The sequence below is a fragment of the Burkholderia sp. BCC0405 genome (genome assembly GCF_902833075.1).
Taxonomy (GTDB): Bacteria; Pseudomonadota; Gammaproteobacteria; order Burkholderiales; family Burkholderiaceae; genus Burkholderia.
The window spans coordinates 344950-402620 of record NZ_CADFEO010000006.1 but is presented as its reverse complement, the minus strand read 5'-3'; the positions used below and the strand labels follow the sequence as shown (position 1 = coordinate 402620).

Sequence of the window (57671 nt, the reverse complement as noted above, 5' to 3'; positions counted from 1 at the left end):
TGGATTTCGCCCGCATTTCTTTGGCCCGTATCCCAAGGCGGGCCCACTGCATCCGTTGCACGTCGTGCAGACGGTATTCCTGGTCGGCCGCAGCGGTTGGCTCCTGTTCGACGCAAGACGACAGGAGCGAGCGCGAGACGTCCGGCAACTGCTCACTCAATGTCTCGTCAGCCTGGGCCTCTACTCGCTCGCGGCCACCGACTATGCGGTGAACTACGGAGTCGAGTTCTATCCTGTGGGGGTGCTGGTTATCGCGCTCAGTCTCGGGATTCTCGCGACGTCGATCGTCCGCTATGGCCTGATGGGCCCCTATCTGCTGGCCGCGACGGTCGCGCATGAAGTGGCCACGCCGCTGGCGGCGATCGGCCTGCACGCGGACGAGCTGCGGCGCGTCCTGCCGGTGCTGCTGCGCGGGTATCGGCTAGCGGTGGAGCACCGGTTGTGCGCAGACGGTTTATATCCCGAACAGCTGGAGCGGCTGCCGACGCTCGCGTCGTCGATCCGGCGCCAGGTCGACACCACGAGTACGGTGGTCGAAATGTCCCTGGCGTCCTTTACACTGGACCGACTCGATCGCCACGGCTTCGCGGCCTATCCGATCCGGGCCTGTGTCGACGCCGCGGTGGAGCGCTTTCCCTTCCGTGTGGGTGAGCGAGACCGCGTATCGGTCGACCCGATCGATCCGGACCTTCGGTTCTCCGGATCCGACTCGCTCGTGATCTTCGTCATCTTCAATCTGCTGAAAAACGCCCTGTACGCGATCCACGCAAACGGCCATGGGCAGATCGAGATCGAGGCCCATCGCAGCAACGGTTACTGTGTGGTGCGTTTCAGCGATACGGGTCCGGGCATCGCTCCCGATGTGCTCCCGCGAATCTTCGACGCCTTCTTCTCAACCAAATCGCACGGTCACGGCGCCGGCATGGGGTTGAGCTTCTGTCGCCGCGTATGCGAGGCGCTCGGCGGCACCATTACGTGTGAATCCGTCCCCGGCGTCCGGACCACGTTCACGATTCGGCTGCCGGAGCCCGGTTCGCCGGCGGACCAGGCATTGCGCGATCCGCCGGCGCCCACCCGGCGCTATCGCATCGGGTAAGGCTGTCTCACATTCAGTTCGCGGCGGACGGCAGGATCAGTTCATACGCCTTGACCCGCTCGACGATGCCCGGCGGAAACCGGCGGATCCGCTTGTCGGAACCGGCAAACACGATCTGCTGATACCCCAGCGACACTTGCCGTCCGTCAACGTAGAACCGAAACAGCAGATAGGCCGAACACTGCCGAACCTCGAACGTGTTGAGATAGCAATCGACCCGCTGGAACGGAAACGTCTCGTGGACGTATTCCTGATGCGCGCGCTTCGTCACGAACGACCCGCCGGCCGCCAGCAGGTTGTTGTGGATGCACTCGTGAAACCAGCGTTCGCGGCACACGCCCTGCCATTCGAAGTAGCGTGAGAAATAGGTATTCATGAAGGCATTGGAATCCTTGAGGTAAATGTCGACTACGTGATGGAAGGTTTTCTCGGACAGATGTGCCGTTTCGTTGGAAAGGACGTTAAGAATCGTGTCTCGCGTCAGCATGGATAACTCCTTGAATCGCTACTGGCGGTAGCGGCGCATTCCTTCAACGAGAAGGAATGGCCCGATTCTCCCCGTGCATTTAAACTGAGCGGCGCGGTCCAAACGTGTCGAATGCGCGGATAAGGAGCAGTTGATGCGCATCCCACTTTCGCCGGATAATTGGCGCGGTCGTGCAATGCGACCGTCGTTCGCGGTCATGCGTCTCCGGTGCCGCACGTTCCTCTGCTGATTTATCGAGACTCGAATGCAATCCTTCGTTAGGCAGCCGGTGCTTTATCCCGTGTCCGTGGTGTTTGTCGACGACAATCCGGATTTCCTGCAGGCACTGCGGGGCATATTTCCGGACGAACGCCTGAACCGCTTCTTTACGCAGCCCCAGGCGGCGCTCGACTTCGTATCGTCGCGTGATGTGGAGTTGCCACCGACCGCCGCGGACTATTTTGGTGCGGAGAATACCGGCGGAAATGCGATCGGCCACGATGTGCTCACCGATCTCGCCCGATTCGAGGCGGTGGGCGCGGTAGTCGTCGACTATTCGATGCCGGAGGTCGACGGCATCCGGTTTCTGGCCTCCATCCGTAACGCGGACTGCATGAAAATCCTGCTCACCGGCATCGCCGATGAGCGCGAGGCAGTGGACGCATTCAACGCGGGACTGATCGATTGCTATCTGAAGAAAACCGACGTCGAGATGCCCCGCAAGCTGGCGACCGTGCTGGACAACGCGAAACGCAAGTTCTGCGCAGCCCGCGGGCACATCAGCCTGCATGAAGCGGGGGCGACCTACCGGGATCCGCGGATCGTCAAGCTGATCGATGAGGTGGCCGCGCGGGAAGGCATCGTCGAATACTACTGGCGCCCCAATCAGGACGCGGTGCTGATGTTTGACGCCGCCGGTGCGCCAAGTGTCTTTCTCGCCTGGAACGAGGAGGACTGGTCGTTCCACTGCGATATCGTGGCCGACGCGGGCGGACCGGCCGAATTGTGTCGCGGCATGGAAGCGCGCCGCATCATGCCGCTGTTCTGGCCATCTCAGGGCTATCGGCCGGGCCTCGCGGACATTCACTGCGCAACCCCGCTACCCGTTCCGGGATGGGGCGGCACGTTTTATAGCTGGACCCGTCTGGACGAAGCGGCCACCGAGCGCGAGCTGCCCACGTTGGCAAAATGGCGTCACGTGTAAGAAATCATCCCCCGTCCCTAGACGGAACGGGTAAGCGAGGCGGTGCTGTCGTCGGGTCGGCAGCAACTCGAACCGGAATAATCCCTGTCAATGTTGACAGTTATCATCGGCGCGAAATTTTGTTCTAATAGCGCCCTATTCCGAGGGCCACCCACTATTCCAATCAGACGGCGCATCCAATCAGAGCAGGCTGTCGATCTGCGATCTGCGCCGCCTCCCGATATCGATCGATTCTCGATCTGATGTTGTCACCATGCCTCACGAAAGCTACAGCGCGAAGCGATCCAAATACGTCCGACTGGCGGATTTGGATCGCTCATACGCCGCTTATAAAAAATATTCGAATTGCATCGGAAAATAAAACGGCGAATCTAAAATTTATATAGCATTCCAATATCGGCGCAGGATTCATTCTTAACATTCGCCTGTGCGTATCCTATGCTGATTGAGATCGAATGGAACATGCCGTTCGTTCGATCATTTTTATTCCTTGACCGAAATCGCATACTGCCGGCCTGCGCGCCGCGCGGTTCGTCGTCGATGCGATTCCTGAGCCATTCAGGAAGGAGCCGAACATGCACCGAACAACCCGGTCCGTGCTGTGGTGGCTATGCCTTTTCGTCGCGCCGCTCGTGCTGGCGACGATCGAACTGTTTCATCCTGCCGGATTCACGCATGACCCCGGCATGTTCGATTACCTGTCGAAGCCCGAATACGATCACAACCACGAAGCGCTGGCGTATTTCGGCCCCGCCTGGTGGTTTGCGCTGCACATGATCCAGACGCCCTGCGTCGTGCTCGTCTGCATCGGGCTGTGGCTGCTCGTCGGCGACGATCCGGGTCCGGTCGCATGGCTCGCGCGCCTGTCGACCTTCGTTTTCCTGGTGGCCTACACGGTGCTCGACGCGGTCGGCGGCATCGGGCTCGGGCGCTTGCTGCAGATCGCAGCGCAGATGACGCCCGACCAGCACACGGCCATCGCGACGCTGCTGAACAACTTCTGGGTCGACCGCTGGACGGGCGGTGTCGGGTCGTTCATCAGCCTGACCGGGTCGTGGGCCGCGTTTTTCGCGATGGCATTCGTCGGGCTCGAACGCTGGCTGCGCCGGCGCACGCGGGCCGCCGTGGTGCTCGGCATCCTGCTCGCCACAGCGGGATACCTGCTGCAGATCAGCCATGCCGCGATGACGGGCCCCGCCGCGTTCGCGTTGCTGACGATCACCGCGCTCGCGATGCATTTCCTCGAAAGGCGCGAAAACGCGAAAGCGCCGCAAGCAGCCGCCGCCCCGCTCGCCGCGCCGCCGGACACTCGCCAGCCCGAGCTGGGAGCGTGAGCGCAGCGGAACACGCCGCGGATTCTCAACCCTTTGTCGGCCAGGGTCGCGGCAACGCGAGACGCGTTAGATTGTCCGCCATGGACACATGCCGCTATTGCCAGAAAATCCGTGACGAATAGGACCGCCACGGGGACGAATGCCGCTGGGCAATCGCCCAGCCTGCCTTGGAGCGCCACGACAGGCAGCCACTGCCCGCTCCGGCACGATCCGGACGAATACTCCGACAATGAATGGCAGTTCGCTGCCAAACAGGGGGCAAGGCAAGCGCGCCTTCAGCCTTGGCGATATCGGCACGCCTGGCGCACGCCTGACGCACCTGTCAGCCTCCGGGAAGGCAGCGGGGAATCCGATTCCCCGCCGCGCTTCGATACTGCTCAGGCGAGTTCTACCGGACCGTGGTCGTCGCAATGATCGCCATGCGGGTGATGAAGATGGCCGTTGACCAGGTAGTCGACGTGATCGCCATGCGGTACCCGCTCGTGCCCACAGCCGGGGCCGTGGATGTGGCCCGGTTCATGGCCGCCGCAACCCGGCGTGCACTGGTCGGGATTGTTTGCACTGACCTCGACCTTGTGTTCGTCGACATGATCGCCATGCGGATGATGTAAATGGCCATCGTGCAGATAGTCTACGTGGTCGCCGTGCTTGATTGCGGTGTGTCCGCAGCCCGGACCATGCTGATGGTCATGGTGAGCATGATGAGGTTCGTTGCATGGGTTCATGCTTGTCTCCTTTGTCCGCACGGAAACATTCGATGACCACCTGTCGATGCCCCATCGAAAGAGGCTTCGACGGCGGAACCTGCCTGGCCCGGCTCTGCGCCATCAGGAAGCGAAGCCGGAACGCGTGGCACGCCTCCTAACAATACTCCCGGCCGACCACGACGGCCAGTCGGCATGGCTGCGTCGAGCGAAACTCATCGACCGGCAACAAACAGGGGCATTGTGCACGACGAATGCAATGTTATATCATCTCAATCTTGGCGTGACGCGTGCGTCCTGCTTGCTCACGCCGGCAAGAGGCTTCCCGTAGACGGGAAATGGCGCCGCAGAAATGATATGTTATAACGTATCCAGTCGTTTCGACGTGCCTTTCAGCGTGCTCTCGCGGGAAAAAAACGACCCCCATCCCGAAACGCACAATGAAAATCAATCGCCTGCTACTGTCTCAGGCCGCCATCCTGGCGTTCGCCGCGTTCCTCCAGGCTGAAGCTTTCGCCGCCGATGCCGGCGCGACCCTTGCCGGCACCGTCGCCGATACGCAAGGTCACGCGCTCGTACACGCCCGGATCACGCTCCAGGATGCCGACGGCCACGCAGTCGCGCACGCGCAGTCCGGCGCCGACGGCCACTTCCGGTTCGACAATGTCGCGCCCGGCACCTATGTGGCAGTCGTCGACGCGCCCGGATACACGACCGGCACGAGCATCTCGACAGTCGCACAAGGCAAGGCGCCCGCCCCGGTCGACGTGAAGCTCGGCAAGGACACCGGCACGCTGGACGTGACGGTGAACGCGAAACGGCTCGATCGCGCGCGCAACGGGCTGCTGCCGGAAGTCGGCGCCAGCGTCTACCGGTTCTCGCAGGCCGACATCGAGACACTGCCTCAAGGCGAGAACACGCCGCTCAATCAGGTGCTGCTGCAAGCGCCGGGCGTTGCCTACGATTCGTTCGGGCAACTGCATGTGCGTGGCGATCACGCGAATCTGCAATACCGGCTGAACGGCATCATCATCCCCGAGCCGATCAGCGGCTTCGGCCAGTCGCTCGACTCGCGGATCATCGACCAGATGAACCTCGTCACCGGCGCGCTGCCCGCGCAATATGGCTACCGGACGGCCGGTGTCGTCGACATTCGCACGAAATCCGGCGACACCGGCAACGGCGGCACGATCGACGTCTACGGCGGCAGTCATCAGACGATCCAGACGAGCGCCGACGTATTCGGTTCGAACGGCCCGCTCAGCTATTACTTTTCCGGCACGCTCGGCGAAAACAATCTCGGCATCGAGGCGCCGACATCGAACGGAAATCCGCTGCACGACCACACGCGGCAAGGCAACGCGTTCGGCTACCTGTCGTATCTGCTGAATCCATTCACGCGCGCGAGCCTGATGTTCGGCACAACGAGCAATCGCTTCGAGATCCCGAATACCCCCGGCATCGCGCCCGCGTTCACGCTCAACGGGAACTCGACATTCGACTCGGCCGCGCTCAACGAGACGCAGGCGGAACTGAACAACTTCGCCGTGCTCGCCTTGCAAGGCACGAACGGCGGCGCGCTCGACTACCAGGTTGCGCTCTTCACGCGCTACACGCGCACGAAATTCAATCCCGATCCGGTCGGCGATCTGATCTTCAACGGCGTCGCGTCCGACGACTTCCACAGCAACCGCGCGAACGGTGCCCAGGCAGACTTCACCTATCGACTGAACGACAGCCATACACTGCGCGCCGGCCTGATGTTCGAGCGCGAGCATGCGGTCTTCGACAACAACGTCGCCGTATTTCCTGTCGACGCCAACGGCAATCAGCTGTCGGATCAGCCGACCACGATTTCCGATTCGAACGACAAGTCGGGCTATCTCTATAGCCTCTACGCGCAGGACGAGTGGAAGATCACGCCAAAGCTGACGCTGAACTACGGCCTGCGTGTCGATCGCATGAACGAATACGTGCAGGCCGGGCAGTTGAGTCCGCGTATCGGCCTTGTCTATCAGCCAACGGAATCGACGACGCTGCACGCAGGCTACGCGCGCTATTTCACACCCCCGGCGTTCGAACTCGTGTCCGATTCGACGATCGGCACCTTCAATGGCACGACGAACCAGAGCCCGAGCGCGCAGAACGATCCGGTAAAACCCGAGCGCAGCCACTATTTCGACGTCGGCATCACGCAGCGGCTCACACCCGCGCTCACGGTCGGGCTCGACGCATACTACAAGAAGGTGTCCGATCTGCTCGACGAAGGCCAGTTCGGCACCGCACTGATCTTCACGCCGTTCAACTACCAGTACGGTCGCGTATACGGCCTCGAATTCACGTCGAGCTACAAGCAGGGCAACGTTGCCGCGTATATGAACGTCGCGTATAGCCGCGCGCAAGGCAAGAACATCGAGTCCGCGCAATTCAACTTCAGTCCCGACGAGCTCGCTTACATCGCGAACAATTGGGTGTATCTCGATCACGACCAGCGCATCACGGCGTCGTTCGGCGGTGCGTATACGCTCGGCAAGACGACCTTCAGCGCCGACGGCATCGTTGGAAGCGGCCTGCGGAGCGGCTTTGCGAATACCGATCGCCTGCCATGGTACGCACAGGTCAATCTCGGCGTGCTCGAGCACTTCGAAGAACCGATCGTCGGCAAATTCGACGCGCGTGTGTCGCTCATCAATACGTTCGGCCGCGTCTATGAACTGCGGGACGGCTCGGGCATCGGCGTCGGCGCGCCGCAATTCGGACCGCGGCGCGCGATCTACGCCGGCCTGACCAAGCACTTCTGAGCTCCAGATCACACGAGGTAACACACGATGAATGAATGGGCAGGTTTCACGGATGCGTTGCGCATCGGCGGCTGGGTCGTTTATCCGCTCAGCGCGCTCGCGATCATCGCACTTGCGATCACGCTCGACCGTGCATACGTGTTCTGGCGCTTCACGAGCGGGCGCGGCAGCGCTGCCCGCGCCCTGCCGGAGCGGCACGTGACGCGTCGACTCGCGGCGATCTTCGATCAAGGTGCGACGCCGCTCTGGCACGTCGAAGCGAAGCTCGATGCCGCCGCGCAGCAGGTCGAGCGCGACATGAGCCGCGGCCTCTGGCTGCTCGAAACGATCGTCACGGCCGCACCGCTGCTCGGCCTGCTCGGCACGATCGTCGGGATGATGCGCTCGTTCCGGCTGATTGGCGGCGACGGGCTCGTGAGTCCCGCCGGCGTGTCGGGCGGCATCGCGCAAGCGCTCGTCGCGACTGCGATCGGCCTTGTCATCGCGCTCGTGTCGCTGTTCGCATTCAACTATTTTTCGCGACGCGTCGACAGATTGATGGACGATCTCGAATCATTCGCGAACGAACGGCTCGCCGAAATGCGGCTGGCGCGCGAACAGGCGGGGACGGCGTCATGAAGCTGCGCCGCTCGCGCACATCAAGGCGCGGCCGTATCGAGATCATTCCAATGATCGACGTGATGTTTTTCCTGCTCGCGACATTCATGCTGACCTCGCTCGCGATGCAGCGTCTCGACGCGGTCGGGATCAATCTGCCGCGTGGACACGCGCAGCAGCTGCAGGCGGATCGGCCATTGACGCTGGCGATAAGCCGGACCAACCAGATCTTCGTCAATCAGCAACCGGTGTCGCTCGACCGCGTGAACGGTACCGTCGCCCATCTGCTCGGCCGGAATCGCGATATTGTGATCGCGGCGGACGACGGCGCAATGCATGGCATCGTCGTGCAGGTAATGCTTGAAGCCCGGCGGGCCGGGGCCGAGCATTTTCTCATCGCGGTTCATCGTGACTAGGAGCGCGCTCGAATCAGGTGCGCCGCCCGATCGTGACGGGCGTCGGTTCGCGGGAACGATCGCGCTCGCCAGCGTGATCTGGGGCGCGTTTCTTGCGAGTTCGACGCGGCTATTCTCCGGCGACGAACCGGCTCCGCACGCCCCGGATTCAATTCAGATGCAGCTGGTCGAACTGCCGCCAAGCGCGCCACCCACGACGCATGCGGCATCGAAAGCGGCACCCATCGAACACACCGTATCGAAGCCTGTGCCGCTACGGCCAGCGCAGCCGCTCGCGCCGGTTCGGCCTGCTGCCGCCGTGAAGCGGTTCGATCCGGCTCCATCGCACGACGCGCTGCCGACGCAACAACCGGTTGCGTCGCCGGAGACACACACCGCGCATGCGACACTCGACGATGCGCGGCCTGCCTCTGCGACGAAAGCGGACGCCGCCACGACGCATTCAGCCTCGGCGGGCAATGCGCAGGCACGTTTGATTTCGCAGCCGCTGCCCGAACTCCCCGACGATTTGCGCGAGCAGGGATATCAGGCGATGGCGGTCGCGCGCTTTCTTGTTCACGCAGACGGCACGTTCGACATCGATCTTGTCAAACCGACGCAGAATCCTCGACTCAATCAAATCCTGCTCGAGACCCTGCGCCGATGGCGCTTTTTCCCCGCGATGGAAAACGGGCGTCCCGTCGAGAGCCAACAGGACGTGCGCGTGCATTTCAACGTGAATTGAGCGATTTGGGTTGCCCGCGTGAAGCAGGGATATGTGCAAGCCCTCGCGGCAATGGCGACACAAAGACACCCAATCGACTAACGTACAGCAACAACACGCCGCGACTACGCACCCCATCATTCAACGCATTTTCGCGCAAACGGATGGGCGCACAATGCGCTAACCAAGCCATTTGTTCCAAAATCAAATCACCAGTAACCCGGAATAAGAAAACAATCGACTACTCCGCAATCCATAAAAATGGGACATTTAGACTCGATGACAAGCCGAGCGCGTACCAATGAGCATTCAACACCGGCACACTGCAAATGAGCATCGGCGCGATCCGGACGTTCGCCGACAGCCCATCTTATGACGCCGTCGCCGTGATCGCGGGTTCGTCCAGCATCGGGACGCCGGACCTGATGGCCGGCGCCGTTCGTGATGCATTGCCCGGCACCGACCAGCCCGTGGTCGCGTTCGTCAGCCCGCATGCGCCGGCCGTCGCGCGCGATGAACCGGTTCGGCATCACGTCCGTGCGCGAACGCGTCGCCCGGAGTTTCGACGACGCCGAGCAGGCCGCGCGTCAGTATCGGCGCAATGCAGCAGGCAAACTCGGACGTCGCGAAAGACTCGGAACGCCCTCTTTTCCGCGGTTCATCCGCGCGTTTGACCAACGCCAGCCGTCAGTGCTTGAGCGAACATCCGATCGTCGAGCATCGGTTCTTTCGACGGAATTCAATCGAGCCTCAATGCGATTCCGACGCGTCAGCTGCGGATCGATTCGCTTCACCGAACAATCGAATCACGAGGCCACGCAGCCAGCGGTTGCCGGCCTCATGGTGATATCGCGCGTGCCAATGCTGCCGCACCGCAAAACCGTCGACCGGAATCGGGCATGCATGAACCGCCAGGTCGCTGGCGTGAGCCAGTGTCTCGCCGATATGACGGGGTAGCGTCGTGATCAGGTCGGTCGTCTGGACGATCGCCCCCAGCCCCAGAAAACCGGGCAACTCCAGCACGACGTCTCGCTCGATGCGCGCCTGTCTCAACGCCTGTTCGAGAAGTTGCGCACCGGTTCCCGCCGTAATGGCGACATGCCCCTCGGAACGATACTGCTTTGCCCCGAGGCGACCGCGAATTCTCGGATGATGCCGGTTCGCCAGGCACACCCAGTCCTGGTCATACAGTTTCTGCTGATAGATGCCGCCGCCCAGCCACGGCACATAGCCGATCGCGAGATCGGCTTCGCCGGATTCGAGCGCCCGCTCCGTATTGCCGTCGATTCGTGCGGCTTCCAGCCGGACGCCGGGCGCCTGCGCCCGGACATGGGCCAGCAGCCGCGGAAGCAGCGTGACGTGGCTCGCGTCGGTCATGCAGATGCGAAAGCGTCGCTGGGCCGTCGCAGGATCGAACGCAATCTCCCATGCAGTGAAGCGCCGCAGGGATTCGAGAATTTCCCGGCACGGCCCGATCAGCGCGTCGGCTTGCGGTGTCGGCGCCATGCCGCCAGGCGTGCGAATGAACAGCGGATCGTGCAGGTATTCCCGCAAGTGCCCGAGCCAGATGCTGATGGTCGGCTGGCTCTGGCCGAGTTGCTCGGCCACGCGCGTGACGCTGCGTACGTCGTACAGGAGATCGAACAGCTGAAGCAGCTTCAGGTCGGGCAGGTCGGCTGGCATCGTCGCACTATTGTCCAAGGCAATGACGTCATTATATTCATTGCATTGTCGATATGAGCAGCGACTCCTATCGTGAAGCCATACGTCAAGGAGAAGCCATTGAAAATCGCGATTCTGGGGGCCGGCGCACTGGGCTGTGCGATCGGTGCCACCCTCACCCAAGGCGGTCACGAGACCTGGTTGATCGACCGCTCGCCCGCGCACGTCGATGCAATGCGGCGCGACGGACTGCGGGTCGACGATGCGGGCGGCACCCGGCAGGTGCGCGTGCGTGCGACGACTTGCGCGGACGATGTCGGCGCGGCCGATCTGGTGATCGTGCTGGTGAAGTCGTTCCACACCGACGCCGCGATCCGCGGCGCCCAATCGCTGGTGGGGCCCGAAACCGCCGTGCTGTCGCTGCAAAACGGGCTCGGACACGAGGACATCCTGATCGACGTCGTCGGCCGCGAGCGCGTGCTCGCCGGCAAGACTTACGTCGGCGGCGTGCTTCGCGGTGCGGGACACATCGAATCCGGCGTGATCGGCAAGGCCACCCATATCGGCGAACTCGACGGCCGCATCACGCCGCGCGTGCAGGCAATTGCCGCCGCGTTCAATGCCGCCGGCCTCGCCACGACGATCAGCGACAACATCGTCGGCACGATGTGGGACAAGCTGCTGGTGAATGTCGCGACGGGCGCGCTGACGGGCCTGACCGGCCTCACCTACGGGCAGCTTTACGACGAGCCGCTGCTGAAGGCGACGTCGCTCGTGGCCGTGGCCGAGGCGATCGCGGCGGCGCAGGCGGCGGGCGTCAAGCTGTCGATGACCGATCCCCAACAGGCATGGACGCTCGCCGCCGAAGGGCTGCCGGCGACCTTCAAGACGTCGATGCTGCAAAGCCTGGAGAAGGGTTCGATCACCGAAATCGACTTTATCAACGGTTCGGTCGTGCGCTGGGGGCAGCGCTACGGCGTGCCGACTCCGGTCAATGCAACGCTGGTCGCCTGCATCAAGGGGCTCGAACGCGCGATGGCCGATCGCCAACGCAAGGAGGCTGCCGCATGAATGCCCCGAAAGCCTATCTCGAACACGTTGCGATCTGGGTGAAGGACATCCGCTGGCACATCCGTTTCTTCGAGGAAGTGCTCGGCATGACCCTGCGCGAAGTGGACGGCGCGCTCGACGCGCCGCGCCAATACTGGACGCTCGGCGGCCTGCAGTTCATCCACGCGCCGGAACACGAAGGCCCCGAAGGTCGGCTCGCCCATCTCGGCGTGATGTGCGAAGACCTGGAGGCCGCGCTGGCCGCGGCACAACGATTCGGCGTGACGGAGATGCCCCAAGGGCGGAACTGGCTTCGCCTTCCCGACGGGCTTGCCGTCGAACTGATCCAGGCCAGACCGGCTTCCTGCGTCGCGCAGGCGCTGGCCATCGACCCGCGCGCGGGGGAGTGATGATGACGATCGTCGAGAAATACTGGGACGACGCCCGCGAGGGCGACACGTGCACGAGCCCGAGTTACACGGTGACGCGCGAGCGCATTCTCGCGTACGCCGACCTCACTGGCGACCATACGCCCGTCCACGTGGACGAGGAATACGCAAACACGAGCCATTTCGGGTGCCTCGTCGCGCACGGGCTGTTCGGCTTGTCCATCGCCGACGGGCTGAAAACGCAGAGCGACTATCGCTTCCTGCCGGGCATGTCGCTCGGCTGGAGCTGGGATTTCCTGCTGCCGATCAAGGTCGGCGACGTGCTGCACGTGAAGTTTCGCGTCGGTTCGATGCGGGCGAGCAAGAGTCGCCCGGACTGGGGCATCGTCGTGCTGCCGTCGGAGTTGATCAACCAGGACGGCCAGGTGGTTCAACGCGGCGAGCATCGCCTGATGGTGCCGCGCCGCCCGGAGGCACTGTAATGCAGGCTCGTCCACTCGAAGGCATTCGCGTCATCGACTACAGCCACTTTCTTGCCGGCCCGTACGTCGGGCGCTGTCTCGCGGCGCTCGGCGCCGAAGTCATCAAGGTCGAGCGCCCCGGGACGGGCGACGCCGGACGCCAGCACGCTACCGTGCTCGACGACCAGCAAAGCGGCTACTTTCTGCAGCTCAACATGGGCAAGCGCGGCGTGAGCGTCAACATGAAAGACGCGCGCGGCAAGGCGTTCATGCAGCGGCTGTGCGACTCCGCCGACGTCTTCATCGAGAACTACCGGCCGGGCGCGCTCGACAAGCTCGGGCTCGGCTATGCCGAGTTGTCGGCGCGCAATCCCGGGCTCGTCTACTGTTCGATTTCGGCGTACGGTCACACCGGCCCCGATGCGCATCGCGCAGGCTTCGGGCTGATCGCCGAAGCCAAGAGCGGGATCATGCAGATGGTCGGCACGCCCGGCGACCGGCCGCCGCTGCTGCGCATTTCGCTCGGCGACATGTACACCGGCATTCATGCGGTCGCGGCCATCAACGCCGCGCTGCTGGGGCGAGTGAAGAGCGGCCGCGGTCAGCATGTCGACATGGCGCTGTACGACACGCTCGTGTCGATGCACGAATACGCGGTGCAGTGCTATACGCTGAAAGGCGTGCTGCCCGAGCAGACCGGGCACGACATGCCCACCTCGACACTCTATGGCGTGTTCCGCGCCGCGGACGGCGATCTCGTGATCGCCGCGCAAGTCGACGACGCGTGGAAGCGCTTCGCCGAACTGATCGCGGCGCACGGCGGCCCGGCGGACTTCGGCGCCGACACGCGGTTTCACGACAGCACCGGACGCAACGCGCATCGCGCGGAGATTCTGTCGGTCGTCGAGCCGTGGGTCGCCGCGCGCTCCGTCGCGTCGGTACTGGCGCTGCTGGACGGCATCGACGTGCCGTGCGCGAAGGTGCAACGCATCGACGAGGTATTGAACGATCCGCAGATCCAGGCCAGAGGCATGGTCGTCGAGCAGCAGCATCCGCGCTACGGAACGCTGCGCCTGCCCAACCTGCCGTTCCGGTTTTCCGATTGCGATACGACGATACGCGAGGTCGCGCCCGATCTCGGGCAGCACAATGCGGAAGTCGCGCGCTCCCTCGGATTCGATTCGGCCGAAATCGACGCGATGCAGGCCGATGGCGTTCTCTATTCAAAAGTGAGCCAATGATGACCGACCAATACGCGGTGATCGGCAATCCGATCGGTCACACGAAATCCCCGCTGATTCACGGCCTCTTCGCACAAGCAACGCGTCAGGACATCGGCTATACGGCGATCGAGGGGCCCGTCGAGCCGGCAGGCGCTTTTGCAGCAGCGGTACGCGCGTTTTTCGACGGCGGCGGCAAGGGCCTCAACGTCACCGCGCCGTTCAAGCTCGATGCGTTCGCGATGTCGGACGAACGCAGCGAGCGTGCGCGGCTCGCGGGCGCGGCCAACGCGCTCAAGTTCGACGGCGGCCGCATCCTGGCGGACAACTTCGACGGCATCGGGCTGGTTCGCGATATCGAAGCGAACCTCAACCTTCCGATGGCCGGCAAGCGGATATTGGTGCTCGGTGCGGGCGGCGCCGCGCGCGGCGCCCTGTTGCCGTTCCTCGAGGCCGGACCGGCCGAACTCGTCATCGCCAATCGCGACGTCGACAAGGCGCGCGCGCTGGTCGCGCAGGTCGCGGCACGCGGTTCGCCCGTTGCCTGCAGCTACGCGGACCTCGCACGGATGGGGTGTTTCGACCTGGTCGTCAATGCGACGTCGGCCAGCTTGACCGGCGACCTGCCGCCTGTCCCGCCGAGCGTGTTCAGTCCGAAGGGGACCGCCTATGAGCTCGCCTATGGCAAGCGCCTCACGCCGTTTCTCCGGCTCGCGAAAAATGCCGGTGTTCACGGGATCGCAGATGGCGTCGGCATGCTGGTCGAGCAGGCGGCCGAAGCGTTCGCATGGTGGCGCGGCGTACGCCCGGAGACCAGCGCGGTAATCGACCGGCTTGCCGTGCCCTTCGACTGATGTCGAAGTTCGGAGATTCTGCCAATGGCGTTCTGTCGTCGCGCCCAAGCATCGCAGCGGATTCGATCAGCACATCCCGCTCGGCTTTTGCTGGCCGGGCTTCCGAGGGCTTCCGCGTCAGCAGTGCCGCGATCACGGTCAGCAGAAACTTCGAACACCCACGGCATCATCGAGAACGCATGCCCGTCAACGGCATGCCAACGCTCAAACTCCCGGTACGTACGGCCGCCTATCGACTCGGACATGCCGGATTGCCAGCCGCCACCTAATGCCTTGAAAGCGGCAACCGCCGCGCGTGCGGATTCGGTTTGCACCCGCACGCGAGCGTCGGACGCACGCAGCAGGCTTTCGTCGGCCTGCAACACTTCGATCAGGCTGACGACGCCTTTCTGGTACGCCGCGACCGGCTTGCCGGCACCGACGGCCGCCGTCACGAACTCGCGCGCGGCCGGCACCATCCGGATCGCGTCGCCGTTCACGACGCCGCCGGGCAGCACGACCGCGTCGTAGTCGCCCACGCGCGCATCGTCGAACGTGCGGTCGACCTTCACGCGCTTGCCCTTTCCGACGTGCCTGAAACCCTGGATCTCGCCACGCTTCTGCGAAATCACGTCGACCTGCGCGCCTTCGGCTGCGAGTGCGCGCTGCGGCTCGACGAGTTCGGCTTCCTCGAAGCCGTCGACCGCGAGGATTGCCACCTTGCAATGAACCAAACCCTCCGTCCGTGCCGCGCCGGTCTCGCAGCAAGCGGCGTGCCGGTTCTGCTAACGGGACGCGCTCGACCACGGGCCGGCCGGCGCGGTGCGCTCGCTCGCGGTGCGTGCCGGCTGTCGTGTCGACATCGGTGATCGCACGCGGAGTCTCCGCGGCGCCGCCGATAAACGGTTCGCCGGCGCAGCCGCTTCGAACGCCCCGCTCCGAAGGCAGGGGTTGCTGGTTCGATCCCAGCCGGGCGCGCCAAGCCTAGTCAGGCTTTCAGCGGTTTCGCCACTTCATCGTTTTTCCCCGGCACAGCGAAAATACAGCTGGCCAGTGGCAGGTATTGGCCTGCGGACCTTGCGGCCAGGCTGCTTGCAAATCGCGTAGCGCTTCGGGATGAAGCGCCGCGATTCGCAGCAAGGTCTGCGCGGCGCCGGTTGGTTCGCGGCGCCCTTGCTCCCAATCCTGCAGCGTCCGTACCGACACCCCGAGCAGTAAAGCGAAAGCGCTCTGCGACAGGCCAACTTTCGCGCGTGCCAACGATGCTACGGTCGGTTCCACCTTGGTGACGCGTGCGCGTTTCCCCGCCTTCATGTCGCCAACCGACTTCAGCAGGTCGGCCTGAAACTGTTCGAGTTCCTTATCCATTTTCGACCTCTTCACGTAGCCGGTTGAGGAGGTCTGCCGGCAGATTGTCAAATTTCGCCTTCGTATAGGCGATCAGCAGCCAGATACATCCATCGTCGAGCACGTTGTAATAGATGACTCGGGCGCCACCGCGTTTGCCCATGCCGACGCGCGACCACCGAACTTTGCGCAATCCGCCACTCCCGGGAATGACGTCCCCGGAGAGCGGATTGTTGGCCAGCCAGACGATGAAGGCTTCTCGCTCACCGTCGCGCCAGACGCGTGGCGCTCGACGGGGCGTTCCTCCATGCACTTTCATGCTTATGCGCATTGGTGATGCGGTCTCTACGTTTTCAGCTCGGCCGGCGGGTCGGCCGGATCGTAGTGCTGCGTGTGGTGGCCGCAGGTGCATGAGACACGAACTCCGGCGAGCGCGGGCGCGGACCAGTAGCGCGTATCCCAATCACGGACGAAGTCGATGCGGCATTCGGAGAGGTTCAGCCAGCGCGCGCATTGCGGGTTGCGGCACTGCACGAGGCCGGGGAGGTGGAGGGATTTCGCTGGCATGCGTGTTCCTTGAATGAGCGGAGCAGCGATCGTAGCGGGCAATTTTCCACGGGAGCGTAGACGTTTTCCTAGCGCAGCAACTACAGTGAAATTTCCGTTTTGGCCGGCTTGGATAGCCTTGACTGACCTCGGCCAGCCTTGGTTTTTGCAGTTTGCGAGCCGCGCAAGGCATTGATTCATAAGAGATCGTGGGGTGCCGATAAAACTCGCGCGGGGCGTTTTCCCGCACGCCGCGGCGACGCCGGTCACGACGCAAGACGCGCTATGCGCGATGCCGCAACGCGTCGATCACGACGGTGAACGCCCGCGACGCCGGGCGACGGCTCGGATAGTACGCGTGGTAACCGGGAAAGACCGGGCACCAGTCCGGCATCACGATCCGCAGGTTGCCGTTGCGGACATGCTCCAGCACGACGTCCTCGGTGACGAACGCGATGCCGAAGCCGTCGAGCGCTGCCTGGACCATGTGCGGCTGCGTGTTGCAGGTGATCCGGCCGTTCACGCGCGCCAGGACGGCGTTCTTGCCCTTCTTCAACTCCCACGCATAGATGCCCTTCGCCGTGGCGAGCCGCAACGTGACGCAATCGTGATCGAGCAGATCCTGCGGCTTCTTCGGCGGCTTGCGGCCGTCGAGATAGGCGGGCGCCGCGACCATCGCCATCCGGACATCCGGGCTGATCCGCACGGCGATCATGTCCTTCGCCACCTGGTCGCCGTACCGCACGCCGATGTCGTAGCGCTCCTCGACGATGTTCGACAGCCCGTAATCGACCGACAGCTCGACGCGGATATCCGGGTAGTCGGGCAGGATCTGCCTGAGTTTCGGCCAGATGATCGTATCGATCGGATGCTCGGTGGCCGTAATGCGCACCACGCCGGCCGGCTTGTCCCTGAAATCCGACAGCGCGGCCAGTTGCGCCGTGATCTCGTCGATGCGCGGGGCCACCGCCTGGAACAGCGCTTCGCCCGCGTCGGTCATCGACACGCTGCGCTTCGCCCGCGTCGGTCATCGACACGCTGCGCGTCGTACGCGTCAGCAGCCGCACGCCGACCCGCGCTTCGAGATCGCGAATCGTATGGCTCAGCGCCGATTGCGACACGCCGAGCCGCGTGGCTGCGCGCGTGAAGCTGCGGTCGCGGGCCACCGCGAGAAAGACGATCAGGTCGTTCAAATTTTCACGCGCCATGTCGAAACGCTCCGGTCGGGACGGACGCCAATCGTAGCACCGCCCGCAGCGATTGATCGGATTGGCTCATAAGTCCAAGCATGCCGCGCTACTTAATCGATCCGGAGCGGCTCGCTAGACTGCGAAGCCATCGACCCGATGCGTCGCGGCAGCGCCCGGACGCACCGGCTATCCGCCTTTCGGAGCTGAACCTCATGCCTACCCGCTTTCTCACGACCCTCGCCGCGCTTGTCGCGTCCGCTCCGCTATTCGCGCAATCCGCACCGGGTCTGACGCGCGAACAGGTCCGCCAGGACATGTTGCGTTACGAGGCCGCCGGCTTCAATCCGGCGCGCATCAACCCGCGCACCCGGGTCGACGACGCGCAGGCCGCGGCGGCCAGGGTGCAGGCCGGGCGCGATGACGACGCGCGCACGTAACTGGCCGGGCACGGCGTCACGACACGTTGCGATTGAGCGCGCGGCGGCCACTCCTCTCCGATCCTGTTCCCGACATGCAATCCCTCTCCACACCCGATCGCGGCACGGCACCGGACGGCGCGGCCGCGTGGGGCGCCGTCCTCGCGATGTCGCTCGGCGCGTTTGCGCTGGTCGCGTCCGAGTTCATGCCGGTCAGCCTGCTCACGCCGCCTCGCGCACTGGTGGTTGACGCCCGCGCCACGACGCCCCCGCGGCTTTTTTACAAGCGCCGTGCAACCTCCCCGTCCGGCTGCGCACGCCCGTTCGCCGCGTCCGGATAGCCCGGTAGCCGGTGCGGCGTGCCCCCGCGTTCCATGCGGTGCTGGTGCTGTGCATGATCGCCGGTATCGCGATCTGCGTGACCGACCGTGGCGTCGGCATCGCGCGCGACGCGCTCGAAACCATCGTCGAGCTGCTCGTTTTCGCGTCAAGAAGCGAGCAGAATGACGTCGCAGTCGTGGTCGAGATTGCTTGCGTCGACCAGCTCGTCCTTTTGTATCGCCTTGAATAACGTTCCGGCTCATACATCGGATGACGAACTAATATTCGTATAACGCTGGCGATCTCACCTTTTTGATGCAGCAGCCCTATCTACAGGTGTCGTGTTTTTGACTGCTGGCAAGTTGGCGGCCGTCTGCACGATTGGAGCGCATCGTGGGCCATCCTCAACCGTGTGCGAGTAGCGCTTCCGGCTCCGCGGCGGCGGATCGTCTCGTCAGGAATCGCCGCTGCCGGACTGCCTCGCGGCGACTGCGGCCATCGCACAACATGGCCGATTCTCGGTGGATCCCCGCGCAGCGTTAGAATAGCGCCCCTTCTCACAGGAGACGAAAATGTCCTGGTTCGTTTACGAAGTGCCCGAGTACCACGAAGACGCCGCACGCATCGAGCCCTTCAGCGACCTGCGTAGCCGTGTGCTGAAAATCAGCGGCCCGGCGATGGCCGACGAACTGGAAAGCGTTCGCGAGAACGCCGCGGCCACGGCGGACAGCCCCGAGCGCCCCCTGCGTACTCCGGAAAATCCGCATGTCTTTCCGATTCCTTACGCCGACTCCATGATCCTGGTCGGGTTCATCTTCGATCTGAAACGCGAATTCCGGCAACTGGTCGTGTCACCCGTGGAAATGCCCTGGCTGAAGGACGCATGAAGGGTGAGGCCGGATCGACATCGTGCGTTGACGGTCGCACAGCGCGAGCCGTAATGGCGTCTGGTGCGATCGTCGCATGTTCCGCGATATTCCCGTCATATCGTGCTGTCGGTGTTTGCGCGGATGGCCGAACAGGCGCCGCTCTACATCTATACGGCGCTCGTGTTCACTGACGGGATCACCGCACTGGGCGTCGCGCGCGAGCCGCTGCTGGCGGCGGTGCTGGTCGCATCCTTGGTCGAGTTCTTCTGGCATTACGCGTCCGCCGCATTGGGGGACGAGGCGCCGACCAAGGTATTGCCGAATCCCGTCCTGAAGGGTGCCCAGGCGAAACTGGCCGCCAGCAAGTAATTTGCCGGCAACGAGACGTGTTCGCCACGTGCCGCCATGCGCTCGCCGTCCGGCGGGCGCATGGCGCATGGATCGAAACGGGAAGCCCGCCGGCCGGCGAGATCGGCGCAGCGGCGCGTCCGGCGGAACCGGGTTACCGCTCGCTGACCTTCATGCGCGGCAGCCATTCGGCCTCGGCGCCTTGCGTGCCTTTCAGATGGGCGGGAATCGCGTCCTGTGCGTGCGCGCCGAGGCGACGTGCCGCCTCGGTGTCGAGATGCCGGCCGTCGAACGTCGATTGGCGACGGGTAATCATGTTGATGCGAAGACGTTTTGCCGCCATGGTCGGTATTCCTTGAGAAAACGGTACCTCGCCGACTAGCGAAGTCCCATAGTTTTACGCGAGAAAGATGTCGCTGCGATGACGCGGCGCGCAACGCCCCCGCCATTCCATCGCTGCGTCAGCGATCAGCACCCTCCCGTACCGCCAGCCCCCGCGCCTCGAGATCAGGATGGAGCGGCACGGCGGCAAGCAACTCATGATGGACAAGAAGCAACGCTTCGAGTTCAGTGTGCTCGGCGACCGTCAAAGTCCACGCGTCGCCGCTCTCCGCCCCTCCGCTCTCTTACCGTTCCCGGCGGATTTCCGTCTCATCCATCCGGGTGCCGGTCATTCCAGGATTTCATCGAGCAATCCCCCATCGAACATCCGGTGCTCGCGCTGGCGCGCGAGCGTGCGTGATTGACACGGACACTTGTTCTGGAGCCCGATCGATTCGTCCGTCCTCACGCCTGCCTGGCCGTGGCCTGTGCCGCCAGCGCGGCCTGATCGATCCAGCGGATGGCCGGCGCATCCTGCTCGCCCGGCGCGGGCCTGCCGATCAGGAAGCCCTGCACCTCGCGGCAACCGGCAGCCGTGATGCACGCCAGTTGCTCCTCCGTCTCGACGCCTTCCGCGACGGTCGTCACGCCGAGACGCTTGCCGAGATCGGCCACCGTGCGCACGACGGCCGCGCAGTCCGGGCGCGTGACCGCATCGCGCACGAAGCTGCCGTCGATCTTGATCTTGTCGAACGGGAACGCGCGCAGATGCGCGAGCGACGAGAAGCCCGTGCCGAAGTCATCGAGGGCGACGCGCACGCCCATCGAGCGCAGTGCGCGCAGGTCCGCGATGGCCTTGCCCTCGTCGTGCAGCAACGCGGTTTCCGTTACCTCGATTTCCAGCCGGTCGGGCGCGAGGCCCGCGCCGGCCAGCGCCGCAGCGAAGGTCGGCACGATCGTGCCGTGGCCGAGCTGGCCCGCCGACACGTTGACGGCGACGCGCGCGCCGTCGGGCCAGTGCGTCGCCTCCCGGCACGCCTGCACGAGCACGAAGCGGCCCAGCCGGTCGATCAGGCCGCCGCGCTCGGCCACCGGAATGAAGCGGCCCGGCGAAATCCAGCCGGAGCGCGGGTGGTGCCAGCGCAGCAGCGCCTCGCGCGTCGTGATCTGGCGGGTCCGGACATCGACGATCGGCTGGTAGAACACGTACAGCCCCTGGTTCTCGTCCAGCGCGACGCGCAGCTTCGATTCGAGCGCGACCCGCTCCTGCGCGCTCGTTTCCATGTCCGGCGAGAACATCCGGTAGGTGCCCTTCCCGGCTTTCTTGGCCGCATAGAGCGCCATGTCCGCGCGCGACAGCAGCACGCCGGCATCGTTGCCGTGATGCGGCGCCAGCACGCAGCCGATCGATGCGCCGATGCGGAACGGCCGGTCGGGCGACGGCGCGTAGGGGGCGACGAGCGTGTCGACGAGCCGCGCGGCCGCGCCCATCGCACCGTTCGCGTCGGTGTCGCGCAGCAGCACCGCGAATTCGTCGCCGCCGATGCGCCCGAGCATCATCCCCGGCTCCGGGCACTGCCCGCGCAGGCGTTCCGCGACCTGGCGCAGCACCTCGTCGCCCGCCGAATGCCCGCACGCGTCGTTGATCAGCTTGAAGCCGTCGAGGTCGATGAAGAGCAGCGAGAGCACCTTGTCCGAGCGGCGCAGGCTCGCGTCGAATTCGGCCAGGAAGGTTGCGCGGTTCGGCAGGCCCGTGAGCGAATCGTGATGCGCGAGCTGGTGGATGCGCGCCTCCGCCTCGGCCTGCTGCGTGACGATCGACCATGACAGCATCGGGCCGATGTAGCGCCCCTGGGCGTCGCGCACGGCCGAGACCTGGATGTCCAGCACTTCCGGCCCGAGCGGAATGCGGGCGCGATGCGGCAGGTTCGCCGGATCGGCGAGCAGGCGGCGCTGGTGCTGCGGGTGCGGGTGGAAGAAGTCGATCGATGCGCCAAGCACATCGTCCGCGCGGATCGGCAGCAGGTGCTCGATCGAGCGCAGCAGGTTGCGCGATGTCGCGTTCAGGTAGTTGATGCGGAACGTCTCCAGGTCGGCCGTCATCACGGCCACCGGCATGTCGTCGATCATCCGCATCAGCCGCGTCTGCGCCTGCTCGCGCAGGCGGGATTCGGCCTGCGCATCGACGGTGCGCAGGAAGCCCCGGTAGTTGACCGAGATCACGACGATCAGCGCCGCCGACACGAAGAGCATGTTGACCGCGGTGGCGATGAGTGTCGGCTGGCGCGTCGAGAGAAAGAACGCGATGAACGCGACGTTGGCGATCACGGCCACGCTCAGCGCGGCCGTGCGCAGGTACATCAGGCTGAAGATGCAGCCGATCACCGTGATCGCCATGTAGAACGCGACCTGGGCCTTTTGCCACGCATCGCCGTACGGGAACAGCAGCAGCGCCCAGGTGGCGAACGTCACCACGACCGGGATCACCAGCCAGTTCGTGACCGTCAGCGCGCGCACCACGGCGTCCGGCGTCGGTTCCAGCAGCCGGGTGCGGCGCCAGTGCAGCAGCCGCGCGAGCGCCGCGAGCGTCATCGCGGCCGGCATCGCGACCGACAGCCACCACGGCGTGCTGCCCAGGTGGGTGACGGCGAGACTCCAGGTGCTCGAGATGAGGATCAGGTACGACACCGGGATCTGGCCGGCGAATACCCGGTATTGCGCCGCGAGCAGGTCCGGGTTCCGGGCCGGCGCCGCGATGCTTGCCAGTTTTGCCATCCGTGCGTAGAGGATTTTCATGTGAGCCTGCCGGCTGCAACCCGAGGCCGGGTTGCCGTGTCCGGCGTCGAGGGTTACCCGCGCGGGCCCGGGTCGATTTCGGCCTTGACGGCCGATTCGAACGCGGGAACCGGTGTGCGGACGCGGTTGCCGCCGGTCAGCGCGATCTGCCCGCTGCCGACGATTTCGTTGAGTGGTGCGGGCCTGCCGAGCAGGAAGCCCTGTGCTTCGTCGCAGCCTTCGTCGGCCAGCAGCGCAAGCTGGTCGCGCGTCTCGATGCCTTCGGCCAGGATCGGAATGCCCAGGCTCTTGCCGAGCGCGAGCACGGCGCGGATGATCGCGCGATCCTGCGGTTTCGCTTCTGCATCCTCGACGAACGACTGGTCGAGCTTGATACGGTCGAACGGGAACGAGCGCAGCGTATCGAGCGACGAATAGCCGGTACCGAAATCGTCGAGCGCGATGCTCACACCCAGCGCCTTGATCTGCCGAAGCGTGTCGAGCGCGCGCTCGCGGCCGGCGAAGATCGTCGATTCGGTCAACTCCAGCTGCAGGCGCGACGCCGGCAGGCAGGTATCTTCGAGCACGTCCGTCACGAGCGCCGTCAGGTCCGCGTGCATGAACTGCACGGCCGATACGTTCACCGCGACCGCATAGGGCGGCTCCCACGTGGCGGCCCGTGCGCATGCCTCGCGCAGCACCCACGCGCCGATGTCCAGGATCACGCCGTTTTCCTCGGCGAGCGGAATGAACTCGGCGGGCGGAATCGTGCCGAGCGTCGCATGCTGCCAGCGCAGCAGCGCCTCGTAGCCGCGAATCTCGCCGGTCGCGAGCGAAGTCTGCACCTGGTAGTGGACGCTCAGCTGGTTGTCGGCCACCGCGCGGCGCAGGTCGGCCGCGAGGCTGCGGCGCGCGCGGACGATCAGGTCCATCGCCGGCTCGTAGAAGCAGATCGATTGCGTCACGCTGCCCTTGGCGCGGTACATCGCGAGGTCCGCGTTGTTGATGAGGATGGCCTTGGTGGCGGCGTCGTCCGGGTAGATGGCGACACCGAAGCTCGCGCCCGGCATGACCTCGTAGTCGTCCAGCCTGACCGGCTTGTAGAGCGCCGGCTCGAGCCGCTCGAGCAGGTTCGTCAGGCGCGTGTCGCCGTCCATCCGGCAGAGCGCCGCGAATTCGTCGCCGCCGATGCGGGCGACGAATTCGCCTTCGCGCAGCAGGTTCGCCATGCGGCGCGCAAGGATGCGCAGCACCTCGTCGCCGGCGTGGTGGCCGCGCAGGTCGTTGATTTCCTTGAAGCGGTTCAGGTCGATGCCGATCAGCGCGAGCTTCGTGCCGCGCTCTTGCGCAAGCGCGATTTCGAGGTCCAGCCGCTCGTTGAAGCTGGCCCGGTTGGGCAGGCCGGTCAGCATGTCGCTCAGCGCCAGCCGGCGCAGGTGTTCGAGCGATTCGGCCCGCACGTCGCTGTCGATCACATAGCTCACGAGCCCCGTGCAGACAATCACGAGCGACGTGCCCGCGACCGCCAGCGCCAGCGGACGCAGCTCGCCCACGTCGGTCCATGTGCCGTCGAGCATCAGCGGCGTGATGCGCAGCGCGGACATCCCGGTGAAATGCAATGCGAGGATCGCGAGCGACAGCACGCCGGCCATCTGGTTGACCGCGTGCGGCGACGGCCGCATCGCGAGGTGCAGCGCGAGCGCGGCGAGGGACATGGCCAGGAACACCGACGCGACCAGGTAGCCGACGTCCCACGACACGATACCTTCGACCCGCCACGCGAGCATGCCGGTGTAGTGCATCAGCACGATCGCCACGCCGACGATCGCGCCGCCGAGCGCCGGTGCAACCTTGAGGACGCGACAGGTCGTCAGCGAGAAACCGATCGTGCTGCCGCCGACCGCGATGAGCAGCGACACGAGCGTGAGCGGCATGTTGAAGTACACGGGGGCGCCCGCGTCGAAGCCGAGCATCGCGATGAAGTGCGTGCACCAGATCGCCACGCCGGCCGAAATGGCCGTCAGCACGTGCCAGCCGAGCCGCTGCGTGCCGGAGGTGCTCACCGCGCGCTGGAACAGGCGCGCCGCAACCCATGAGCCGCCCCCGCACAACAGTGCGGCAAGCAACACCAGCCAGTGATTGTGCCGATAAACGATGCACCCGAAAACTGTCACCAAAACCTTTCTTCCCCTATCCGTCGCATGGGCTGATGCCGTTCCCGATCGACGCGGCGGGGGCAATGCCGCTTCGATCAGGCGCGCCTTCAAGATATCGGCTGGCGATGAATAAACTGAACGCCACGCGGCTGTGCGCAAACGATTGCCCGGCAGATATTTTTTACGGGGAAATCGTGGAGCGCGGCGGGATGGGGTAGCGGAGGATCGGCCTAGGGTTTACCGATCAACCGGACGGTGTGGGCGATGGGTCGAGCGGTGGGGTTCCGCCGCGGTTCACCGTCAGGTTTTTTTAAGGTGCGCCGAGGATTACCGGGGAATGCGATGCGGATCTTGAGCGAGGACGACGTATTCGTCGTCGCAGCACAGGCGCCCTGCCGCTTGATGCCTGACCGTCTACGCGGCGTGACGCCAAATCGCTGAAACAGGCGGCATCTGTATGGGTATCGGGCCGGTTCCAACGATCGACCGCCTGCCATCGCAGGCGGTCGATCAACAGCTGTCCGTCATGCGCCCGAGTATCGCGTGGCATCGATCGGCGCCACCTCCTCCGACACGCAATGTCGCCACGCGATCACCGGGCTTCAGCGCACTCACGCAAGCTCGGTCAATTCACCCCGACTGCACTCCACGCGCGAGCGACCGTTGCGCTTTCGGCCGAATTCACGCCGTACAGGTCGTTCGCCGCCTGGATCGATGCACGTCGCGCGTTCGGGTAGCTGGAGTTGGCGTTCAGGTACACGGTCAGCGTCCGGTACCAGATCTTGCCGGCCTTCTCGCGGCCCAGGCCGCTGAAGGTCGTGTCGCCGTTGCACACCAGTTGCGCCTTGGTCAGGCCGGTATCGGTCGACGGCACCGTCGGGCCTTCGGCCAGCAGATAGAACAGGCGATTGCCGACACCCGACGTGTAATGCGGATTGTGGCGCGGATTCGACCACGAGAATCCACCGGACGGGTAGCAGCTGAACGAGCGTCCGTCGAGATCCTGCTTGTACATCTTGCGCAGGCCGCCGCTCACCACGCGCGCACCGATCACGTAGTTGCCGGGATCGTTCGGGTTGTTCGCGTAGTACTTCACGAGCGTGCCGAAAATGTCGGACGTCGACTCGTTCAGCCCGCCCGGGTCGCCGGAGTAGTTCAGGTTGGCCGTGGCCTCGGTCACGCCGTGGCTCATCTCGTGACCGGCGACGTCCACTGAAACGACCGGTTTCGGCAGACTGCTGCCGGGCTGGCCGTCACCGTACACCATCACGTGCGAGGACAGCCATGCCGCATTCGCGCCGGTCGTGCCGCTGCCGGTATCGAATACGACGTGAGCATAGCTCTTCACGCCGCGGCCGTCGTTGAAGATGCCATTGCGGTTGTGCGCAGTCTTGTAGTAGTCCCAAGTGAGTGCGAGACCATAATCGATGTCTGCGGCGACGGTCTGCCGGTCGGTGGTCGTGTTGTTGCCCCACACGTTCGTGCTGCTCGTGAAGATCGGCAGGTCGGTCGCCTGTTCGACGTCGTCCGAGGTCAGGCCGCGGCCGTCGTAGACCGAGCCGGAGCCGCGGCTCGGATCGAGCATCCGGTACGCGTTCGTGCCCGTCTGGTCGGTGGTGAGCGTCAGGTTGCCGTAGTACAACGAGCGGCCGGTGCCGGTCGCGGCGGCGGTCTTGATCAGGTCCTGTGCGTCGAGCACGGCGCCCGTGCGCGCATCGACGTAGTACTGCACGGCTTCGCCATGCGCATCGGTCGCCTTGCCGTACACGCGCACCGCATAGGCCAGCGTCGGCGTCACGTCGCGTGCGAACACGACGAGTTCCGCGTCATCGACGCGGCGCACGTCCGAGTTGAAATGCGCGGCAGCGATGCGCTTGACCCGGGCGGCGCCGATGTCGGGTGCGTTGCGGATCACGGAGCGGTCTCCGACCTTGCCGATCGTGCCGGCGAGACTGATCGGCGCGAGCTGGGTCACGCTCGCCTGCTTCAACTGCCCCTTGCTCGAATGAACGACAACGTCACCACCGATCACGGGCAGGCCCGCGTAGAAGCGGTCGAAGCGCACGTGCTCGGTGCCATCGGGATCGACGATCACGTCGCGTACCTGGAACTGATCGCCATCCGTCGGCGCGCTCGCTTGCGGCCCTGCGAACTTCAACGCACGTGGTGTGCCGCCGACCGCGAGACTGAAGGCGGACGGGTTCTGCTGGATCAGTTGCAGGGCCTTGTCGACCGTGGCCGACTGGTCGCCGGCCTGGGCAAAGGCGCTGAGACTCGCGACGGTAATCGCGGTGACGGACAGCAGACGAGACAGTTTCTTCATGTAATCCCCCGGTTATGGATGGGTGATGTTCGAGGAATGCATCAAGTACAAACTTTGATCCAAGACATGTCACGAACCGCAGAGGGATGCTAGAAGGTCATTTTTATAATTACAAGATATTTTCTGATGGATTAATTGTTTCTGTCGCTGGTGTTAATCGAGTCATGATTTGGTGAGGAATTTGAAATGATCTCGTCGGCCGCGATGGCGGCATCGACGCCGTTGCGTCGGCGGGATGTGCCCGGCAAGCCCGGTGTGGCGCGGCAAGGCCGAGTGTGGCGCGGGTTGGGCGGAGCTGACGACGTGACGCCGGAGCATGGTCGCGGAGACTTTTTGCCTTGTTAAATACTGATTTTGATTGTTGCCATTTCGGGTTCGGCGATGCGACTCTTCAACGCCCATTCGATTCCGTTTTTTTAAGGCGCCTTTCAATTCGTAGTAAAAGCCTGACGAACGACGCAAGAGAAAGCGCCTGCTACGAATCTTCGGTTTGAGTGGTACAGCCGATAGTATGCGTGCGCGTGATGTCTTCTCGCATCGGAATGTCCGCGCAAACAGGGGCTATTGTCCTTGCCCCGGTTTGCCGGCGTAGAGGGACTGGACTCGAGATGACCTGCGCGGCGACGAACGACGGGCTCGCCCCGCTACTGCAGACGGGTTGGCGAGGCGAGCCCGGCCATGGCCGATGTTCATTGACGCACCACTGCAGTCGAGCGGCCGCTTCGTGCATCGGGCACAATTGCGGGTTTCCACATTCCACCGAGGTCAAAACCATGCGCTTCGTCGTCGTTGGAACCAGCGGAGCGGGGAAATCCACGTTTTCCAGCGCACTGGCAGCGGCAGCAGGCTGCCCATACATCGAGCTGGATCGACTTTACTGGGGCCCCGACTGGACAGCCGTGCCGCCGGAACAGTTCGAGAACGCCGTGCGGGCCGCGACGGCCGGCGACCGATGGGTTGCCGACGGGAACTACAGCGCCGTGCGCGACCTGCTCTGGTCGAGCGCCACCCATGTGATCTGGCTGAACTTCGGGCGGCGCACGGTATTCTCCCGGGTGCTCTGGCGCACGTTGAGCCGCGGGCTCATGCGTACCGAGCTTTCGCACGGAAACCGTGAGTCGCTACGGATGGCATTCTCCCGTGAGTCGGTGCTGCTGTGGTCTTACACCACGTTCGCAAGGAATCGCGTCAAGTTCGCCGGCCTGCGTGACGACCCGAAGTACGCGCATCTGCAATGGACGGAAATCACCCAGCCTTCGCGTACCCGCGCAGTCATCGACATGCTGATCCGCGCCAGCCGCTGAGCACGGCACATGCGCTGTTGCACCGACGGGACATCACTTCACGGCCGCATTGCCTCCGTCGGCGAACAGCGCCGAGCCGGTCACGAAGCTGGCCATCGGGCTCGCGAGGAACAACGCCGCCGATGCGATCTCGTCGGGGCGGGCGATACGCTTCATCGCGTGGAGCCCGGCCGCCCACTCCTTCTGCTCACGGTCTCCCCCCATCGCGGTATCCACTCCGCCCGGCAACAGTGCGTTTGCGCGAATCCCGCGTGCCGCATAGTCCGCGGCGATGCCCTTCACCAATCCCATCAAGCCGGCCTTGGAAGCACCATACGCGGCCATGCCGGGAAGCCCGACGCTGGTTCCGACAAAGCTGGACGTGAAAACGATCGTCCCGCCTCCGCGCTCGAGCATCGCTGGAATCTGGTTGCTTGCTCCCAGGAACGCCGCCGTCAGGTTGGTCGACAGCGTTTGCTGCCAATCGTCGAGCGAGATGTCGGCGAGCGGCTTGAGCGGCCCGACCGTGCCCGCGTTGTTGATCGCGATGTCGAGGCCACCGAACTCGCGAAGGGCCGTCGCGACGAGCCCTCGATGCGTATCGACGTGACCGACGTCGCCGGCGCATGCGCACGCCTGCCCGCCCTGACGACGGATTTCGTCGGCAACCTGATTCAGCGAGGTTTCGCTTCGCGCATTCAATACGATTGACGCGCCGTGCGCCGCGAACAGCAGCGCGATCGCACGGCCGATGCCGGTCGAGGCGCCGGTGACGATGGCGACTTTTCCTTCGAGCAAGATCATGGTTTTTACATCCCGTGAGTGAAGTTGGTCACGGCAATGTAGATGACTATACGCAGGCAGACACTCCGTTTCTTGCTTTTGAAGTCCTGCGCAACGGCGAACCCCGCATCGGGTTGCGGACGGTGCGGATCGGCCGTGTCGCGTACTGCCGCGATCGGTCGTGGACAGAGATCACCGGGTGCTCTCGCACCCGCGCAGTCATCGACACACCGATCCGCGCCAGCGGTCGAGCGCGGCGCTTGCCTGCGTCAGTCGTCGAACGTGCCGCGATATTCCGGTGCGGCATCCGCGCGCGTGTTCAGCTCGAACATCACGCCGCCCGGGGCGCGACAGAAGAAGCGCGAGCCGCGCCCGTTGTTGAAGACGTCCGTCACCATCTCGACACCCTCATCCCTGAAGCGTTCGAACAACGTGTGAACGGCATCGAGGCTCGGCAGTTCGAACCCGACGTGGAAATTCGTCGGCCATGCCGGTACGTCGTCGCTGACGTGATCGATCACCACGTCGAAGCCCGGGCGCTTGAGGATCCAGGATTTTTCCCAGCTTCCCGCGATCGTAAAGCCGAGGTGCCGCTCGAAGAATCGGGCCGTGGCCAGTGTGTCGGCCGAGGGAAAGCTCAGGTGATTGAGCTTCATGGTTTGCGTCATGGCGGTCATTGCGGGTCTCTGTCATGCGTGGATCGGCGGAGGCCCCATGCCGTTCCGCCCGACGAATTCAGAATACGAGCCGACGCTCACATTCGACAACTCGCATTGGACGCATGCTTCGACCGCGCGCGAACCCGCATGAAATCGAGGGTTGAGGCGAGGTTGCGATCGCCGCGGATCGCGCTACTCGCATTCGGTTGGGATTGGCCGGAGCACCGTCTATCGACGCGTCCTGCCGACGCCATTTTTCCGGTGTTTGCCGTGTGAGACTCGAGCGCAGGGCAAGCGGCGTGGACTGCCGGACGCGCTCGGCGCAGCCCTGTCGATCTTCGCGGCGCATCAAGCGCCGATGGCCCGAGGCAGACCAATCCACCCCGGGCCACGGATTTCCCGCCGGTGCCGGGCATCACAAACACTGCCCGACACCAGCGTAGAACGACGTCAGAACTGGTAACCCGCGCCCACCACCGCGCCGAAGTCCGAACGCGTGTTGCCCGTCACCGACGCCTTGACGACCCAGCGGTTGCTTTCCGTCACGTACGAGTACCCGGCGGCGAAACCCTGCTGGCCGTGATAGTTCGACGTCGCCGCCGAGACCATCGAGCGGCCCGCGCCCGTCGGTTGCGGCAGGCCGGCCACGGCCATTGCCGATGCCACGCCGCCGTACATGTCCTTCTTCAGGTCGTTGAACGAGTTGTACACCTGGCCGATGCGCTGGTCGGTGTAGCCGTTCGCCTGATTCGTCGCGGCCGACAGGTTGTCGTTCAACTGCTGCACGTTCACCGCATCGGTCGGCGCCGTGCCGGCCGCAACGTTCGTGATCTGGCGCTCGCTGCCCTTCGCGCCGACCGAGAACGAATTGTCGCGATCGGCGACGGAGCCCTGGCCGACCGCCACCGCGTTCTTGCCGGTTGCGGTTGCCGTCGACCCGATCGAACCCGCGTCGGCACGCGCGATCCACGTCGTGTTCGCATCGGTCACCGCCGCGCGGATCTGGTCGTTGGCCGCCGCGGTCTTCAGCGCCGAGTTGAACTGGGCCATGTTGACCGCGTCGTTGTCCTTCACGCCCGCCGCGACACCGGTCAGCACGCGGTCGCCCGCGGTGCCGGAGAAATTCACGCTGGTGCCGCCGCTGTCCTTCCCGACCGTGATCGCGCCGTTCGGATCCTGCTGCTGCACGAGGCCGGCCTTGCCGTTCGCGATGTTGGTCACGTTCCCCTGCAGGTTCGTGATATCGGTCGTGTTCTTCGCAACCTGCTGGTTGGTCGCGTAGAGCTGCGAGCCGTTCACCGCGTCCGTGCTGGTGGCGCTGAGCGTCCCGGCCTGCACGTTGGTGATGCGCGTGCCGCCGGCGCCGCCGAGCGTGATCGAACTCTTCGAGCTGTCGTCGTACTGCACCGCGAGCGCGCCGAGCTGGTTGAGACTCGACTGGACGCCCTTCAGCTGCTTCACGTTCACCGCGTCCGTATCGTCGGTGCCGGCGGCGACATTCTTCAGCACGACGGCCGCATTCGCGTCGCCGCCGATGAGCGATACTGAATTCAGCCGGTTGCCGTTCGCGTCGACGTCGTACTTGACGACGTTCTTCACGGCCTCGCCCGCCTGGTTGGACACCTGCGTGATCTGCTGTTCGAGCGACGACTTCACGCCCGACAACTGGCCGCCGTTCACCGCGTCCGTGCTGCCCGCGGCGATGGTGCCGTCGGCCACGTTCGTCAGCTTCGTGGGTGCACCGCCGCGCGCCGCGTTGTACGTGCCGGCCTTCGGGTCGAACTGGAGCGCGTCCTGCTGCAGTCCGGCGATCGCCGCCGTGTTGCCGGCGATGTTCGTTTCGGCGTTGCCGATGCGCGTTTCGTGATTCTCGAGCGTCGTCGTGTTGCTGCCGACGCGGCCGTCGAGGTTCGTGAGCGCGTCGCCGACGTTGTTGAACGAACCGCCGCCGACTTTATAGGCCGGCGCGCCGATCGAGCCGTCCGGATTCGCCGTTGCACCGCCGCCCAGCGCGGCTGCCGTGCCGTCGGTCGCGCGGCGCAGTTGCGCGCCGTTCACCGCGTCCGTGCTGCCGGCCGCAACGTTGCCTTCCGCGACGTTGGTCAGGCGCACCGGGCTCCCGCCGTTACCCGCGCCGAGCGAAACCTGCTTCTTGCTCGCGTCGTCGTACTTCACGGCGAGCGCATCGAGCTGGCTCGTGCCGTCCTGAATCGCCGCGTTCAACTGGTCGACGTTGACCGCGTCCGTTCCGTTCTTGCCGGCCGCGACGTTCCCGATGCGTTGCGGGCCGTTGCCGCCGTGGCTCGCATCGTACGCACCGAGGTTCGCATTCCACAGCAGCGCGTCCTGCTGGAGCGCGGCGATGTTGCCCGTATTCGTCGTCACCTGGGTGCCAAGCGTCGTCACGCTGTTGCCGACGTTCGTGATCGACTGGTTGAGCGTGTCGGTGGCCTTGCCGAGCTGCCCGACGTTCACCGCGTCGCCCGTGGCAATGCCGTCCGCCACGTTGTGCAGCGCGACCGGCGACTGCGCGCCCGTGCCGCCGAACGTCACGCCGCTGTGCGCATCGTCGTCGTACTGCACGGCATTCTTCGTCGCGTTGCCGATCTGGTTGTTGATCGACGTGCTCAGATTGCCGAGCGTCGTGTTGATGTTGTTCGTCACGCTCGTGCTGAGCGACGACAGGCCACCGTTCAGTTGCCCGACGTTCACCGCATCGGTGTTCGCGACACCGGCCGCGACGTTGTGCAACGTCGTGCCGTTCGCGCCGGCGAACGTCACCGAGTCGAATCCGCTCTGGCCGTCGTACTTCACGTTGCGTGCGTCGGCTGCCTGCAGGTTGCTGATATTGGTGGTCGCCGTGCTCAGCGACGTGTTGATGCCGGTGACGCTGGTCTGCAGGTTCGTGATGTTCGACGCCGCCGTCGAAATCGACGTCTGAAGCGGTGCGACGCTGCCCTTCAACTGGCCGACGTTGACCGCATCGGTGTCGGCGACGCCGGCCGCGACGCCGTTGATCGTCGTGCCGTTGCTGCCGTCGAGTGCGATCGCCGCATGCGAATCGTCGGTGTACTTCACGACGTTCTTCGTTGCCGTCACGATGCTGGTGCTGAGGCTGTTGCCCACGCTGGTCACGCGCTGGTCGACATTCGAGATCGAGGTCGACAGCGAATTGCCGACCGACGTCACGCGCGCATCGACAGTGGCGATGCTCGTGCTGAGCGCGCCGTTCACGTTCTTCAGCTGCTGGACATTGACGGCGTCCGTATCGGCCGCGCCCGCCGCGACGTTCTTGAGCTGGCGCTCCTTGCCGATCGCGCCGAACGACACCGCGCCGCCAACCGGCGCGGCCGTGCCGCCGAACACCGGCGTACCGCCATTGTTCGCGCCAACGCTGCCCGAGCCGATCGCCACCTGGTTGTTGTCGTTCGTCTGCGCGCCCGCGCCGATCGCCACGGATTGCGTGCCGCCGGCGCGCGTCTGCGTTGCCGCGTCGTACGCCGCGCCGCTGGACACGCCGTCGCTCGACGTCGGGTTGGCGCCGCCGATCGCAACCGAACGATCGCCGCTGGCGAGCGCCGAGTGGCCGAGCGCGATCGAGCTCGTGCCGTGCGCATCCGCGACGTTGCCGAGCGCCATCGAGAAATCGCCGACCGCGGCCGACTGGCGGCCGATGGCGAGCGCCGTGTTGCCTTGCGCGACGGCTACCGTGCCGATCGCCATGGCCGAGTTCGCCAGCGCCTGTGCGCCGACGCCGACGGCAATCGCGCCGCCGCTGCTGGTGCCGCCCTTGCTGCTCGCATTCGACTGGTCGCCGATCGCGATGCCGCTGGCGCCGGCCTTGGCATTCGTTCCCATCGTGACGTTTGCCGTGCTCACCGCCACGTAAGTCCCGCTCCTGGTCGACACGCAAAGCGGGTTCGTGCCGTCGATGCACTGACCGCTCAGCGCGTTGTCCGGGTTGCCGCGGTCGACGAAATTGTCCGCATGCGCGGCGCCGGCGATCATGACACCTGCACCCGTGAACATGGCGGCGGCCAGCGTCGAAATCTGCTTCCTCTTCATGGTCTTCTGCTCCGTTTTTAGCGTTTGGTTTGAATATGGACTACTTACTTTTATTGAAGACTTCAGCTGCGTTTACGATTGCGACTTCAGTGCGGAACCCGATTCCCATGCCCGGCCCGGGCGTGCCGATGGCGGCACGCCTCGTCCGCCCGTCGCGACGGGACGTTCGAAATCCCGGGCACGCCGCTCGTGTTACGGCCCGTTCCGTTAATTCAGTTAATGCATTAGGAATGCATATCGTTTTATATGGACGAATTCGCCCATCGGATGAATCCGGAGATTCAACCCGCCGTTATGGACACCCCTGATTTGATATCGCGTTGGCCGCGACCAACCCCGCTTCTTTTATTTCATCCACGGCAACCGGATTTGCGCTTGCGCGCAACGGATTTGCGCCCGGATACACATCGACTGATGCCTCGGACCCGAATCGCACAACATCCGTCACAACCCGCCGTGCCTTGTGTTGCTCGGTGCAACCCTGCTTTCAAAGTTCGGACGAATTATGAGACACGATCAAAAATTATTGAAGGCGACATTCTTTATAGATTGTAAAATTCAATAAATTCAATGTGTTGCGTTAAAAATGCTCATCTCGCAAACGATTTCGCGCCGCCAGAATTAATCAAGATGTTTTTCCTGGCGAACAAATACTTTGCCAAAGCGGATCAACGATAATTTCCAGAAGAATGTTTCTACTGAAAAGCCGCCATGCGGTGCGACCGGGTACGGTGGCACGAATGAAAATGGCGGAAATGGACAGGCATCCACGTGCCATACTGCGAATGCAAACCGCAATGCGCGATGAAGATTCCAAAAATTGGAATGAAAAGAATAGAGTCAATGCGTCTGGCAAGAATCTAAATATGCCCCTACAATTCGGCTCGAATCGGTACCGGCAGCCGCGCCCTTTTCGGCGCGCGACGACGGCAACGCTCCACGCCTTTACCGGATCCGTGATCAAAACAAGCCATGCCGACTATTACGCCGACCGGATGTCTGTCGCGTCGTTGGGCGAATCCGAAAATCGATGCGTTTGTGCGTCGCCGTAGAGCGGCTTCCGACGACTATCCGAACCGGGCCGGCCACCCGCAGGAACGCAGCCGGCAGCCATTCCAGAACAGGTGCACGATGCATCCATCGATCTCCGCATTGGGCGACGCCCATATCCTGATCGTCGACGATCAGCCCGACCAGCTTCGCTTGCTGATCGACATCCTGCGCGGCACGGGGTGCCGGATCAGCATTGCGTCCGACGGGCTGCAAGCGTGCCAGCGCGCGCAGGCGCTCATGCCCGACCTGATCCTGATGGATGTCCGCATGCCGCGGATGGACGGTTTCACCGCTTGCCGGCTGCTTGCCGCCGATCCGCTCACGTGTGCGATTCCGGTGATCTTCCTGACCGTGGCTGGCGCGTTGCACGAACGCCTCGAGGGGTTCGAAATCGGCTGCGTCGACTATGTGGTGAAGCCGTTCGAGCCCGCCGAAGTGCTCGCGCGGATTCGCGTGCAACTCGCGCGGGAGAAGCGCGAGCGGCCCGTCGACACGGAAAGCCCGTTCGTGGCCGGCAAGGACGACGACATCATCGTGCGCGCGGCCATCCGCCACCTGGCACGGACGCTGAACGATCCGCCGACGGTGGAGCAACTGGCGCGCGCGGTCGGCACCCACGAAAAGCGTCTGTCACGGGCGTTTCGCGACAATCTCGGCCAGACGGTGTTCGAGTATCTGCGGCACGAGCGGCTGCGGATCGCGCAGGATCTGCTGGACTCGACGTCGCTCAGCATTGCCAGCATTGCGAAGGAAATCGGTTTTTCCACGCCGGCGAATTTCGCGACCGCATTCCGCGAACGTTTCGGCCTCACGCCGACCGAGTGGCGACGCCAGCGTCAGGCCGGCGAGCGCGCCGCGCGTCGGGAACCGCAACGCGACGCGTAGGACCGTTCCGCGCGTTCGCGATTACCAGGTGGTTTTCGCGGTGGCCACCACGGTCCGCTCGTTGCCGAACACACAGACGGCGTACGACTGGCAGCCGCTGACATAGCGCCGGTCGAACAGGTTCGCGACGTTCAGCGCGAACCGCCAGTGCGGCATCTCGTAGTGCAGGGCCAGGTCGGCCAGCGTCACGCTCGGCACGGTCAACGCGTTGTCGGGCGCGCCGGCCGCCGCGCTCTGGTAGCGCACGCCGCCGCCGATTCCGAGGCCCGACAGGGCGCCCGTACGCCAGGTCCAGTCGGCCCACATCGACGCCATCTGCCGCGGCAGCGGCACGGCCACCGGCCAGTGGTTCAGCGACGCGTCGTTCGCCTGCACGTTCTTGACGTCCTGATACACATACGACGCGACGACCGACAGCTCGCGGGTGACCTTGCCGAGCGCGCTCAGCTCGATCCCGCGCGAGCGCACCTTGCCGGTCTGCACGGACGTCGTGCCGGTCGGGTCGAGACTCACCGGTGTCGGCGTCACGACGCTGGTCTGGTCGATCTGGTAGACGGCCGCGCTCAGCATCAGGTTCCTGCCGGGCGGCTGCCAGCGCAGCCCCGCTTCCGTCTGCCTGCCGCGGGTCGGTTTAGGCAGGCCGCCGCCGAACATCCTCACGCCGATGACGGGATCGAACGAGGTCGAATAGCTCACGTACGGCGACAGCCCCGCGTCACCCTGGTAGGTGAGCCCGACGCGCCCGGAGAACGCACTGACGTCCTGCTGCGCCTGCGTGCCGGCCGTCCGGTCGTCGAACCGCGCATCGACGAAATCCTCGCGGCCGCCGAGCGTCAGCGTCCAGCGCTTCCAGCGGATCTGGTCCTGCGCGTACACACCGAACGCGTTCATCGCCGTGTACTGGTCGACGTGGCCGAGCGACGTCGGGCCGGAGAAAATCGCGTCCGTGACGGGCCGGTATACGGGGTGATACAGGTTGAGCGACGGCGCGAGCGCGAGCCACACGCTGTTGGTCGTCGTCTGCCGGTCATATTGCGCGCCGAGCAGCAGCGTATGTTCGAACGGCCCCGCGCCGAAGCGCGCCTGCGCGTGGTTGTCGACATCGAGCCGGCTGTAGTTGAGCTGGAACAGCCCCGCATACCGCATCATGTTGGTGGTGCTGCCGGGCGCCAGGCCGTTGCCGAACACCGTCGCGTCGTCGAGCGACAGGTGCGACCAGCGCACGTCCTGATGCAGCGACCAGATGGCATTCACGCGGTGCTCCATCGCATAGCCGAGCGACTCCTGCTTCTTCCGGTAGTCGTTGAACCCGGGGGCGCCCATGTAGATGTCCTGCGACAGCCGGCCGTTCGGGTTCGGCAACACCGTGCCCGACGCGGGCAGGAAATTCGACGAAATGTCGCCGCTGTCCTGCAGGAACGTCGCCGAGAGCGTCAGCGACGTGTCGGCATTCGGCCGCCAACGAAACGACGGCGCCAGCGCGACGCGCCGGTCGCCGTTCGGGCCGGTTACCGCATTGCCGTCGCGCGCCACCCCGACGAAACGGTACGCGTAGCGGCCGTCCGGGTCGAGCGCATCGCCGACATCGAGCATGAATTGCTTGCGCGCGTCGTTGCCGATCTGCACGCCGGCTTCGCGGACGCGTGCGCCGTCGGCGAGCTTCGTGTGTACGTCGACGATCGCGCCGGGCTCGCCTGCGCCGTACAGCACCGACATCGGCCCGCGCAGCACGGCGATCGAATCGATCGTGTCGGGATCGACACGCCAGTTCGCGATGATGGCCGTATTCGGCGCGGCCACGCCGTCGACATACAGCGTCGGCGTGAAGCCGCGCAGCGCCGCATACCAGTCGGTGCGGCTGTCGGCGCCGAACGTCGCGAATCCCGGCACGTAGCGCAGCGCCTGGTTCAGGTCGGTCGCGCCGGTCATCTCGATCTGCTGCGCGGTCACGAGATTGATCGTTTGCGGGATCTCGGCCACCGGCGTGCCGGTCTTCGTGCCGGTCGTGCTGCGCAGCCCGACGAGCCCGCTCGACGCGCGGTCGGCCTTTCCCGTCACGTCGATCGTCGGCAGCACGGCCGCAGCCGCGCCGGCCGGCAGCGTGGCTGCCGCCCCCGATGCCTGCGCATGTGCGCCGCCTGCTGCCGCCACGTACAACGCGCTCCCGGCGGCAATCGCCCTCGCGCGTCGCGCCGCCCCCGTCCCCGTTACCATCGTTCCATGCTCCGTCGTGCTGGTGGCCGATCCGGCCCGATCGCGGCGCGACGCACCGTCGGCGTCCGCCCCGTGTTGTCTTCTTTGCGATGCTGGTTGCGCGCGCGCCGGCATGCACTGGCCCATGGCGTCGGTCGCGAGCGCAGCGATGATACCGGGCGAACATAACGCAGTCTTTAAAAAAGTGCGGCGGGGTTCGGTGCGTGGAAAGCGGAGCCGGTTCGGCATCGTTCCGGACGGCTTTCGCCAGGCAACACGGATGAAAGACGCGGACGCTAGACTGCGTGCGCCGCCGGCGTGACGGCAGGTTGCACGGCCCTGTGCGCATCACCGGGCTTCGCCGCGTCTTGCCGACCGCACGCGTCCGACGTCGCGGTGTCGTCAGGCCGAGGGGCGGCTTCCCTGTTTGTCATCACCGTCATCACCGAGGACCCTATGCGCCGCATGTCGACCCGACCGCTGTCCGCTGCGTTGCTCGTCGTGGGCTTGCTCTTCGCCACCGTGTCGCCGGCCCGCGCCTGCGACATCCCGGCAGCCGTCACGACGATCGATCCGCCCGGCTACTATGACGACGCCGCCGGCTATGCGCGCGCCGTGAAGCCGATGCGCGATTTCATTGCCCGGCTCAATGCGTCGGCTGACAAGGGCGACTGGTCGTGCGCAGCGAGCCTGCTGGAAAGCTGGGCGCGGGCCGATGCCCTGATGGGCCGAATCGCCGGTTATCAGGGCTACTACGAGCGTTCGTGGGCCGGCACCGACTTCGCGATGGTGATCCTGCGCATGCCGCGCGACGTGCGCGACGCGAACCGCGCGCGGTTCGACACGATCGATCCGTGGCTCGAACGCATTGCGATCGCCACCCGCGATGCGGAGGCGATCAATCATTTGCACAACAACCTCGTGTACTGGGCCGGGCTCGACCTGATCGCCATCGGCACCGTGACCGGCAACTCGGGCCTCGTCGACTCGGGGCTGCTGCGGGTACGCGAAGGCATCCGCGACATCGGCCCCGACGGGGCGCTCGCGCGCGAAGTCAAACGCGGCAACCGCGCGCTGCACTATCACACGTTCGCGCTGCTCCCGCTCGTGTTCGCTGCGGAACTCGTGCAGCGGCGCCATCTCGATCTCGGCCCAGTGCGCGCAAACCGGCCGCTGGCTGTACCCGACGTCCAAGGCGGCGATCCGCCAGCTCACGCGCAGCATGGCGATGGATCTCGCGCCCGACCGCATTCGCGTCAGCTCCGTGTCGCCGGGCTGGACGTGGTCGCGCGTGATGGACGAGATGACGCACGGCGATCGTGCAAAGACCGATCGCGTCGCCGCGCCGTTCCACCTGCTCGGCCGCGTCGGCGATCCGTCCGAGGTCGCGCAGGTCGTGACGTTCCTGTGCAGTGACGCGGCGAGCTTCGTGACGGGCGCCGACCACCCCGATCTTTTTCGCGCCATTTGATTAGTTATACAAATAAATTACCAGGAGGTGGTGAACATGAAACTCGGCTCTCGCATGCTCGTCGTCGCAGGCCTCACGATCGCCGGCATGGCCGCCAGCGCGCCTGCCGGCGCGGCCGACCTGCGGCGGTCAACCTCGGCATGACCAGCTTCCTCGACGGGATGCCGCCGGCCGGCTCAGGCTGGTACGGCACGCAGTACCTGCAGGCCTACACGGCCAGCCGCGTCAACGACAATGCGGGCAACAAGGTCGGGCTGCCGAAGCAGGACATCGACCTGTTCGCGGGGCTCAGCCAGCTCGTCTATCAGTCGCCGCTCACGTTCGCGGGCATGCATCCGGGACTCGACGTGATCCTGCCGTGGATCGCGTCCGCGCGAACCGACGACGGCCTCGGCAACGTCGCGCTGAATGCGCGTGCGGGCTTCGGCGACCTGCTGATCGGCCCGTTCATCCAGTTCAACCCGGTGATGGACGCACAAGGCCCGCGCTTCGCGCAGCGCGTCGAATTCCAGTTCATCGCGCCGACCGGCGCGTACGACCCGTCGCGCGCGATCAATCCCGGCAGTCATTTCTGGTCGTTCGATCCGTACTGGGCGGCGACGCTGTGGCTCACGCCCAAGTGGACCGTATCGTGGCGGCTGCATTATTTGTGGAACGCGGCCAACCACCAGCCGGCCACGTCGCTCGGCCCGGACGTGACGTCGACGCAGGCCGGCCAGGCTGTCCACGCGAACTTCGCGACCGAGTACGAAGTGCGCCCCGGCCTGCGGCTGGGGCTCAACGGCTACTGGCTGCGCCAGACCACCGACATGAAGGAAAACGGACAGGACGTGCCGGGCACGCGGGAGGCCGTGTTCGCGATCGGCCCGGGGGCCATGTACAGCCTCTCGCCGCAGGATCACCTGATGTTCAACGCCTATTTCGAGACCTATGCGCGGAACCGGCCGCAGGGCACGCGGTTGGTGCTGCGGTATGTGCATCACTTTCAGTGACGGCCGTTCGACCCGTGCGTCCGCTCACATGCCGCGAACGTCCTCGTCGATCCGCAGCAGCCGCCCTGCATTCGCGATCACGATGAACGTGCCGACGTTGTGCAGGATCGCCGCCCACACCGCGCCGAGCATGCCGGTCGCGGCGAGCGCGATCACCGCGAGCGTCCACGCGAGGCCGATCGCCGCGTTGGTCGTCGCGGTGCGCCGGCATTGGCGGCCAAGGCGGATGCAGGTCGGAATCCGCTTCAGGTCGTCGCCCAGCAGCACGACATCGGCCGACGCAATCGCGATGTCGACGCCGCGCTCGCCCATCGCGATGCTCGTCGAGCCGGCCTTGATCGCCAGCACGTCGTTCAGCCCGTCGCCGACGACGAGCGGATGCAGGCCCGCGCCGATCTCGCGCATCACGTAGTCGAGCTTGTCGTGCGGCAGCGCCTGCGCGACCACCGTCTCGATGCCCGTCTCGGCCGCGACCTTGCTGGCGACGCGCTCGAGGTCGCCCGTCAGCAGCGTCTGCCGCGCCAGGCCGAGCGCCCGCAACTCAGCAAGCGCTTCGCGCGCGCCGGGCCTCATCGTGTCGGCAAACCCGAACCATGCGAGCAGCCGCCCGCCGAGCGCGAGGCCGACGAGCGGCCCATCGAACCCTTCCGGGGCGGCAGGCAAGCCACCGACGTGGTCGGCCAGCAGTGCCGGACGACCGAGCACGGCCGTGCCGTCCGGCGTGTCGGCGACGACGCCGAGCCCGCGCAATTCCCGCGTGCGTTCGAACGGCGCAACGGCCGCGCCGGTGAGGCCGAACGCGGCGGCATCGCGAACGAGCGCCCGGCTCGCCGGGTGCGCGCTGCTTTCGCCAAGGCGCGCGGCCAGCGCACGCGCCTGCGCGGCGTCGACACCGGGCTGCAGCCACACCTGCCGGACCTGCAATTCCCCGCGGGTGAGCGTGCCCGTCTTGTCGATCACGAGCGAATCGACCTCGGCGATCTTGTCGAGGAACGCGGCATTGCGAAACAGGATGCCGTGCCGCGCGCCGACCGCGATCCCGGCAATGGCCGTGGACGGCGCGGCGAGCACCAGCGCGCACGGGCATGCGGCCACGATGACCGCGAGCATCGCCGACGCATTCGCGGACGTGAACCAGACGATCGCCGCGATCAGCAGGACGAGCGCGAGATACGCGCCCATGTGTCGCTCGAGCACCTGCGTGACGGGCGGTTTCGCCTGCTCCGCGTGCTGCATCAGCGCGATGATCTTGCCGAGCGTCGAATCCTTGCCGGTGTGGGTGACCTCGATACGCAGCACGCCATCGAGATTCAGCGCGCCGCCATAAACGACGCTGCCCGCATCGACGTCGTGCGGCACGGATTCTCCGGTGATCGGCCCGTTGTCGACGCTCGACGCGCCCGCCGTCACGATGCCGTCGACCGGAATGCGCGCGCCGGCCACCACTTCGATGCGGTCGCCCGCACGCAGCGCGTCGTATGCGACTTCGGTGACGCTGCCGTCGGCGTCGATGCGGCGCACGCGGCCGGCCGTCAGCCGGCCGAGCGCGCGGATCGCTTCCTGCGAACCGAGCACGCTGCGCTCTTCGAGCGCATGGCCGAACGTCATCACGATCGGCAGCAGCGCGGCCGTCGTCATGTCGCCGATCGCCCATGCGGCCAGCATCGCGAGCGCGATCAGGCGATCGGTCACGCCGTGCAGGCTCGGCGCGCGCAGGCTGTGCCACGCGCTCGCGAACACCGGCCCCGCGACGATCAGCGACGCGAGCGCGGCGAGCAGTTGGGCAAGCGTCTCGCCGCCGGGCGCCAGCATGCGCCACGCGAACGACAGCACGAGCAGGCCGCCCGCGAGCAGCGCCAGCGCGATCTGCCGCGTGATCGTGCGGCGCTCGTCGGAGGACAGCGCGTAGACCGTCTTGCCGGCGGGAGCGGCGTCCGGCTGGGTGGCCGGTTCGGCGAACGAATTCATCGGGCGTTTCCGGGCAGGATCAGGTTCGAGGTGTCGTGCGGATCGATCGTCGTCACGCGCCCGGCTTTCGACAGCACGCGCTGCACACGGTCGCGATACAGCCGCGCCAGCAGCCCCGGATCGCCGTTCTCGCGCAACGTCGCATCGAGTTGCCGAATTTCTAGCGTGTCGGTCTGCGCGGTGGCGACGCGTTCGGCCGCGTGGGCCTGCGCGTCCTGGACGATCCGGTCGGCATCCTGCTGCGCATCCTGCCGCCGCTGTTCGGCGGCGGTGCGCGCTTCGGCGATGGTCCGCTCGGCGACCTGCAGCGACGTCAGCACCGCGTTGAACGCATCGGCGGCCGCGCCGGGAAACGCGGGCTGCACGTCGACGCGCGCGACTTCGACGCCGAGCCCCGCGTGCGCCGCGTCGAGGGCGCGCAGGTGCCGCGCGATCGCGTCGGCGAGATCTCCGCGCAAGCGTTCGCGACGCGCGGCCATCTGCCGGTCGGCGGCGAGTTGCTCGGGGCGCGCGACCAGGATCGCGTCGAGATCGCGGCTCGCCGCGACCTCGACGGCCGACGCGGAGACGATCCGCTCGAGCGCCGCGTCGAGACGGTCCCGCTGCAGCACGTACGCGTACGGATCGCTGACCCGGTAATAGAGCACCGCGCTCAACGCGACCGCGCCGCCGTCGCCGGTCAGCACGTAGCCGGAACCGGCCAGCGCGTCGGGCAGCCGCGCGACACCCTGCGCGGACGGCGCGAGCGCCCGCGGATCGCGATCGAGCGAGCGGATCCGCTGTTCGAGCACGCGCGCGGCGCCCGGCACGAGCAGGACCGATTCGAACGGCTGCGGCCAGGCGAGCACGAGCCCGGCGTCCTGAGTGCGCACGAGCGCGCCGAAGCGCATCACGACCGCGCGGCTGTCCGCCGGAATCCGCCGGATGTTCGAGCCGGCCCACGCGCACGCGGCGAGCACCGCGAGCGCGGCGACGAACCAGAACGACAGGCGCACGGCCTGCGCGCCCGGCCCCAGCGGCGGTGCGGACGGTTCGCTCATCGCCTGGCCTTGTGCGCGTTGGGCGCGGGTGCGGCCTGCGCCGACGCGTCGCCCGGGCCCTGCACCAGCACGCGGAACGGCGCGGCGTCGGTGCGCAGGATCAGGTTCGTATTGGTGCCGACCACCGCGTTCAGCGTGTCGAGCGAACGCAGCATCGTGTACAGGTGCGGATTGCCCGCATAGCTCTTGCCATAGATGTCGGCCGCGTCCTTGCGCGATTGCGCTTCGATGCCGGCCGCTTTCACGTTCGCGTCGGCCAGTGCGATGCGCGCGTCGCGCTCGGCGTCCGAGCGGATCTGCGCGGCCTCGCGATTGCCGTCCGCGGTACGCTGCGCGGCCACGGTCTCGCGTTCGGCGCTCATCCGGTCGACCGTCGCGGCAAGCGTGACGGCCGGCAGCGTGAGCCGTTCGAGCCCGACCTGGGCGACCCGCACGCCGTACGCCGCATAGAGCTGCGCGTCGATCTGCCGGCGCAGCGCGTCCTCGAATTCGCCGATCTTCACCTGGGCCGGATCGGTGTTCACGAGCGACGCGAGATCGTACCCGGCCGACGTCGTCTGCAACGCGGAGCCGACGAGCGAGCGGATCTGCCGCGCCGCTTCGTCCGGCTCGTTGCCGACCGCACGCATGAAACGCCCGATGTCGCGCGCATCGGCCGGCACGCGCCACGCGACGTAAGCCTCGACGATGATGCGCAGCCCGTCGCGGGTGCCGACGTCCTGCAGGCCGCTCGACGTGGTGTGCAGGCGCAGGTCGACGGGCGTCACCGCATCGATCGGCGCAGGCAGCCGCCACGCGAGCCCGGGTTCGAGCAGCACGCGCACGGGCCGCCCGAACCGCGTGACGACCGAGGCCTCGCCGGCGCGTACCTGCACGAAGCTTGCGACCGCGAGCGCGACGAGCACGCACAGCAGCGCGATCGCGACGCGCAGGCGAAACGCGCCGGGCGGCTGCGGTGCGCCGCGATGCGCGTGATGATGGTGGCCGTGGCCATGGCCGTGGTGCGCATGATCATGCGCGTGCGAATGAAACAGACTCACGATGTCGCCCCGGGTGCGGCGTCGCCCGCGTGCGGGGCGGCGGCACGGCCTGCCGCCGTGTTGCGCCGCCCGCGCGGATAACGCCGCGACATGTCAATGGATGCCGGCCAGATCGCCGGCGGGAGTGTTGCGAAGATCGACGGTCGCCCGCGTGCCGTCGGCAAGCCGGTCGTCGATGATCGTCATGCGCGCGTTGCTCAGCCCACGCTGCAGCCGGTCGAGGTAGTACTCGAACGGAAACGCGGGGCCGCCGAGCCGGTACGCGACCAGGTCGGCGTCGAAATCGATCTGCTGCACGCGCGCCGACGACACCGTGTCGCCGGCCTGCGCTTCAGCGTGCGCGACCCGTTCGAGCGCCTGCTGCTGCGCGTTGCCGAGCAGGCCGACCGCGAAGCCGCGCGCCTGTGCGACGCTGCCCTGCGCGCGGATCTGCGCGGCCTGCACGTCGTGGAAGGCGGCGGCCGCACCGGTCGGCGGATGCACGCTCTCGATCACCACCGCGATCACGTCGACCCCGCTTTGCAGCCGGTCGAGCTGCTGCTGGATCGCGTGCTTCAACTGGTCGGCCATCGCGGCCTGGTTCGTTTCCAGCAGCGATTCGAGGGTATGCGATGCGAGGTAGTGCACGAGTTCGCGATTGGCGCTCGTGCGCACCGTGCTTTCCGGGTCGATCGTGCGATAGAGCGCCGCGCGCGCATCGGCATCGGTCAGGCCGAGACGGTAGTCGACCCGCACGTCGGCGTTGACGATCTGGAAGTTCTGGCGGTCGCCGTTCGCGCCGGCGATCACCTGGGTGGTTTCCCACGGATGCGGCACATCCCACAGGCGGTCGATGCGTTCGGGGGTCGGGCCGTCGGCCGGCACGGGCGGCGTATCGGCGCTGCCGTCGTTCGCGCTGCCCGCGATCGCGACCTGGTGCACCGCGCCGTTGTCGACGATGCGCGCGCGCCCGAACGGCCAGGGCAGGCCGACGTGCAGCCCCGGCTGCCAGACCGCGACCGGCGCGCCGAACCGTTCATAGACGGCGCGCTGCTCCGGGTTCAGCACGACGACGGCGGTGAGCAGCCATGCACATGCGGCGGTGGCGGCGAGCGCGGCAGGCAGCAGCCGCACGAAGCTGCGCCAGCCCCAGCTCTGCCGCAGATCGATGCCATAACGATGGCGCAGCTCCGCGCCGAGCGACGCGAACGGCGACGGGCGCCGGCTCAGCAGCCCGGCGATCGCGCTGGTCGGCACGACGGCGCCGCGCGGCACCGCAAACCACGTCAGCACGCCGCGCAGCGCCAGTTCCGCGGCGACGGCTGCATTGAGCAGCGCGACCGCATGCACGAGCCGGTCTGCGGTGCGGTGCCGGAACGCGAACCAGGCGGCGGCGAGCGCACCCGCGAGCGCGGTGACGAGCGCGACGCGCAGCACCCGCTTGAGCGACGCGGACACCGCCGAACCGCTGGCCGCCGCCGCATGATGGCGCTCGGCGACGAGCGTCAGAAAGGCGAGGACGATGCAGGCCGCGCCGGCCGCGAGCGTGGGTTCGGGCGCCGCCATCGCGCGCACCAGCATCGCGGGCGACGGCGGCTGCCACGCGAGCGCGGCCAGCGCGACGGAGAGCACGCCGCCGGCGGCGACGGCCCACGGCCGCCAGTCGATCGCGGCGGCGATCGCCGGCCACGGGTTGTCGTCGTGCTCCGGCTCCTGCTTGCGGCTGAACGCGTTGCGCAGCCAGTCGCCAATCAACGTGACGGCCATCCCTTCCGGGAGAGGGCGGCGCGCGCGGTGGGCGAGCAGCACGCCGATCGCGACGACGAGCACGTTGCACCATGCGCTGGCGAGCGGCGCGCACCAGCGCAGATCCGCGGGCAGGAGGTCGACGGCGCCCAGCGTGCCGAGCGCGACGACCAGCACCGCGGCGGCCCCTGCGACCGGCGCGAGGGCGTCGCGGCCGGCCGGGCTGCCGGGAATGTCGTCGTTGCCTTCCGCCTGTTGCCGCATCGGGGTTCCTTACGTACGCATTACAAAATGAGCAGGAGTCCGTGCGGAAATCTGCGAGCGGCAATGTAGCGCGCTGGATGATGAAACTCAAGGTATCGATGCGATTGACATGACCAGCGAAACAATTGCGCGGATCGGACCTTTCCGCCGCGTTGCGGGCCAGGCGTCCGGCCAGCGCCCGCGGCAAGTCATCCCGGATTCAGACCGGATGCCGGCCCGCAGCCGGCTCGATCTCCCGCACGCGGCCGGAGATCGGCACGAACGCGATACGGATACGCTCGCCGTTGCGCGACGAGGCATAGTCGGCCTTGTCGATCCGGAAGCGCCGACGCGGCACGTCGGGACCGTCGCCGGCGACGTCCAGGTCGTCGCTCGACATGCCGCGAAGATACCGCTCGTCGAGCCGGGCGATCGTCGTGTCGAGCCCGAGCTTCCGGTTGGCTTTCAGGTGGCGCCATACCTTATGCTCGCGCCACAGGCAGCACAGGTACACGATCGGGCAGGTCGTCGCGATCATCGGCGCAACCCCGGCCGGCGTTATCAGCGGGTACGGCATCGGAAGCGCGGCGCCGATCCTGTCGTCGCGGCGATGGCGTTCGGGAGGCGCTGGCGCGCCGGTCGCGATCCGCGACCGCCGCGTCGTCGCGCACAACGCGATGCCGGCAAACGTCGCCGGCATTCAGGTTAGCAGTAGGGGGCAGCCGCTCAGGCGGTGGACTACGGCTGGTTCCATGGCCGACCATCGGTCCAGGATGCATTGACGCCGCTATGGTCAACCTGTCTCGCGGCGCCGCCTGCGGAGGGAGCCTCCATGAAGCCCGTGACCGTGCCGGCCGGAGCGGGTGGCCGTCCGGCACGCAAAACCTTTATCGACGACTCAGACGATTCGGTCGATCCCGTCGATCCCGGCATGGCGCCGGCTCGCCGCTCACGGCGACATCGCGACGAACGTCGGCAGCAGCACGCGATAGACGTGAATCATCGCCGGCCCGAGCAGCACCAGCATCAGCGACGGAAAGATGCAGAAGATCAGCGGGAACAGCAGCTTCAGCGCGATCTTCGCGGCCCGCTCCTCCGCGCGCATCCGGCGCCGCGTGCGCAGCAGGTCCGACAGCACGCGCAGCGATTCGCCGATGCTCGTGCCGAACCGGTCGGCCTGGATCAGCATCGCGGAGAACGACTCGATGTCTTCCGTGCCGGTACGCAGCGCGAGATTGCGCAGCGCCGCCTCCTTCGTGAAGCCGGAACGCATCTCGAGCAGCAGCAGGTCGAATTCGCTCGAGACCACGTCGCTGCTGTAACGCAGCTCCTCGCTCACCTTCATCAGCGCGGCGTCGAGCCCCAACCCCGCTTCGACGCACACGGTAAGCAGGTCGAGGGCGTCCGGGAAATCCTCGAAGATCTTCTGCTGGCGCACCTTGATCCGCTGCGACAGCACGATGTTCGGGATGTAATAGCCGAACCCGGCCAGCACGACGAGGATGACCGCCAGGATTTCGCGCTCGTCCCCGAGCCGGGTCGTGATCAGCACCAGCAGCGCCGCGCACGGCAATGCGAGCGCGAGCACCGTCTTGGCGGTGAAATACAGCGCGGCCGCGCTCTGGTTGCGCCAGCCGGCATTCATGAGCCGGATGCGCAGCGGCGAACTCTCCCAGCCCTCCTTCGGCACCGACAGCTTCGAGATCGGGGTGGACAGCTCCACCAGCTTCGCGACCCAGCGCGACGGCGTGTCGTCGCCGTCGCCGGACGCCGCGCCGGCGCCGCCGGCCTGCTGGATGCGGCGCTGGATATTGCGCGGCACGAACAGCAGCATCGCGACGAGCGCGCCGCCGGCCACGAAGAGGAACAAGCCGCCCAGCATCACGGCGTGGACTACGCTCAGGTTTTGCATGACAGCCTCGCAACGGTTCGTGATTCGATGGGCGCGTCAGACGCGAATCCGGACAATGCGGCGGATCCAGAGCAGACCGAAGGCCATCGACACCAGCATCACGCCGATCATCCTGATCCCTGCCGGATCCTCCCAGAGCACCGACAGGAACTCGCGGTTGAGCAGCGCGATCGCCCCCGCGGTCCCGAACGGCAGCAGCCCGAGAATCCACGCCGACAGCCGTCCTTCCGCCGACAGCACGCGCACCTTGTCGAACAGCTTGAAGCGCTCGCGGATCAGCGCGGAGATGCTGTCGAGCAGCTCGGCCAGGTTGCCGCCGGTCTCGCGCTGGATCAGCACCGCGATCACGAAGTAGCGCAGGTCCTGCACCGGCACGCGTGTCGCGAGGTTCATCAGCGCGTCGTGCAGCGACACGCCGTAGTTGACCTCGTCGAACGTGATCCGGAACTCGCCGCCCATCGGATCGGGAAACTCTTCGCTCGCCATCCCGAGCGTGCTCGTGAACGAATGGCCGGAACGCAGCGCGCGCGAAATCATGTCGCAGATGTCCGGCAACTGCCGTTCGAGCTTGCGCATGCGCCGCCTGCGGCAGCGCATCACGTACATCGTCGGCAGGCAGCCCGCAAACAGCGCGATCGGCAGCGCGGCCAGTTGCGGCAACGTGGCGAAGCTCAACGCCAGCCACGCGAGCGCCGGGAACACCGCGCTGAGCACCATCAGCTTCGGCAGCGTCCAGTCGAGGCCCGATTGCTGGATCAGGAGATCGAGCGCATGCACGCGCGGCACGCGCAGCAGCAACTGATCGAGCGGCTTGGACTCGTCGAGCATCCGCTTCTTCAGGATCGACAGCCGCTCCTGCTGCACGTTGCCGCCGGCCGACATCGCGCGAATCCGCGACTCGATCCGGCGCGCGGCGGCGCCGTGCCGCGCGTTCCACCATTGATACGCGCCTTCGATCGTCAGTACCACCGCGACGAACGTGAGAATCACAAAGGCGTAAAAGATCGTGTTCACGAGGCCTCCCCGGCAGCCAACGGCGCCATGTCGTCACTTCGTCTCGTAACGCTGCGACGGATCGTAGAGCGAATCCGGCAGGTTGATGCCGAACGCCTGCAGCCGCTCGACGAACTTCGGCCGCACCCCCGTCGCGCAGAAGTGGCCGCGTACCGTACCGTCGCGGTCCACGCCCGTGCGCTTGAACGTGAAGATCTCCTGCATGTTGATGATGTCGCCTTCCATCCCGGTCAGCTCCTGGATGCTGACGATCTTGCGCTTGCCGTCGGTCAGCCGCGCCGCCTGCACGACCACCGAGATCGCCGACGCGATCTGCTGGCGCATCGTCTTCGGCGGCAGCGCCAGGCCGGAGACGTTGATCATGTTCTCGAGCCGCGTCAGCGCGTCGCGCGGCGTGTTCGCATGGATCGTCGCGAGCGAGCCTTCGTGGCCGGTGTTCATCGCATTGAGCATGTCGAGCGCTTCCGCGCCGCGCACTTCGCCGAGGATGATCCGGTCCGGGCGCATCCGCAGCGCGTTGCGCACCAGGGTGCGCTGCGTGATCTCGCCCTTGCCCTCGATGTTCGGCGGGCGCGTTTCGAGCCGCAGCACGTGCGGCTGCTGCAGTTGCAGCTCGGCGGCATCCTCGATCGTCACGATCCGCTCGTTGCGCGGAATGAAGCCGGACAGGATGTTGAGCAGCGTCGTCTTGCCGCTGCCGGTGCCGCCCGACACCAGCACGTTCACCTTCGCGCGCGACAGCGCGTCGAGCAGGTCGGCCATCGGCGGGGTCAGGCTGTGGTAGCGCACGAGGTCGTCCATCTTCAGCGGGTTGACCGCGAAGCGGCGAATCGACATCAGCGGCCCGTCGATCGCCGACGGCGGGATGATCGCGTTCACGCGCGAGCCGTCCGGCAGCCGCGCATCGACCATCGGGCTCGATTCGTCGATGCGGCGCCCGACCCGCGACACGATCTTCTCGATCACCTTCATCAGGTGCGCGTCGTCGTAGAACGTCACGTCGGTCAGTTCGAGCTGGCCGCCGCGCTCGACATAGACCTGCCGGTACGTGTTCACGAGGATGTCGGAAATGCCGGGGTCGCGCAGCAGCACTTCGAGCGGACCGAAGCCGAACATCTCGTCATACACGTCGAGCGCGAGCTGCCGCCGCTCGATATCGTTCGCAGGCATCCGTTCGTCGTCGAGGATGCGCGAGATCAGCGCGGCGATTTCCTGCCGGACCTGATCCTGCTGCAGCCGCGACAGGCGCTCCAGCTCGACGCGCTCGAGCACGGCCAGGTGAATTTCGCGGCGCAGTTTCTGGTAAGCGTCGCGCAACGACGAAGACGCCGGGCCGGCCGGTTCGCTGCCCGTCGCGAGCGGCGGGGTCCGGTGCAACGACATCTGTTCGCGCAATGACATGATCGATTCCCCGAAAGAACTACATGGACTTGAGCTTCGGCGTGGCCTTGCGGCCGAAAAGCCTGGACATCAGCGGTTCGCCGCGCACGGCGCCGGGTCCCGCGCGCACCTCCCCTTCGACGAGCTGTTTCGCGTAACCCTGCAGCGCGCGCGTGACCGCCGCGCCGCGTGCGAGCCGCGACACCGGATGGCCCTGGTTGATCGCTTCGAGCACTGTGTCGGCGTCGTCGGGAATCGTGCAGGCGGCCTTCAGGCCGAGCACTTCCTCGAGCGCGGTGCGGGTCCGGTCGCTCGTGCGCGTCGCACGGTTCAGGATGAGCCGCATCTGGTCGGCCGAGTAGCCGAGCGACACGAGAATCTCCAGCAGCCGGCGGCCGGCGCGCACGTGCGGCATCGTGGGCTGCATCACGAGCTCGATCTGGTCGCTGCGATCCAGCGCAACCATCGACAGCCGATTGACGCCGACGCCGATGTCGAAGATCACGAAGTCGTAGCGCGGCGCGGCAACGCCCAGGATCCATTCGAGCGCGTCGTCGCGCATCTCGGCGGCCTTGACCGGGTCGCCGGCGCCCGCGAGCACGTGGAAGTTCTCCGTCACGTGCGCGACGCTCGCATCGAGGAACGCGCTGTCGAGCCGCTCGATCTGCGCGCACAGCTGCGGCAGCGTCGACGGCGGGGTTTCGTCGCTGACGAGGAAGGCCGCGTCGGCGAACTGCTGGTTCAGGTCGATCAGCAGCACGCGGCGCTTGAAGCCCTCCGCGATCTCGAATGCGACATTGCTGGCCGCGAAACTCGTGCCGGCCCCGCCCTTGCACGCCATGAACGACAGGATCCGCGTATCGTCGGTGTCGCGCCGCGTGCTTTGCGCGGCCGCGCGTTCGAGCGCATTGCCGAGCGCCTGCGTGTCGAGCGGCCACTGCAGCACGTCGCGTGCGCCCGCGCGCATCGCGTCGAGCAGCACGTTCGGCGACGTGTCCGCCATCACGAGGATGCAGGTCAGCCCGGCGTGAGTGCGGCAGATCCGCTCGATTGCCGCCAGCTCGGAGGCGTCGAGCGACGTGCCGTCGACCAGCAGGATGTCGAACGCGTCGAGCCCGTCGGTGCGATGTTCGATCTGCGACGGGCGGCCGTTCGCGCGCGTGGCGCGATAGCGTCCGCAGTCGGCCACGAGGCGCGCGATCTGCGAGAGGCGCGCGGTGTCGTCGGAAGCTACGAGAATGTTGATCATGTCGTGTGCCTCGCCTGTTCGATCAATTGCGGTTGGCGCCGCCGGTCGCGAAGGTCAGGCTTTCGCGCGGCAGTGCGGTCGTGAACGGCGGCATCGTCGCCGCCGGTGCGGCACCGGCGACAGCGGCGACGATCGCGACGGCGCCGCGCTGGCGACGCCGGCCGCGACGCATGGTTTTCGGATAGCGCGCTGCGCCGTTCATGGCGTTCTCCCTGAGCATGCCGTCGTTACTGGGTGGCCTTGCCGACCCCGATCACGAACGCATTGGCGGGCGGATCGACCTGCTTGAACGACTTGTCGTAGTTGTCGAGCGCCGAAGCAGCCGCACTGCCGTCGACCACCGTCGTCGCGGCCGCGTGTTCGGCGGCATGCGGATCGATGATCTGGGCCTTCATCACGGTGCGGACCGAATCGCCGAAGCGGGTGTCCCACACCGGGGTGGACGACATGCAGCCGGCAAGCGCGAAGGCAAGCGGTGCGGCGAGCGCCGCGCGGCGCACGAATACGAGGTAGGCGGATTTCATGAGGGTCCCCTTGGGGTGGCATCAACGATCGGTGGACTCGGATTCGGCACGTGCGATCTGCGCGTGGGCAGCCGCCGGCATCCGGGGCTTCGGTCGCGCCGGCGCGGCCGGCTGGGCCGGTGCGTCGGGGCCGGTCGCCGCAAGGCGCGCGGCGGCGGCTTCGATGTGTGCGATGCGGGCCGCGTCGGATTGCGGCACGGTGGCCGCCACCGGCGCGGGCGCCTTCTGCGGCTCGGCCGGTACCGGCGGCTGCGTGTCCGCGCCTTGCGGCGCGCGCGAGACGGGCAGCGCGGCGGCCGGGCCGGCCGGCGCGTCCGATTGCGGCGCCGATGCGGGTGCTTGCGCCGGCGCCTGCGGGGCAGCTGCCGCGCCGTTCGACGGTTGCGCAACCGGCTTGCGAACCCCGCCACGGCCTTCCATGTTGCCCGTCGCATACACGTCGGCTTCGTTCGGCTTCGAGAAGCTGTCGGTCGGCAACGGCACGTCGGCGGTCTGCAGCGGCTTCACGAGGTGCGGCGTGATCAGGAAGATCAGCTCGGTGCGGTCCTGCTGGAACGACGTGCTGCGGAACAGCGCGCCGAGCACCGGCACTTCGCCCACGCCCGGGATCGCCTTCAGCGCGCCGCTCACGTTGTCCTTGATCAGCCCGCCGATCGCGAACGATTCGCCGTCGCTCATCTGGACCGTCGTCGACGCCCGCCGCGTGGTGATCAGCGGGAGGATCGACGTGCCGCCGATGTTGGACGCGCTCAGCGTGACGCCCGTTTGCGACAGCTCCGACACTTCCGGCGCGACCTTCAGGCTGATCCGGCCGTTCGCCAGCACGGTCGGCGTGAACTTCAGCGCGACGCCGTATTCCTCTTCCTGCAGCGTGATCGACGACGTGCCGCTGCCGCTGCTCTGCGGAACCGGGATGAAGATCTTGCCGCCGGCGAGGAACGTCGCTTCCTGGCCGCTGATCGTCACGAGATTCGGCTCCGCGAGGATCTTGACCAGGTTGTCGGTGTTCTGCGCGTCGGCCGAGATGTTGAACGGCTTGTTGTTCGCCTTGCTGAACGCGACTCCGCTTGCGACGCCCGCGAGCAGGTTGCTGACCAGCGCGCCGCTCCACGAACCGAACCCGCCCTGGATGTTGAGCGCGCTGCCCATCTGGTTCATCAGCGTCTTCGACACCTCGGCCACCTTCACCTCGAGCATCACCTGCTGCGGCGACGTGACGGCCAGCATGTTCAGCACGCCGCCGCCCGGCTTGGCGCTCCCCGCGGCCGGATCGCCGCCGCCGCTGCTGTCGCCGTAGGCGCGCGCGATCTGCACGGCCTGCTGCGCGGCCTGCGAGCTCGACACGGTGCCCGACAGCACGATCGTGCCGGCCGCGGTCGTCACGCGGATGTCGCGCTCGTTCGGCATCAGCTCCAGCAGCGACGCCTGCAGGCCGCCGGCGTCCGCGCCGACCGCCACGTCGATCACGCGGCACGCACCGCTCCTGCCCTGCACGATCATGTTCGTCGTGCCGACCGACAGACCGAGGATGTACAGCGTCTGCGGCGACACCATCGTGGCCTGTGCGACGGCCGGATTGCCGATCGTCCGGTTGCGGACCGGCTCCGGCATCGGCACCAGCAGCGACTTGCCGAGCGGCACGCTGACGCTGGTCGAATCACGCACTGCGCCGACGCAGTTCGGCCCGCGCAGCGGTCCCGCCGACGCGGCGGGCGCGGCGGCCGCGACCGGCGCCATGCTGATCGTCATCTGCATCGGCCCCTTGCCGATGGTGGCCGGCGCGCTGGCGCCGCCCTTCGTCAGCGTGCCCGCTTCCATGCCTTCCTGGGCCAGTGCGCCATAGACGGTCAGCCATCCGGAACAGAGGATCGCGGCCATCGTCGTGCCCCGTGCGACGCGTGTACGCAGCGGCCCGGCACCTGTGCATTGCGGTTTGAGCTTCATTTCGTCTGATCCCCCGAGAGTCCGGCGCTGCGCCGGTTATCGACTTCCAAGGCCGCCGTGTCCCGCTGACGGCCGATCTGTTTGTCTGGATGGGTGCGTCTGTGTCAGAAGCACTCGACGCTGCCCTTCACGCCCGTCAGCACGCCGACGCAGTCGCGCCGCACTTCCGGCGCCGCGTGCGATGCGACATGCACGCGTACCGTCCGCACATGGACCGGCGCCGGCGGCGCTTCGGGTGCGGGCTCCTTGCCGAGCAACGTCAGCTTGGTCGCACCGTCGGTGTTCAGCGTCTTCTTGTCGACCTGGTTGCGCAGCACGAGCGAAAGCGTGCCGACACTGCGCGCGAGGTCGAGCCGTTCGGCCTGGTCGGGCGTGACTTCCAGCGTGACCGCGTTGACGACCTTCGGCGCCGTGTCGTCGCGGCTCACTTGCTGCGCGACCGCGAGCACGAGGATGTGCTCGAGCACGATCTTCGAGATGCTCTGCCCGTCGGTCTTGCCCTGCTGTTCCTGCGTGTTGACGATCACGTCGACGTAGTTGCCCGGCAGCGCGAAGCCCGCGACGCCGACCACGTCGTTCACGCGCACCGTGATCGCGCGGCTGCCGTCCGAGATCACCGCGGACAGCCCGCCCTTCGTGCCGACCGGCGCGAGCTTCGATTCGATCACCGGCTCGTCTCGCGACAGGCTGGTGCGGACCACGCGCCCTTCGAGCGCCTTGGTATCGGTGAACGCGCCGGCCGGCACGCTGTCCGCCGGCCAGTTCACCATGCGGATCTGGTTCGGCCCGAGCGGTTCGCCCAGGTTCAGGTCGGTGGCCGCCACCGCAACCGGCGTGACCGAGCTCGTGGATGTCTGCATCAGCCAGTGGGACGCGAACACCACCGCGGCAAGACCCGCGACCATCGCGACGACCAGCATCAGGACCGCTCGACTGTTTTTCATGGCAATGCTCCTCGACGAATCTTGAAAGAAACGGCTCAACCGGTGACGTAGGTGCGCCCGCCGCGCTCGACGGGCGGCGGATGACAGCCATCCCGTTCAGGCCCCGCGCCGAAATAGCTCGCCCATGCGTCGTACAGCGCGTCGTGCGTCACTTCGGGCGGATCGCCGCGGTAACGCGCGCCGGCGGCGACGAGACGCAGCAGGTCCGCCGGGAAACAGGCGAGAAACGCCTTGCCGGTCGGCAGATGCAGCCGATGCAGCAGGTACTCGAATGCGTCGCCGGCCGCGACGAGGCCCAGCGACGCGCAGGCCGCGTCGAACACCGCGCGATAGTCGTCGACCGACAGCGCTCCGATGTGCAGCTTCGAGCCGAGGCGACGCAGGAACGCGTCGTCGCCCAGCTGCTCCGGCGACAGGTTGCTCGAGAACACCGGCCAGACGTCGAACGGCAGCACGAAGCGGTTGCCGGATTCGAGCGTCATGAAATCGACGCCGCGATCGAGCGGGCGCAGCCACCGATTGAGCAGCTCGCGCGGCTCGACGCGCTGGCGGCCGAGATCGTCGACGACGTACATGCCCATGTTCGCCTTCATGTGCGGCGGCGCCTGGTAGAAGCCGGCGGCCTCGTCGCGGCGCAGGTCGAGCTCGTCGAGCGTCAGTTCGCCGCCGGAGATCACGACCGGCCGCTCGCACAGGCGCCAGCGGCGATCGACCGACTGGCCGCCGGGTTGCGATGCCGCGTCGACATGCACGAGCGGGTCGTAGACCTGGATCACGTCGCCGGCCACGCAGATCGCGTACGGCACCGGCACGTAGCCGCGCATCAGCGAACCGAGCCGCTCGGCGAGGAAGGTCTTGCCGCTGCCGGCCGGGCCGTAGATCAGCAACGGGCGGCCCGCGTTCAGCGCCGCGGCCGCGGCGTCGAGCACCGACGTGTTGATCACGATGCCTTCGAAGGCAGCCCACACGTCGTTCTGGCCGATGTGCAGCTTGCGCACCGAATGCGCGGCCACGCAAGCGAGATACGCGTCGAGCGGCACCGGCGCGGGCCCGCTGTAACCGCTGCGCTCCCGTTCCTCGAGCGCACTGACACGGCCCGCGTCGGTCAGGCGGAACGTCACGTCGAGATCGGTCGCGCCGCGATGCGTGAGCTCGACGAGATGCTCGCGCACGAGGAACGCGAAGACGTCGTCGAGTACCGCGAGCGGCAGGCGGTGCCGCTCGACCAGGTCGCCGTACGACGGGCGGCCGAGCATCAGCGTCGACTTCAGCACGAGCCCGGCAACGAACGTCTTGCTCAGTCCCGTTTCGTCGAGCGAGCGCGGCGCCGCCGGCAGCTGCGCGCCCAGCTTCGTATGCGCCTCCCGCGACGGCAACGGATCGGGTAGACGGGCCACCTGCGCGTCGCGTCTCGGTTCGGTATGACTCGTGTTCATGGTCGTTCCATCCTCGTTGCGGGCGCGTCGCGCTATGCGTACGACGCAAACAGCACGACCAGCGTGCCGGCCGCGATCGCTACGCCATACGGCAGCGAGCCGACCGACGTGATTGCCGCGGGGCCGTCGGCGGCCTCCGCAGGCGCTACTCGCGAGCGCCGCGCGAGCAGCGCGCGGACATTCGCCCACATCTGGCGCATCCGCCCGCGCAACAGCACGGCCGCGAGTGCGCCGATCCCGCCGGCCACGAAGGTGGCCAGCACGATGTAAACCGTCATTTCCGCGCCGACCCACGCGCCGATCGCGAGCATCAGCTTCAC

General features: G+C 66.3%; 46 protein-coding genes and 7 pseudogenes (2 of these 53 only partly in view). 22 read left to right on the top strand and 31 right to left on the bottom strand.

Going from position 1 to position 57671, the window contains the following annotated elements; genetic code table 11:
* Positions 1-1096, top strand: partial view of a sensor histidine kinase gene (locus HWX36_RS12980; protein ID WP_175952472.1) — the 3' portion only. It extends 347 nt beyond the left edge of the window; only the last 1096 of its 1443 coding nucleotides appear in the window; its start codon lies beyond the left edge, outside the window; the stop codon is at positions 1094-1096.
* Positions 1097-1109: 13 nt separating this feature from the next.
* Here HWX36_RS12980 and HWX36_RS12975 read toward each other — a convergent pair whose 3' ends face one another.
* On the bottom strand, positions 1110-1583 hold the full coding sequence (locus tag HWX36_RS12975) for a thioesterase family protein (RefSeq protein ID WP_175952471.1): 474 nt from the start codon (positions 1581-1583) through the stop codon (positions 1110-1112).
* A 244-nt stretch (positions 1584-1827) separates the two neighbouring features.
* On the opposite strand from HWX36_RS12975, the gene HWX36_RS12970 reads away from it, so the two are divergent.
* Both HWX36_RS12970 and HWX36_RS12965 read left to right on the top strand, forming a co-directional pair.
* Positions 1828-2766, top strand: a complete 939-nt coding sequence (locus HWX36_RS12970) for a response regulator (RefSeq protein WP_175952470.1) — start codon at positions 1828-1830, stop codon at positions 2764-2766.
* A gap of 575 nt (positions 2767-3341) precedes the next feature.
* The gene (locus HWX36_RS12965; RefSeq protein WP_175952469.1) at positions 3342-4100 is read left to right on the top strand and encodes a hypothetical protein; all 759 of its coding nucleotides are present in this window, start codon (positions 3342-3344) and stop codon (positions 4098-4100) included.
* A 377-nt stretch (positions 4101-4477) separates the two neighbouring features.
* Here the strand turns inward: HWX36_RS12965 and HWX36_RS12960 are convergent, their stop codons facing one another.
* Complete coding sequence (locus tag HWX36_RS12960; RefSeq protein WP_175952468.1) at positions 4478-4825, bottom strand: hypothetical protein; 348 nt, start codon at positions 4823-4825, stop codon at positions 4478-4480.
* Positions 4826-5244: 419 nt separating this feature from the next.
* On the opposite strand from HWX36_RS12960, the gene HWX36_RS12955 reads away from it, so the two are divergent.
* The 4 genes from HWX36_RS12955 to HWX36_RS12940 all read left to right on the top strand — a co-directional run bounded on the left by HWX36_RS12955 (position 5245) and on the right by HWX36_RS12940 (position 9342).
* The gene (locus tag HWX36_RS12955; RefSeq protein WP_175952467.1) at positions 5245-7605 is read left to right on the top strand and encodes a TonB-dependent receptor; all 2361 of its coding nucleotides are present in this window, start codon (positions 5245-5247) and stop codon (positions 7603-7605) included.
* Between the two features lie 27 nt (positions 7606-7632).
* A complete protein-coding gene (locus HWX36_RS12950; RefSeq protein ID WP_175952465.1) occupies positions 7633-8223 on the top strand; it encodes a MotA/TolQ/ExbB proton channel family protein in 591 nt (196 codons plus the stop codon).
* A complete protein-coding gene (locus HWX36_RS12945) occupies positions 8220-8618 on the top strand; it encodes a biopolymer transporter ExbD (protein WP_175952464.1) in 399 nt (132 codons plus the stop codon). The genes HWX36_RS12950 and HWX36_RS12945 overlap by 4 nt, the downstream gene beginning before the upstream one ends.
* 157 nt (positions 8619-8775) lie before the next feature.
* Complete coding sequence (locus HWX36_RS12940) at positions 8776-9342, top strand: energy transducer TonB (protein WP_175952463.1); 567 nt, start codon at positions 8776-8778, stop codon at positions 9340-9342.
* 729 nt (positions 9343-10071) lie between these two features.
* Here the strand turns inward: HWX36_RS12940 and HWX36_RS12935 are convergent.
* Positions 10072-11022, bottom strand: coding sequence for a LysR family transcriptional regulator (locus HWX36_RS12935; RefSeq protein WP_175952499.1), 951 nt, complete (start codon positions 11020-11022; stop codon positions 10072-10074).
* An 81-nt stretch (positions 11023-11103) separates the two neighbouring features.
* On the opposite strand from HWX36_RS12935, the gene HWX36_RS12930 reads away from it, so the two are divergent.
* Genes HWX36_RS12930 through aroE form a run of 5 tightly spaced genes read left to right on the top strand, consistent with a single transcriptional unit; the run spans position 11104 to position 14957 of the window.
* On the top strand, positions 11104-12054 hold the full coding sequence (locus HWX36_RS12930; RefSeq protein ID WP_175952462.1) for a ketopantoate reductase family protein: 951 nt from the start codon (positions 11104-11106) through the stop codon (positions 12052-12054).
* Positions 12051-12443, top strand: a complete 393-nt coding sequence (locus HWX36_RS12925; protein ID WP_175952461.1) for a VOC family protein — start codon at positions 12051-12053, stop codon at positions 12441-12443. The genes HWX36_RS12930 and HWX36_RS12925 overlap by 4 nt, the downstream gene beginning before the upstream one ends.
* 2 nt (positions 12444-12445) lie before the next feature.
* The gene (locus tag HWX36_RS12920; RefSeq protein ID WP_175952460.1) at positions 12446-12904 is read left to right on the top strand and encodes a MaoC family dehydratase; all 459 of its coding nucleotides are present in this window, start codon (positions 12446-12448) and stop codon (positions 12902-12904) included.
* Entirely contained in the window at positions 12904-14124 is a 1221-nt protein-coding gene (locus HWX36_RS12915) for a CoA transferase (protein WP_175952459.1), read from the top strand. Before HWX36_RS12920 ends, HWX36_RS12915 begins: the two co-directional genes overlap by 1 nt.
* The gene (gene aroE / locus HWX36_RS12910; protein WP_175952498.1) at positions 14124-14957 is read left to right on the top strand and encodes a shikimate dehydrogenase; all 834 of its coding nucleotides are present in this window, start codon (positions 14124-14126) and stop codon (positions 14955-14957) included. Before HWX36_RS12915 ends, aroE begins: the two co-directional genes overlap by 1 nt.
* Before the next feature lie 377 nt (positions 14958-15334).
* Here aroE and HWX36_RS12900 read toward each other — a convergent pair.
* The 5 genes and pseudogenes from HWX36_RS12900 to HWX36_RS12880 form a co-directional block, all read right to left on the bottom strand.
* Positions 15335-15670: pseudogene (locus tag HWX36_RS12900) on the bottom strand (DJ-1/PfpI family protein); the annotation flags it as partial.
* A 355-nt stretch (positions 15671-16025) separates the two neighbouring features.
* Positions 16026-16304 (bottom strand): annotated as a pseudogene (locus HWX36_RS12895) (helix-turn-helix domain-containing protein); the annotation flags it as partial.
* Entirely contained in the window at positions 16297-16602 is a 306-nt protein-coding gene (locus HWX36_RS12890) for a transcriptional regulator (RefSeq protein WP_175952458.1), read from the bottom strand. The gene HWX36_RS12890 and the pseudogene HWX36_RS12895, both read right to left, overlap by 8 nt.
* A 26-nt stretch (positions 16603-16628) precedes the next feature.
* Positions 16629-16850 carry a hypothetical protein gene (locus HWX36_RS12885; RefSeq protein WP_175952457.1) on the bottom strand — a complete coding sequence of 74 codons (222 nt, stop codon included), beginning with the start codon at positions 16848-16850 and terminating at the stop codon, positions 16629-16631.
* 262 nt (positions 16851-17112) lie between these two features.
* Positions 17113-18037, bottom strand: a pseudogene (locus tag HWX36_RS12880) (LysR family transcriptional regulator).
* Between the two features lie 194 nt (positions 18038-18231).
* Here HWX36_RS12880 and HWX36_RS12875 point away from each other — a divergent pair.
* From HWX36_RS12875 to HWX36_RS12855, 5 genes and pseudogenes are all read left to right on the top strand, one after another.
* Complete coding sequence (locus HWX36_RS12875; RefSeq protein ID WP_175952456.1) at positions 18232-18456, top strand: DUF4148 domain-containing protein; 225 nt, start codon at positions 18232-18234, stop codon at positions 18454-18456.
* A 74-nt stretch (positions 18457-18530) separates the two neighbouring features.
* Positions 18531-18665 (top strand): annotated as a pseudogene (locus HWX36_RS12870) (MFS transporter); the annotation flags it as partial.
* 164 nt (positions 18666-18829) lie between these two features.
* Entirely contained in the window at positions 18830-19006 is a 177-nt protein-coding gene (locus HWX36_RS12865) for a hypothetical protein (RefSeq protein ID WP_175952455.1), read from the top strand.
* A gap of 322 nt (positions 19007-19328) precedes the next feature.
* Positions 19329-19643 (top strand): helicase, encoded by a 315-nt coding sequence (locus HWX36_RS12860; RefSeq protein WP_175952454.1) that lies wholly within the window; start codon positions 19329-19331, stop codon positions 19641-19643.
* A 102-nt stretch (positions 19644-19745) separates the two neighbouring features.
* Entirely contained in the window at positions 19746-19994 is a 249-nt protein-coding gene (locus HWX36_RS12855) for a hypothetical protein (RefSeq protein ID WP_175952453.1), read from the top strand.
* Positions 19995-20127: 133 nt separating this feature from the next.
* Here the strand turns inward: HWX36_RS12855 and HWX36_RS12850 are convergent, their stop codons facing one another.
* From HWX36_RS12850 to HWX36_RS12835, 4 genes are all read right to left on the bottom strand, one after another.
* Complete coding sequence (locus HWX36_RS12850; RefSeq protein WP_175952452.1) at positions 20128-20316, bottom strand: hypothetical protein; 189 nt, start codon at positions 20314-20316, stop codon at positions 20128-20130.
* Positions 20317-20759: 443 nt separating this feature from the next.
* Positions 20760-23090, bottom strand: coding sequence for an EAL domain-containing protein (locus HWX36_RS12845; protein WP_175952451.1), 2331 nt, complete (start codon positions 23088-23090; stop codon positions 20760-20762).
* Positions 23091-23143: 53 nt separating this feature from the next.
* Positions 23144-25243, bottom strand: a complete 2100-nt coding sequence (locus tag HWX36_RS12840; protein WP_244136403.1) for an EAL domain-containing protein — start codon at positions 25241-25243, stop codon at positions 23144-23146.
* Between the two features lie 607 nt (positions 25244-25850).
* Entirely contained in the window at positions 25851-27548 is a 1698-nt protein-coding gene (locus HWX36_RS12835) for a M4 family metallopeptidase (protein ID WP_175952449.1), read from the bottom strand.
* A 773-nt stretch (positions 27549-28321) separates the two neighbouring features.
* Here HWX36_RS12835 and HWX36_RS12830 point away from each other — a divergent pair.
* Complete coding sequence (locus HWX36_RS12830) at positions 28322-28852, top strand: toxin (protein ID WP_175952448.1); 531 nt, start codon at positions 28322-28324, stop codon at positions 28850-28852.
* A gap of 33 nt (positions 28853-28885) precedes the next feature.
* Here the strand turns inward: HWX36_RS12830 and HWX36_RS12825 are convergent, their stop codons facing one another.
* From HWX36_RS12825 to HWX36_RS12815, 3 genes are all read right to left on the bottom strand, one after another.
* Positions 28886-29635, bottom strand: a complete 750-nt coding sequence (locus HWX36_RS12825) for an SDR family oxidoreductase (RefSeq protein WP_175952447.1) — start codon at positions 29633-29635, stop codon at positions 28886-28888.
* Between the two features lie 248 nt (positions 29636-29883).
* On the bottom strand, positions 29884-30291 hold the full coding sequence (locus HWX36_RS12820; protein ID WP_175952446.1) for a VOC family protein: 408 nt from the start codon (positions 30289-30291) through the stop codon (positions 29884-29886).
* 432 nt (positions 30292-30723) lie between these two features.
* Positions 30724-34338: a YadA-like family protein gene (locus tag HWX36_RS12815; protein WP_175952445.1), complete on the bottom strand. Its 3615-nt coding sequence runs from the start codon at positions 34336-34338 to the stop codon at positions 30724-30726.
* 1131 nt (positions 34339-35469) lie between these two features.
* On the opposite strand from HWX36_RS12815, the gene HWX36_RS12810 reads away from it, so the two are divergent.
* A complete protein-coding gene (locus tag HWX36_RS12810) occupies positions 35470-36276 on the top strand; it encodes a response regulator (RefSeq protein ID WP_175952444.1) in 807 nt (268 codons plus the stop codon).
* A gap of 21 nt (positions 36277-36297) precedes the next feature.
* On the opposite strand, the gene HWX36_RS12805 is transcribed toward HWX36_RS12810, so the two are convergent.
* The gene (locus HWX36_RS12805) at positions 36298-38490 is read right to left on the bottom strand and encodes a TonB-dependent siderophore receptor (RefSeq protein WP_175952443.1); all 2193 of its coding nucleotides are present in this window, start codon (positions 38488-38490) and stop codon (positions 36298-36300) included.
* 435 nt (positions 38491-38925) lie between these two features.
* Here HWX36_RS12805 and HWX36_RS12800 point away from each other — a divergent pair.
* The 3 pseudogenes from HWX36_RS12800 to HWX36_RS12790 form a co-directional block, all read left to right on the top strand.
* Positions 38926-39558: pseudogene (locus HWX36_RS12800) on the top strand (alginate lyase family protein); the annotation flags it as partial.
* Positions 39559-39610: 52 nt separating this feature from the next.
* Positions 39611-39916: pseudogene (locus HWX36_RS12795) on the top strand (SDR family oxidoreductase); the annotation flags it as partial.
* A gap of 60 nt (positions 39917-39976) precedes the next feature.
* Positions 39977-40932: pseudogene (locus HWX36_RS12790) on the top strand (transporter).
* Positions 40933-40956: 24 nt separating this feature from the next.
* Here the strand turns inward: HWX36_RS12790 and HWX36_RS12785 are convergent.
* From HWX36_RS12785 to HWX36_RS12715, 15 genes are all read right to left on the bottom strand, one after another.
* Positions 40957-42900: a cation-translocating P-type ATPase gene (locus HWX36_RS12785; protein ID WP_175952442.1), complete on the bottom strand. Its 1944-nt coding sequence runs from the start codon at positions 42898-42900 to the stop codon at positions 40957-40959.
* Positions 42897-43940, bottom strand: coding sequence for a protease modulator HflK (locus HWX36_RS12780; RefSeq protein WP_175952441.1), 1044 nt, complete (start codon positions 43938-43940; stop codon positions 42897-42899). Before HWX36_RS12780 ends, HWX36_RS12785 begins: the two co-directional genes overlap by 4 nt.
* Positions 43937-44980 (bottom strand): protease modulator HflC, encoded by a 1044-nt coding sequence (locus tag HWX36_RS12775; RefSeq protein WP_175952440.1) that lies wholly within the window; start codon positions 44978-44980, stop codon positions 43937-43939. The genes HWX36_RS12780 and HWX36_RS12775 overlap by 4 nt, the downstream gene beginning before the upstream one ends.
* A gap of 93 nt (positions 44981-45073) precedes the next feature.
* Positions 45074-46969 carry a protease modulator HflK gene (locus tag HWX36_RS12770; protein ID WP_175952439.1) on the bottom strand — a complete coding sequence of 632 codons (1896 nt, stop codon included), beginning with the start codon at positions 46967-46969 and terminating at the stop codon, positions 45074-45076.
* Positions 46970-47168: 199 nt separating this feature from the next.
* On the bottom strand, positions 47169-47486 hold the full coding sequence (locus tag HWX36_RS12765) for a hypothetical protein (protein ID WP_175952438.1): 318 nt from the start codon (positions 47484-47486) through the stop codon (positions 47169-47171).
* 411 nt (positions 47487-47897) lie between these two features.
* Complete coding sequence (locus HWX36_RS12760; protein WP_175952437.1) at positions 47898-48860, bottom strand: type II secretion system F family protein; 963 nt, start codon at positions 48858-48860, stop codon at positions 47898-47900.
* A 36-nt stretch (positions 48861-48896) separates the two neighbouring features.
* Positions 48897-49874, bottom strand: a complete 978-nt coding sequence (locus HWX36_RS12755; RefSeq protein ID WP_175952436.1) for a type II secretion system F family protein — start codon at positions 49872-49874, stop codon at positions 48897-48899.
* Positions 49875-49907: 33 nt separating this feature from the next.
* Entirely contained in the window at positions 49908-51275 is a 1368-nt protein-coding gene (locus HWX36_RS12750; RefSeq protein WP_175952435.1) for a CpaF family protein, read from the bottom strand.
* 19 nt (positions 51276-51294) lie between these two features.
* Positions 51295-52503, bottom strand: a complete 1209-nt coding sequence (locus HWX36_RS12745; RefSeq protein ID WP_175952434.1) for an AAA family ATPase — start codon at positions 52501-52503, stop codon at positions 51295-51297.
* A 22-nt stretch (positions 52504-52525) separates the two neighbouring features.
* Positions 52526-52705, bottom strand: a complete 180-nt coding sequence (locus tag HWX36_RS12740; protein ID WP_175952433.1) for a hypothetical protein — start codon at positions 52703-52705, stop codon at positions 52526-52528.
* Between the two features lie 25 nt (positions 52706-52730).
* Complete coding sequence (locus HWX36_RS12735; RefSeq protein ID WP_175952432.1) at positions 52731-53027, bottom strand: hypothetical protein; 297 nt, start codon at positions 53025-53027, stop codon at positions 52731-52733.
* A gap of 21 nt (positions 53028-53048) precedes the next feature.
* Positions 53049-54971, bottom strand: coding sequence for a type II and III secretion system protein family protein (locus HWX36_RS12730; RefSeq protein WP_175952431.1), 1923 nt, complete (start codon positions 54969-54971; stop codon positions 53049-53051).
* 104 nt (positions 54972-55075) lie between these two features.
* Positions 55076-55915: a Flp pilus assembly protein CpaB gene (gene cpaB / locus HWX36_RS12725; protein ID WP_175952430.1), complete on the bottom strand. Its 840-nt coding sequence runs from the start codon at positions 55913-55915 to the stop codon at positions 55076-55078.
* A gap of 35 nt (positions 55916-55950) precedes the next feature.
* Positions 55951-57351 carry an ATP-binding protein gene (locus tag HWX36_RS12720; protein ID WP_175952429.1) on the bottom strand — a complete coding sequence of 467 codons (1401 nt, stop codon included), beginning with the start codon at positions 57349-57351 and terminating at the stop codon, positions 55951-55953.
* Between the two features lie 32 nt (positions 57352-57383).
* A protein-coding gene (locus HWX36_RS12715) for a prepilin peptidase (RefSeq protein WP_175952428.1) crosses the window boundary here: on the bottom strand, positions 57384-57671 show its 3' portion. It continues 252 nt past the right edge of the window; only the last 288 of its 540 coding nucleotides appear in the window; its start codon lies beyond the right edge, outside the window — the gene reads right to left on this strand; its stop codon occupies positions 57384-57386.

Excerpts from the sequence above, each read along its gene's own strand:
- HWX36_RS12760 (WP_175952437.1), bottom strand. The coding sequence starts at position 48,860 with ATGCAAAACCTGAGCGTAGTCCACGCCGTGATGCTGGGCGGCTTGTTC.
- HWX36_RS12885 (WP_175952457.1), bottom strand. The coding sequence starts at position 16,850 with ATGCCAGCGAAATCCCTCCACCTCCCCGGCCTCGTGCAGTGCCGCAAC.
- HWX36_RS12750 (WP_175952435.1), bottom strand. The coding sequence starts at position 51,275 with ATGTCATTGCGCGAACAGATGTCGTTGCACCGGACCCCGCCGCTCGCG.
- HWX36_RS12890 (WP_175952458.1), bottom strand. The coding sequence starts at position 16,602 with ATGAAAGTGCATGGAGGAACGCCCCGTCGAGCGCCACGCGTCTGGCGC.
- HWX36_RS12955 (WP_175952467.1), top strand. The coding sequence starts at position 5,245 with ATGAAAATCAATCGCCTGCTACTGTCTCAGGCCGCCATCCTGGCGTTC.
- HWX36_RS12945 (WP_175952464.1), top strand. The coding sequence starts at position 8,220 with ATGAAGCTGCGCCGCTCGCGCACATCAAGGCGCGGCCGTATCGAGATC.
- HWX36_RS12785 (WP_175952442.1), bottom strand. The coding sequence starts at position 42,900 with ATGAATTCGTTCGCCGAACCGGCCACCCAGCCGGACGCCGCTCCCGCC.
- HWX36_RS12850 (WP_175952452.1), bottom strand. The coding sequence starts at position 20,316 with ATGGCGGCAAAACGTCTTCGCATCAACATGATTACCCGTCGCCAATCG.
- HWX36_RS12960 (WP_175952468.1), bottom strand. The coding sequence starts at position 4,825 with ATGAACCCATGCAACGAACCTCATCATGCTCACCATGACCATCAGCAT.
- HWX36_RS12970 (WP_175952470.1), top strand. The coding sequence starts at position 1,828 with ATGCAATCCTTCGTTAGGCAGCCGGTGCTTTATCCCGTGTCCGTGGTG.
- HWX36_RS12875 (WP_175952456.1), top strand. The coding sequence starts at position 18,232 with ATGCCTACCCGCTTTCTCACGACCCTCGCCGCGCTTGTCGCGTCCGCT.
- HWX36_RS12780 (WP_175952441.1), bottom strand. The coding sequence starts at position 43,940 with ATGAGCGAACCGTCCGCACCGCCGCTGGGGCCGGGCGCGCAGGCCGTG.
- HWX36_RS12730 (WP_175952431.1), bottom strand. The coding sequence starts at position 54,971 with ATGAAGCTCAAACCGCAATGCACAGGTGCCGGGCCGCTGCGTACACGC.
- HWX36_RS12735 (WP_175952432.1), bottom strand. The coding sequence starts at position 53,027 with ATGAAATCCGCCTACCTCGTATTCGTGCGCCGCGCGGCGCTCGCCGCA.
- HWX36_RS12940 (WP_175952463.1), top strand. The coding sequence starts at position 8,776 with ATGCAGCTGGTCGAACTGCCGCCAAGCGCGCCACCCACGACGCATGCG.
- cpaB (WP_175952430.1), bottom strand. The coding sequence starts at position 55,915 with ATGAAAAACAGTCGAGCGGTCCTGATGCTGGTCGTCGCGATGGTCGCG.
- HWX36_RS12770 (WP_175952439.1), bottom strand. The coding sequence starts at position 46,969 with ATGCGGCAACAGGCGGAAGGCAACGACGACATTCCCGGCAGCCCGGCC.
- HWX36_RS12805 (WP_175952443.1), bottom strand. The coding sequence starts at position 38,490 with ATGGTAACGGGGACGGGGGCGGCGCGACGCGCGAGGGCGATTGCCGCC.
- HWX36_RS12740 (WP_175952433.1), bottom strand. The coding sequence starts at position 52,705 with ATGAACGGCGCAGCGCGCTATCCGAAAACCATGCGTCGCGGCCGGCGT.
- HWX36_RS12835 (WP_175952449.1), bottom strand. The coding sequence starts at position 27,548 with ATGAAGAAACTGTCTCGTCTGCTGTCCGTCACCGCGATTACCGTCGCG.
- HWX36_RS12950 (WP_175952465.1), top strand. The coding sequence starts at position 7,633 with ATGAATGAATGGGCAGGTTTCACGGATGCGTTGCGCATCGGCGGCTGG.
- HWX36_RS12920 (WP_175952460.1), top strand. The coding sequence starts at position 12,446 with ATGACGATCGTCGAGAAATACTGGGACGACGCCCGCGAGGGCGACACG.
- HWX36_RS12720 (WP_175952429.1), bottom strand. The coding sequence starts at position 57,351 with ATGAACACGAGTCATACCGAACCGAGACGCGACGCGCAGGTGGCCCGT.
- HWX36_RS12845 (WP_175952451.1), bottom strand. The coding sequence starts at position 23,090 with ATGAAAATCCTCTACGCACGGATGGCAAAACTGGCAAGCATCGCGGCG.
- HWX36_RS12825 (WP_175952447.1), bottom strand. The coding sequence starts at position 29,635 with ATGATCTTGCTCGAAGGAAAAGTCGCCATCGTCACCGGCGCCTCGACC.
- HWX36_RS12975 (WP_175952471.1), bottom strand. The coding sequence starts at position 1,583 with ATGCTGACGCGAGACACGATTCTTAACGTCCTTTCCAACGAAACGGCA.
- HWX36_RS12860 (WP_175952454.1), top strand. The coding sequence starts at position 19,329 with ATGTCCTGGTTCGTTTACGAAGTGCCCGAGTACCACGAAGACGCCGCA.
- HWX36_RS12915 (WP_175952459.1), top strand. The coding sequence starts at position 12,904 with ATGCAGGCTCGTCCACTCGAAGGCATTCGCGTCATCGACTACAGCCAC.
- HWX36_RS12830 (WP_175952448.1), top strand. The coding sequence starts at position 28,322 with ATGCGCTTCGTCGTCGTTGGAACCAGCGGAGCGGGGAAATCCACGTTT.
- aroE (WP_175952498.1), top strand. The coding sequence starts at position 14,124 with ATGACCGACCAATACGCGGTGATCGGCAATCCGATCGGTCACACGAAA.
- HWX36_RS12965 (WP_175952469.1), top strand. The coding sequence starts at position 3,342 with ATGCACCGAACAACCCGGTCCGTGCTGTGGTGGCTATGCCTTTTCGTC.
- HWX36_RS12925 (WP_175952461.1), top strand. The coding sequence starts at position 12,051 with ATGAATGCCCCGAAAGCCTATCTCGAACACGTTGCGATCTGGGTGAAG.
- HWX36_RS12765 (WP_175952438.1), bottom strand. The coding sequence starts at position 47,486 with ATGATCGCGACGACCTGCCCGATCGTGTACCTGTGCTGCCTGTGGCGC.
- HWX36_RS12745 (WP_175952434.1), bottom strand. The coding sequence starts at position 52,503 with ATGATCAACATTCTCGTAGCTTCCGACGACACCGCGCGCCTCTCGCAG.
- HWX36_RS12815 (WP_175952445.1), bottom strand. The coding sequence starts at position 34,338 with ATGAAGAGGAAGCAGATTTCGACGCTGGCCGCCGCCATGTTCACGGGT.
- HWX36_RS12820 (WP_175952446.1), bottom strand. The coding sequence starts at position 30,291 with ATGACCGCCATGACGCAAACCATGAAGCTCAATCACCTGAGCTTTCCC.
- HWX36_RS12810 (WP_175952444.1), top strand. The coding sequence starts at position 35,470 with ATGCATCCATCGATCTCCGCATTGGGCGACGCCCATATCCTGATCGTC.
- HWX36_RS12865 (WP_175952455.1), top strand. The coding sequence starts at position 18,830 with ATGATCGCCGGTATCGCGATCTGCGTGACCGACCGTGGCGTCGGCATC.